The 56,077-nt window shown below is 48.8% G+C and carries 64 protein-coding genes and 2 other RNA genes (1 of these 66 cut by a window edge); 33 read left to right on the top strand and 33 right to left on the bottom strand.

From position 1 onward, the window contains the following. From H595_RS0104420 to H595_RS0104410, 3 genes are all read left to right on the top strand, one after another. Positions 1-765, top strand: the 3' portion of a protein-coding gene (locus tag H595_RS0104420; protein WP_027670110.1) for a mannose-1-phosphate guanylyltransferase/mannose-6-phosphate isomerase. 642 nt of this gene lie to the left of the window's left edge; the window shows 765 of its 1,407 coding nt (coding positions 643-1,407); the start codon falls outside the window, past its left edge; the stop codon is at positions 763-765. A gap of 112 nt (positions 766-877) precedes the next feature. Then, positions 878-1,564, top strand: coding sequence for a glutathione S-transferase family protein (locus H595_RS0104415; RefSeq protein ID WP_027670109.1), 687 nt, complete (start codon positions 878-880; stop codon positions 1,562-1,564). Positions 1,565-1,646: 82 nt separating this feature from the next. Next, positions 1,647-3,152 carry an alanine/glycine:cation symporter family protein gene (locus tag H595_RS0104410; RefSeq protein ID WP_027670108.1) on the top strand — a complete coding sequence of 502 codons (1,506 nt, stop codon included), beginning with the start codon at positions 1,647-1,649 and terminating at the stop codon, positions 3,150-3,152. A 73-nt stretch (positions 3,153-3,225) separates the two neighbouring features. Here H595_RS0104410 and pyk read toward each other — a convergent pair whose 3' ends face one another. Together pyk and H595_RS0104400 are read right to left on the bottom strand one after the other, a co-directional pair. Next, on the bottom strand, positions 3,226-4,662 hold the full coding sequence (gene pyk, locus H595_RS0104405; RefSeq protein ID WP_027670107.1) for a pyruvate kinase: 1,437 nt from the start codon (positions 4,660-4,662) through the stop codon (positions 3,226-3,228). Positions 4,663-4,794: 132 nt separating this feature from the next. Next, on the bottom strand, positions 4,795-5,652 hold the full coding sequence (locus H595_RS0104400; RefSeq protein WP_027670106.1) for a MurR/RpiR family transcriptional regulator: 858 nt from the start codon (positions 5,650-5,652) through the stop codon (positions 4,795-4,797). Positions 5,653-5,906: 254 nt separating this feature from the next. On the opposite strand from H595_RS0104400, the gene zwf reads away from it, so the two are divergent. The 10 genes from zwf to H595_RS0104345 all read left to right on the top strand — a co-directional run bounded on the left by zwf (position 5,907) and on the right by H595_RS0104345 (position 18,663). Beyond that, positions 5,907-7,376 (top strand): glucose-6-phosphate dehydrogenase, encoded by a 1,470-nt coding sequence (gene zwf, locus H595_RS0104395; protein WP_027670105.1) that lies wholly within the window; start codon positions 5,907-5,909, stop codon positions 7,374-7,376. A gap of 3 nt (positions 7,377-7,379) precedes the next feature. Continuing rightward, on the top strand, positions 7,380-8,072 hold the full coding sequence (pgl, locus tag H595_RS0104390) for a 6-phosphogluconolactonase (protein ID WP_205623169.1): 693 nt from the start codon (positions 7,380-7,382) through the stop codon (positions 8,070-8,072). Positions 8,073-8,081: 9 nt separating this feature from the next. After that, positions 8,082-9,914, top strand: coding sequence for a phosphogluconate dehydratase (gene edd / locus H595_RS0104385; RefSeq protein WP_027670103.1), 1,833 nt, complete (start codon positions 8,082-8,084; stop codon positions 9,912-9,914). After that, positions 9,907-10,881, top strand: a complete 975-nt coding sequence (locus tag H595_RS0104380; RefSeq protein WP_027670102.1) for a glucokinase — start codon at positions 9,907-9,909, stop codon at positions 10,879-10,881. The genes edd and H595_RS0104380 overlap by 8 nt, the downstream gene beginning before the upstream one ends. A 1-nt stretch (position 10,882) precedes the next feature. After that, entirely contained in the window at positions 10,883-11,530 is a 648-nt protein-coding gene (locus H595_RS0104375; protein WP_027670101.1) for a bifunctional 4-hydroxy-2-oxoglutarate aldolase/2-dehydro-3-deoxy-phosphogluconate aldolase, read from the top strand. 155 nt (positions 11,531-11,685) lie between these two features. Then, a complete protein-coding gene (locus tag H595_RS0104370) occupies positions 11,686-13,275 on the top strand; it encodes an ABC-F family ATPase (RefSeq protein WP_084153465.1) in 1,590 nt (529 codons plus the stop codon). 180 nt (positions 13,276-13,455) lie between these two features. Continuing rightward, a complete protein-coding gene (locus tag H595_RS0104360) occupies positions 13,456-13,923 on the top strand; it encodes a Dps family protein (RefSeq protein ID WP_027670099.1) in 468 nt (155 codons plus the stop codon). 194 nt (positions 13,924-14,117) lie between these two features. Continuing rightward, positions 14,118-14,963 (top strand): HDOD domain-containing protein, encoded by an 846-nt coding sequence (locus H595_RS0104355; RefSeq protein ID WP_027670098.1) that lies wholly within the window; start codon positions 14,118-14,120, stop codon positions 14,961-14,963. A 56-nt stretch (positions 14,964-15,019) separates the two neighbouring features. After that, positions 15,020-16,702 (top strand): NAD-dependent malic enzyme, encoded by a 1,683-nt coding sequence (locus H595_RS0104350; protein ID WP_027670097.1) that lies wholly within the window; start codon positions 15,020-15,022, stop codon positions 16,700-16,702. A 95-nt stretch (positions 16,703-16,797) separates the two neighbouring features. Next, entirely contained in the window at positions 16,798-18,663 is a 1,866-nt protein-coding gene (locus H595_RS0104345) for a DUF885 domain-containing protein (RefSeq protein WP_027670096.1), read from the top strand. A gap of 194 nt (positions 18,664-18,857) precedes the next feature. On the opposite strand, the gene H595_RS0104340 is transcribed toward H595_RS0104345, so the two are convergent. From H595_RS0104340 to H595_RS0104200, 29 genes are all read right to left on the bottom strand, one after another. Next, on the bottom strand, positions 18,858-19,244 hold the full coding sequence (locus H595_RS0104340) for a hypothetical protein (RefSeq protein WP_027670095.1): 387 nt from the start codon (positions 19,242-19,244) through the stop codon (positions 18,858-18,860). Next, positions 19,241-19,708: a hypothetical protein gene (locus tag H595_RS0104335; protein WP_027670094.1), complete on the bottom strand. Its 468-nt coding sequence runs from the start codon at positions 19,706-19,708 to the stop codon at positions 19,241-19,243. The genes H595_RS0104340 and H595_RS0104335 overlap by 4 nt, the downstream gene beginning before the upstream one ends. Beyond that, positions 19,705-21,207, bottom strand: a complete 1,503-nt coding sequence (locus tag H595_RS0104330; RefSeq protein WP_037053668.1) for a phage head spike fiber domain-containing protein — start codon at positions 21,205-21,207, stop codon at positions 19,705-19,707. The genes H595_RS0104335 and H595_RS0104330 overlap by 4 nt, the downstream gene beginning before the upstream one ends. 2 nt (positions 21,208-21,209) lie before the next feature. Further along, positions 21,210-22,049, bottom strand: coding sequence for a hypothetical protein (locus H595_RS0104325; RefSeq protein WP_027670092.1), 840 nt, complete (start codon positions 22,047-22,049; stop codon positions 21,210-21,212). After that, positions 22,046-23,470, bottom strand: coding sequence for a hypothetical protein (locus H595_RS0104320; RefSeq protein ID WP_027670091.1), 1,425 nt, complete (start codon positions 23,468-23,470; stop codon positions 22,046-22,048). Before H595_RS0104320 ends, H595_RS0104325 begins: the two co-directional genes overlap by 4 nt. Then, entirely contained in the window at positions 23,467-29,640 is a 6,174-nt protein-coding gene (locus tag H595_RS23405; RefSeq protein WP_027670090.1) for a tape measure protein, read from the bottom strand. The genes H595_RS0104320 and H595_RS23405 overlap by 4 nt, the downstream gene beginning before the upstream one ends. Then, positions 29,633-29,869: a DUF1799 domain-containing protein gene (locus H595_RS23790; protein WP_276202255.1), complete on the bottom strand. Its 237-nt coding sequence runs from the start codon at positions 29,867-29,869 to the stop codon at positions 29,633-29,635. Before H595_RS23790 ends, H595_RS23405 begins: the two co-directional genes overlap by 8 nt. Before the next feature lie 122 nt (positions 29,870-29,991). Continuing rightward, complete coding sequence (locus H595_RS0104305) at positions 29,992-30,420, bottom strand: hypothetical protein (protein ID WP_037053665.1); 429 nt, start codon at positions 30,418-30,420, stop codon at positions 29,992-29,994. A 61-nt stretch (positions 30,421-30,481) separates the two neighbouring features. After that, entirely contained in the window at positions 30,482-31,423 is a 942-nt protein-coding gene (locus H595_RS0104300; RefSeq protein ID WP_027670088.1) for a phage tail tube protein, read from the bottom strand. Beyond that, positions 31,423-31,593 (bottom strand): hypothetical protein, encoded by a 171-nt coding sequence (locus H595_RS24090; protein ID WP_156885920.1) that lies wholly within the window; start codon positions 31,591-31,593, stop codon positions 31,423-31,425. Before H595_RS24090 ends, H595_RS0104300 begins: the two co-directional genes overlap by 1 nt. A gap of 2 nt (positions 31,594-31,595) precedes the next feature. Continuing rightward, a complete protein-coding gene (locus tag H595_RS0104290) occupies positions 31,596-32,021 on the bottom strand; it encodes a phage tail terminator protein (protein WP_037053661.1) in 426 nt (141 codons plus the stop codon). Beyond that, entirely contained in the window at positions 32,021-32,524 is a 504-nt protein-coding gene (locus H595_RS0104285; protein WP_027670086.1) for a gp436 family protein, read from the bottom strand. The genes H595_RS0104290 and H595_RS0104285 overlap by 1 nt, the downstream gene beginning before the upstream one ends. A gap of 2 nt (positions 32,525-32,526) precedes the next feature. Then, positions 32,527-32,850, bottom strand: coding sequence for an Acb2/Tad1 domain-containing protein (locus H595_RS0104280; RefSeq protein ID WP_027670085.1), 324 nt, complete (start codon positions 32,848-32,850; stop codon positions 32,527-32,529). Positions 32,851-32,860: 10 nt separating this feature from the next. After that, positions 32,861-33,271, bottom strand: coding sequence for a hypothetical protein (locus H595_RS0104275; RefSeq protein WP_027670084.1), 411 nt, complete (start codon positions 33,269-33,271; stop codon positions 32,861-32,863). A gap of 69 nt (positions 33,272-33,340) precedes the next feature. Further along, entirely contained in the window at positions 33,341-34,273 is a 933-nt protein-coding gene (locus tag H595_RS0104270) for a major capsid protein (protein WP_027670083.1), read from the bottom strand. Positions 34,274-34,283: 10 nt separating this feature from the next. Then, a complete protein-coding gene (locus tag H595_RS0104265; RefSeq protein ID WP_027670082.1) occupies positions 34,284-34,616 on the bottom strand; it encodes a capsid cement protein in 333 nt (110 codons plus the stop codon). Between the two features lie 10 nt (positions 34,617-34,626). After that, positions 34,627-35,769 carry a hypothetical protein gene (locus tag H595_RS0104260; protein ID WP_027670081.1) on the bottom strand — a complete coding sequence of 381 codons (1,143 nt, stop codon included), beginning with the start codon at positions 35,767-35,769 and terminating at the stop codon, positions 34,627-34,629. A 183-nt stretch (positions 35,770-35,952) separates the two neighbouring features. Then, entirely contained in the window at positions 35,953-36,525 is a 573-nt protein-coding gene (locus H595_RS0104255) for a phage virion morphogenesis protein (protein WP_027670080.1), read from the bottom strand. Between the two features lie 92 nt (positions 36,526-36,617). After that, on the bottom strand, positions 36,618-37,862 hold the full coding sequence (locus tag H595_RS0104250) for a PBECR2 nuclease fold domain-containing protein (RefSeq protein WP_027670079.1): 1,245 nt from the start codon (positions 37,860-37,862) through the stop codon (positions 36,618-36,620). Further along, positions 37,862-39,319, bottom strand: coding sequence for a DUF935 domain-containing protein (locus tag H595_RS0104245; protein WP_027670078.1), 1,458 nt, complete (start codon positions 39,317-39,319; stop codon positions 37,862-37,864). Before H595_RS0104245 ends, H595_RS0104250 begins: the two co-directional genes overlap by 1 nt. A 1-nt stretch (position 39,320) precedes the next feature. Next, positions 39,321-40,781, bottom strand: coding sequence for a phage terminase large subunit family protein (locus tag H595_RS21620; RefSeq protein WP_037053656.1), 1,461 nt, complete (start codon positions 40,779-40,781; stop codon positions 39,321-39,323). Then, on the bottom strand, positions 40,778-41,353 hold the full coding sequence (locus H595_RS0104235; protein WP_027670077.1) for a phage protein Gp27 family protein: 576 nt from the start codon (positions 41,351-41,353) through the stop codon (positions 40,778-40,780). The genes H595_RS21620 and H595_RS0104235 overlap by 4 nt, the downstream gene beginning before the upstream one ends. Positions 41,354-41,358: 5 nt before the next feature. Next, a complete protein-coding gene (locus H595_RS0104230; protein WP_027670076.1) occupies positions 41,359-41,670 on the bottom strand; it encodes a hypothetical protein in 312 nt (103 codons plus the stop codon). Between the two features lies 1 nt (position 41,671). Then, the gene (locus H595_RS0104225; protein ID WP_027670075.1) at positions 41,672-42,025 is read right to left on the bottom strand and encodes a hypothetical protein; all 354 of its coding nucleotides are present in this window, start codon (positions 42,023-42,025) and stop codon (positions 41,672-41,674) included. Then, positions 42,022-42,657 carry a hypothetical protein gene (locus H595_RS23400; protein ID WP_051219730.1) on the bottom strand — a complete coding sequence of 212 codons (636 nt, stop codon included), beginning with the start codon at positions 42,655-42,657 and terminating at the stop codon, positions 42,022-42,024. The genes H595_RS0104225 and H595_RS23400 overlap by 4 nt, the downstream gene beginning before the upstream one ends. Continuing rightward, positions 42,647-43,273 carry a transglycosylase SLT domain-containing protein gene (locus H595_RS0104215; protein ID WP_027670074.1) on the bottom strand — a complete coding sequence of 209 codons (627 nt, stop codon included), beginning with the start codon at positions 43,271-43,273 and terminating at the stop codon, positions 42,647-42,649. Before H595_RS0104215 ends, H595_RS23400 begins: the two co-directional genes overlap by 11 nt. A 2-nt stretch (positions 43,274-43,275) precedes the next feature. Next, positions 43,276-43,575 (bottom strand): putative holin, encoded by a 300-nt coding sequence (locus H595_RS0104210; protein ID WP_027670073.1) that lies wholly within the window; start codon positions 43,573-43,575, stop codon positions 43,276-43,278. Positions 43,576-43,645: 70 nt separating this feature from the next. Beyond that, a complete protein-coding gene (locus tag H595_RS0104205) occupies positions 43,646-43,831 on the bottom strand; it encodes a hypothetical protein (RefSeq protein ID WP_027670072.1) in 186 nt (61 codons plus the stop codon). Beyond that, positions 43,831-44,097, bottom strand: a complete 267-nt coding sequence (locus tag H595_RS0104200) for a hypothetical protein (protein ID WP_027670071.1) — start codon at positions 44,095-44,097, stop codon at positions 43,831-43,833. Before H595_RS0104200 ends, H595_RS0104205 begins: the two co-directional genes overlap by 1 nt. A 213-nt stretch (positions 44,098-44,310) precedes the next feature. Between H595_RS0104200 and H595_RS0104195 the strand changes: the two genes are divergently transcribed. Both H595_RS0104195 and H595_RS0104190 read left to right on the top strand, forming a co-directional pair. Beyond that, positions 44,311-44,580, top strand: coding sequence for a flagellar biosynthesis anti-sigma factor FlgM (locus H595_RS0104195; RefSeq protein WP_027670070.1), 270 nt, complete (start codon positions 44,311-44,313; stop codon positions 44,578-44,580). A gap of 19 nt (positions 44,581-44,599) precedes the next feature. After that, the gene (locus H595_RS0104190; protein ID WP_027670069.1) at positions 44,600-45,100 is read left to right on the top strand and encodes a hypothetical protein; all 501 of its coding nucleotides are present in this window, start codon (positions 44,600-44,602) and stop codon (positions 45,098-45,100) included. A gap of 292 nt (positions 45,101-45,392) precedes the next feature. On the opposite strand, the gene H595_RS21610 is transcribed toward H595_RS0104190, so the two are convergent. After that, a complete protein-coding gene (locus H595_RS21610; protein WP_051219729.1) occupies positions 45,393-45,797 on the bottom strand; it encodes a helix-turn-helix domain-containing protein in 405 nt (134 codons plus the stop codon). Between the two features lie 119 nt (positions 45,798-45,916). Here H595_RS21610 and H595_RS0104175 point away from each other — a divergent pair, with 119 nt between their 5' ends. From H595_RS0104175 to H595_RS21600, 18 genes are all read left to right on the top strand, one after another. Then, the gene (locus tag H595_RS0104175; protein ID WP_027670067.1) at positions 45,917-46,189 is read left to right on the top strand and encodes a helix-turn-helix domain-containing protein; all 273 of its coding nucleotides are present in this window, start codon (positions 45,917-45,919) and stop codon (positions 46,187-46,189) included. Positions 46,190-46,248: 59 nt separating this feature from the next. Further along, positions 46,249-46,608, top strand: a complete 360-nt coding sequence (locus H595_RS0104170) for a hypothetical protein (RefSeq protein WP_027670066.1) — start codon at positions 46,249-46,251, stop codon at positions 46,606-46,608. Beyond that, entirely contained in the window at positions 46,605-47,075 is a 471-nt protein-coding gene (locus H595_RS0104165) for a hypothetical protein (protein ID WP_027670065.1), read from the top strand. Before H595_RS0104170 ends, H595_RS0104165 begins: the two co-directional genes overlap by 4 nt. Beyond that, positions 47,072-47,380, top strand: coding sequence for a helix-turn-helix domain-containing protein (locus tag H595_RS0104160; RefSeq protein ID WP_027670064.1), 309 nt, complete (start codon positions 47,072-47,074; stop codon positions 47,378-47,380). The genes H595_RS0104165 and H595_RS0104160 overlap by 4 nt, the downstream gene beginning before the upstream one ends. An 11-nt stretch (positions 47,381-47,391) precedes the next feature. Then, on the top strand, positions 47,392-48,471 hold the full coding sequence (locus H595_RS21605; RefSeq protein WP_205623167.1) for a hypothetical protein: 1,080 nt from the start codon (positions 47,392-47,394) through the stop codon (positions 48,469-48,471). A gap of 2 nt (positions 48,472-48,473) precedes the next feature. Continuing rightward, positions 48,474-50,234 carry an integrase catalytic domain-containing protein gene (locus H595_RS0104150; protein ID WP_027670063.1) on the top strand — a complete coding sequence of 587 codons (1,761 nt, stop codon included), beginning with the start codon at positions 48,474-48,476 and terminating at the stop codon, positions 50,232-50,234. Beyond that, a complete protein-coding gene (locus H595_RS0104145) occupies positions 50,234-51,388 on the top strand; it encodes an ExeA family protein (RefSeq protein ID WP_027670062.1) in 1,155 nt (384 codons plus the stop codon). The genes H595_RS0104150 and H595_RS0104145 overlap by 1 nt, the downstream gene beginning before the upstream one ends. Position 51,389: 1 nt before the next feature. Further along, positions 51,390-51,656 carry a hypothetical protein gene (locus tag H595_RS0104140; protein ID WP_027670061.1) on the top strand — a complete coding sequence of 89 codons (267 nt, stop codon included), beginning with the start codon at positions 51,390-51,392 and terminating at the stop codon, positions 51,654-51,656. Then, complete coding sequence (locus H595_RS0104135) at positions 51,653-52,321, top strand: hypothetical protein (protein WP_027670060.1); 669 nt, start codon at positions 51,653-51,655, stop codon at positions 52,319-52,321. The genes H595_RS0104140 and H595_RS0104135 overlap by 4 nt, the downstream gene beginning before the upstream one ends. Further along, on the top strand, positions 52,318-52,944 hold the full coding sequence (locus H595_RS0104130) for a DUF3164 family protein (RefSeq protein ID WP_027670059.1): 627 nt from the start codon (positions 52,318-52,320) through the stop codon (positions 52,942-52,944). Before H595_RS0104135 ends, H595_RS0104130 begins: the two co-directional genes overlap by 4 nt. Further along, entirely contained in the window at positions 52,941-53,189 is a 249-nt protein-coding gene (locus tag H595_RS0104125) for a hypothetical protein (protein ID WP_027670058.1), read from the top strand. The genes H595_RS0104130 and H595_RS0104125 overlap by 4 nt, the downstream gene beginning before the upstream one ends. Positions 53,190-53,192: 3 nt before the next feature. Further along, complete coding sequence (locus H595_RS0104120) at positions 53,193-53,876, top strand: DUF2786 domain-containing protein (RefSeq protein WP_027670057.1); 684 nt, start codon at positions 53,193-53,195, stop codon at positions 53,874-53,876. After that, on the top strand, positions 53,873-54,253 hold the full coding sequence (locus tag H595_RS0104115) for a DUF2528 family protein (protein ID WP_027670056.1): 381 nt from the start codon (positions 53,873-53,875) through the stop codon (positions 54,251-54,253). Before H595_RS0104120 ends, H595_RS0104115 begins: the two co-directional genes overlap by 4 nt. Further along, positions 54,252-54,316, top strand: an RNA gene (locus H595_RS23785) — hammerhead ribozyme type II. The genes H595_RS0104115 and H595_RS23785 overlap by 2 nt, the downstream gene beginning before the upstream one ends. 16 nt (positions 54,317-54,332) lie before the next feature. Continuing rightward, complete coding sequence (locus H595_RS0104110) at positions 54,333-54,623, top strand: HU family DNA-binding protein (RefSeq protein WP_084153461.1); 291 nt, start codon at positions 54,333-54,335, stop codon at positions 54,621-54,623. After that, an RNA gene (locus H595_RS23780) (hammerhead ribozyme type II) lies at positions 54,622-54,692 on the top strand. Before H595_RS0104110 ends, H595_RS23780 begins: the two co-directional genes overlap by 2 nt. A 5-nt stretch (positions 54,693-54,697) precedes the next feature. Continuing rightward, the gene (locus H595_RS0104105; RefSeq protein WP_027670054.1) at positions 54,698-55,093 is read left to right on the top strand and encodes a hypothetical protein; all 396 of its coding nucleotides are present in this window, start codon (positions 54,698-54,700) and stop codon (positions 55,091-55,093) included. Next, positions 55,090-55,683 (top strand): gp16 family protein, encoded by a 594-nt coding sequence (locus H595_RS21600; protein ID WP_051219728.1) that lies wholly within the window; start codon positions 55,090-55,092, stop codon positions 55,681-55,683. The genes H595_RS0104105 and H595_RS21600 overlap by 4 nt, the downstream gene beginning before the upstream one ends. Before the next feature lie 90 nt (positions 55,684-55,773). Here H595_RS21600 and H595_RS21595 read toward each other — a convergent pair. Then, positions 55,774-56,077 (bottom strand): transposase (locus H595_RS21595; RefSeq protein ID WP_037053650.1); only part of this gene is annotated, 304 nt, incomplete at its 5' end.

The following is a 56,077-nucleotide window of genomic DNA, read 5'->3' as shown; positions in this document are numbered from 1 at the left end:
TATGCGTGTTGCCAAGCGGCTATAGCTGAGCAGGTTACCGATTTAGACTTTATTCGAATCAACACTGAGGCATTTTTAGCCTGCCCGGCTGAGTCTGTCGACTATGCCATTATGGAGCACACAGCAAAGGCAGTTGTGCTGCCGCTTGATGCTGGCTGGAGTGATGTTGGCGGTTACAATACGCTGTGGCAATACCAAAGCAAAGATGATCATAACAATGTGATAAAAGGCGATGTCATGACGCTTGATACGCATAATTGCTATTTGCACAGTGACGACAAATTGGTATCGACGCTTGGCGTGCAAGACTTAATCGTGGTCAGTACAAAGGATGCGGTATTAGTTGCCCACAAAGATAAAGCACAACAGATTAAAGAGCTGGTTAATCAACTTGAACAGGCCGGACGTGTGGAAGCAGCATCTCATCGTGTGGTCTATCGGCCATGGGGCATCTACGACTGTGTTGATATGGGAGAGCGATTTAAAGTAAAACGCATTACGGTAAACCCTGGTGCTAAGCTATCGTTGCAAATGCATCATCATCGCGCTGAGCATTGGATAGTCGTTGCCGGTACGGCTTTAGTGACTATTGATGGTGAAAGCCAGTTTATTAGCGAGAATCAGTCGGTGTATATTCCGATAGCGGCAGTTCATGCGCTGGAGAATCCGGGTAAGGTGTCACTTAAATTAATAGAAGTGCAGTCTGGCGCCTATTTAAGTGAAGATGATATTGTGCGGTTTGAAGACAACTACGGTAGAGTATAAGCCGTGTGCAATGCTAGCTTGCTACACGCATCATAAAACCGCCATTCATGTCACGTGCTAATGCTTTTGTTTAAATCGCTGGCATGGTTAAATTTTTGAAAAGGAAAGCACAATGCGTGAGCTGTATATTGCTAATAAAAACTATTCTTCCTGGTCTTTGCGGCCCTGGGTTTTAATGCAGCAACTCCAAATCCCATTTACTGAACAATTGGTCCCGTTTAGTCAGCAAGGTAATTTTGACAAATTTCGCACTTTTTCACCCAGTGGCAAAGTCCCTTGTCTGGTACAAAAAGATCAGGTGGTATGGGACTCGTTGGCCATAGCGGAATTTTTGTATGAAAGCCACAGTAGTGTTTGGCCAAACGACGCTAAAGCACGCGCTTTTGCTCGTTGTGCAGCCGCCGAAATGCACTCTGGCTTTGCGGCACTTCGAAATACCTGTGGCATGAGCTGTGGACATCGTGTGCAACTACACATAGTGTCTACAGCCTTGCAGTTGGATATTGACCGTTTATCTGAATTGTTTGAGCAAGGTATCGCACAGTTTGGAGGGCCTTTTCTGGCCGGAGATACATTTAGTGCGGCAGATGCTTTTTTCGCACCTGTGGCATTTCGCATGCAAAGTTATGATTTAGCCTTCTCTACAGAAGCAAAAAATTACCTAGAAAGACTATTGGCACTGCCATCTATGCAAATTTGGTATCAACAAGCGTTAGCAGAAGTTTGGACCGACGATGCACATGATCAGGAAATTGCCAGTCATGGCAAAATAACAGCTGATTATCGTCAGATAGGCTAACGGCGTAGCTATTGTGGCGCTGATGTGGCAAATTATTCCGCGATAACAAACAACACATTAAATATAATTATAAGGAAGGGAAATGGAAGGCTTTATTAGTGCGCTAAACGGCATTATCTGGAGCCCGGTGCTGATTTATCTGTGCCTTGGTGCTGGTTTATTTTATTCAATTCTTACTCGTTTTGCTCAAGTTCGTCATTTTAAAGAAATGTGCAAACTGTTGCTGAATAACAGCGAGTCGGAAAAAGGGATCTCATCTTTTCAGGCTTTGGCGGTATCACTCTCTGGCCGGGTTGGGGTAGGTAATATTGCTGGTGTGGCAGCCGCTATTGGATTTGGTGGCCCTGGCGCTATTTTTTGGATGTGGGTAGTCGCATTTTTAGGTGCCAGTACGGCTTATGCTGAGTCTACGTTAGGTCAAATATATAAAGTAGAAGAAGATGGCCAGTATCGTGGTGGTCCGGCTTATTATTTTGAGCGCTGCTTAGGTTGGCGCTGGTTGGGTATAATTTTTGCCATTTCGGCCATTATTGGTTGTGGTATTTTCTTACCCGGTGTACAGGCAAATGCGGTCGGTAATGCGGTTACGCAGATTTTTGGTGATGGTAATATGGTCGTCACCAGTTTTGGTGAAGTGGGTACATACAAGCTTATTGCCCTTGCAGTTATTTTGATTGTGTTGGCCTTTATTATCTTTGGTGGTATTAAGCGTATTGCTCATTTTACCCAGATAGTGGTGCCCTTTATGGCGCTTGGCTACATCGTTATGGCACTGATAGTGGTGTTTTTAAACCTGGATAAAGTGCCGGCAATATTTGGGCTTATCTTTAACGATGCTTTTACGGCACAAGCGGGTTTTGGTGCGGCAATTGGTTGGGGCGTAAAACGCGGGATATATTCCAATGAAGCTGGGCAGGGTACAGGCCCTCATGCGGCGGCTGCAGCAGAAGTAGATCACCCGGCACAACAAGGTTTAGTACAAGCGTTTTCAGTTTATGTGGATACTTTATTTGTCTGTACCGCGACAGCACTAATGATTTTAATTACACAGCAATACAACGTGGTGGGTGAATTGCCTGCCGGACAATTTATTGTGCAAAATGTTGATGCTGCCACTGAAATTGGCTCTGCTGCATTTACACAAATGGCACTATTTAGTGTGTTTGGTAATTTTGGCCAAGTGTTTGTAGGTATCGCGCTGTTTTTCTTCGCGTTTACTACAATATTGGCTTACTACTACATTACTGAAACGAATGTGGCGTATTTAAATCGGGTGTTTAATAACAAATTACCTACTATCGTGTTTAAATTATTGCTGATGTTTATGGTGGCTTACGGCACGGTAAATAGTGCTGGCTATATCTGGAATATTGGTGATATTGGTGTAGGTTTAATGGCCTGGGTAAATGTTGTAGGCATATTAACGATATTCTTTATGTATAAACCCACTATGCGCTGTTTACGTGACTACGAAGAACAGAAAAAGGCCGGTGGCCCCATTACCTTTGATCCGGTGAAGCTGGGCATAAAAAATGCGACCTTCTGGGAAAATAAGCTTGCTAAGCAGAATGAGCAGCAAGGTAAATAACGCTGATATCGCATTAATTTACAGACACAAAAAAGGGCTCAATAGAGCCCTTTTTTACTAACAAAATATTACGTTATTTAACTTCTACTATCCTGCAGGTATTCGACGCGCCCACGGTCTCCATTACATCACCGTGCGTCATAATCACCAGATCACCACTTTTTAATCCTGCTTTGTCTTTTATGGCATCAATAGCCGCATCTGCCAATGATTGCCCAGATAATACCGTGCTATCGAAAAACGCCGGATACACACCACGATACAGAGCCATTTTGTTTAGCGTCTTGGTATGGCGTGATAGTGCATATATAGGTTGAGGTGAGGTAATACGAGACATTAATTTTGCGGTATAACCTGACTCAGTTAAGGTGATAATGGCCTTAATACCGTCAAGATGGTTAGCGGCATACATGGCTGATAACGCAATGGTTTCACTGATTTCAGTAAAGGTAACATCCATGCGGTGTTTTGAAATTTGTACGCTAGGGTGCTTTTCAGCGCCATCACATACCCGCGCCATAGCACGCACTGTTTCAGTAGGGTATTTACCTGCCGCCGTTTCTGCAGACAGCATGACAGCATCGGTGCCATCCAATACCGCATTTGCGACGTCCATAACCTCAGCCCGGGTGGGCATAGGGCTTTCAATCATGCTTTCCATCATTTGCGTGGCCGTGATCACAACACGGTTTAACTGACGAGAACGGGCAATAATACGTTTTTGCTGGCCAACTAATTCGGCATCACCAATTTCTACACCTAAATCGCCACGGGCTACCATCACGGCATCAGAAGCTCGAATTATGTCATCCAGCGTCTCATCGTCTGCAACTGCTTCAGCGCGTTCAACTTTAGCCATAATACGCGCCTCCGACCCAGCTGCTATAGCAAGATCGCGAGCCAGACGTAAATCATCGCCACTGCGAGGAAAAGAAACGGCTAAATAATCAACGTCAATTTCTGCTGCAGTTATAATGTCGCGCTTATCTTTATCTGTCAGGGCAGGGGCGGTTAAACCTCCTCCCTGGCGATTAATGCCTTTATTGTTGCTGAGTTTACCGCCTACCGTAACCGTCGTGTAAACGCGCGAGCCTTCAACTCTATCAACTGATAATTGAATTCGGCCGTCATCAAGTAACAACAAATCACCAGGCTCAACATCCTGAGGCAGCTCTTTATAGTCAATACCAACCTGGTGTTCATCACCTTCACCTTTGCCTAGCTCGGCATCCAGTACATAAGGTTGGCCTTCTTCAAGAACCACTGCACCATCTTTAAAAGTGGAAACGCGAATTTTTGGACCCTGCAAATCACCTAATATGGCAACATGTGCACCAAGTTTTGTCGCAGCAGCGCGTACCATGGTGGCACGTTCACGGTGGTCATCCGCACTACCATGCGAGAAGTTTAAACGAAAGACAGATGCTCCAGCCTGGATCAGTTTTTCTATGGATAACTGAGTATTGGTAGCCGGGCCTAGTGTAGCGACGATTTTAGTTCTTCTGTGCATGGTTTATTCCTGCTTGTTGCAAAAGAGGGCGTTTCACGTGGGTTTAGTGTAATGTAATTTTATTACAGAATACAGCCAATGGCTGAATAAAAACGACAGGTTGGTGCAGTGCAACAAGCACTGCATTGTCCATTAATTATTGAAATCTTTTTTATCGAAGCGAGAGCCGCGCAGACTGTCTTTAACTTTCTTTAGGTTTTCACGAAATTTAGTGCCCCGCCGTAATGTAAAACCAGTGGCAAGAATATCAATAAGTACTAGCTGCGCAACCCTTGAAGCCATTGGCATATACATATCAGTATCTTCAGGCACATCCAGCGATAATACTAATGTACATTCTTTGGCAAGTGGGCTGTCGTATGCGGTGATACCAATAACCGTTGCGTCATTCTCACGGGCTATGGCCGCGATGTCACATAAGTTTTTGGTGCGTCCTGTGTGACTAATGCAAACGACAACATCACCTTCAGCACTGTTTATCGCACTCATGCGCTGCATTACAATATCGTCAAAACACACTACAGGAACGTTAAAACGGAAAAATTTGTTTTGAGCATCGTGCGCTACCGACGCAGAAGCACCTAAGCCAAAAAAGGAAATTTTCTTAGCCTGCGTTAAAACATCAACGGCTCTATTTACCGTGTTAATATCAACACGTTGCCTCGCAGTATCTAACGCCGCCATAGTTGATTCAAAAATTTTTGCCGTGTAGGCCTCGGGGCCATCTTCTTCTTCGACATGACGATTAACGTAAGGTGTGCCATTGGCGAGGCTTTGTGCTAAATGCAGTTTAAAGTCAGGAAAGCCTTTAGTATCCAGCCGGCGACAAAAACGATTAACTGTCGGTTCACTTACATCAGCCATTTTTGCTAAGGCCGCTATACTACTGTGTATTGTCGTTTGTGGGTTAGCTAATATAACATCAGCTACTTTTCGCTCTGACTTACTAAAGTTGTTAACGCTAGTAACGATTTTTTCCAGCACGTTCATCCGGTAATTCCTGACTTATTATTCGGTCTATACAGGTTGTAACAAGGTATGTAGCTCTTCAGCACGGTAGTCAAAGTGGTATTAAATTTACCACAAAATGACAGAACCGTTGCTAAGGCTGCCTTATTATATAAGAATAGTCAAAACATTACGCATTCTGTAATTAAATTACATTATATGCGGTTTACAACCCGTTTATGCTGCGATAGTATGGCGTAAGTGTTGTAAAATTACATCTAAATCAAGGGTCAGTTATGACGACAACAGCACAAAATTCAGCATGTGACTTAATTTTATTTGGTACTAAAGGTGATTTAGCGCGGCGCAAACTATTGCCGGCGATGTACCAATTAGAAAAAGCAGATTTACTTTGCACCGAATCACGCATAATCGGTGTTGCGCGCGATGATATGTCGACAGAAGCTTACGCTGAGCTGGTGTTAACCAACCTGAACAAGTTTTTAAAAGAGCCATTGGACAATGACGTTTGGCAGCGTCTGCAACAAAAGCTGGTGTATGTGCAGCTAGACTTGACCAATGAGCAAGATTATAAAAAGCTTTCATCCGTCACTGATATAGCTAAACGCGTGCCGGTAAGCTACTTCGCTACACCTCCATCATTGTTTGGCCCTATTTGTAAAGGTTTGGCCGCTGCAGGTTTGGCTGAAGAGCCAGCTCGCGTGGTGCTGGAAAAGCCTATCGGCCATGATCTTGCCTCTTCAAAAGTAATTAATGATCAAGTGGCGGCATTTTTTAAAGAAAGCCAAATTTATCGTATTGACCACTATTTAGGTAAAGAAACGGTGCTCAATCTGTTGGCACTTCGTTTTGCGAACGCCATTTTTGCTGGTAACTGGGATCATAATTCGATAGATCATGTGCAAATAACTGTTGCAGAGGAAGTTGGTGTAGAAGGGCGTTGGAGTTATTACGACGATGCCGGCCAAATGCGGGACATGGTCCAAAACCACTTATTGCAAGTGTTAACACTTATTGCCATGGAGCCTCCAGCACGGTTAGACGCTGACAGTATTCGTGATGAAAAACTTAAAGTACTAAAAGCACTTCGTAGAATCGACATTAGCAATATTCAGGAGAAAACCGTTCGCGGTCAATATGCCAACGGATTTGTCGCAGGTAAAGCCGCACCTGGCTATCTGGATGAAGAGGGTGCGCGCCCTAACAGTAAAACAGAAACCTTTGTCGCAATTAAGGTTGATATTGATAACTGGCGTTGGGCTGGTGTGCCATTTTATTTGCGAACAGGTAAGCGGATGGCCTCTAAACTTAGCGAAGTTGTGATCTGCTTTAAACCACAGCCGCATAATATTTTTCATGCCACTTACAATCAATTACCTGCTAATAAACTGATCATCCGGCTACAACCTGATGAGGGTGTGGAAATTCAGGTAATGAATAAAATACCTGGTTTGGGTGAACATATGCGGCTACAGGAAAGTAAGCTGGATTTAAGTTTCGATGAAACCTTCAAAGCACAGCGAATTGCTGATGCTTATGAACGCTTGCTGCTTGAAGCCATGTTAGGTAATCAATATTTATTTGTCCGTCGTGACGAAGTAGAACACGCGTGGAAATGGGTGGACGGTATTTTAGATGCTTGGAAAACCAGCAATGAACCGCCAAAGTCTTATCAGGCTGGCAGTTGGGGCCCGGTTGCCGCTATCTCTTTATTAGCACGTGACGAACGGAACTGGGAAGAATAAAGCATGATGGAATTACAACAATTTGCTGACACCAGCGCCTTAAATATCGATTTTGCTAACCGTTTGGTCTCTATTTTACAGCAGGGTATAGAACAACGCGGCGCTGCGTATTTGGTTGTTTCTGGTGGTAAAACTCCGCAAGCCTTATTTAATACGCTAAGTCAGGTCGATTTAGCCTGGGACAAGGTGACGGTGTTGCTGGCTGACGATCGTTGGTTAGACGATAACCAACAAGACTCAAACGAACGTTTGGTCAAAGCCACGTTATTACAACATAAAGCCCAGGCCGCAACATTTGTCAGTTTGTATGCTCAAGGTGCTTCTGCCTTTGAAGGTGTTGCAGAGATATTGCCGCGGGTGAGTGGTTTGCCTCAGTTTGATGCTGTGATATTGGGTATGGGAGAAGATGGCCACACAGCATCATTGTTTCCTTGCAGTGCACAAATTAGTGCTGGGTTGGCTTTAGATGCTCCTGCGGTATTGGCAGTTGAACCTAAAACCGCCCCCTATCAGCGTATGTCGCTAAGTTTACCGCGCTTGTTAAATAGCCGACATCTGTTTTTACATCTGGTGGGAAGTAACAAATTAGCGGTGTTAAACAAAGCGATGGCAGAGCAAGACGCGCTTGCTATGCCGATACGAGCATTTTTACATCATCCCGTAGCGCACGTTACGGTGATGTATAGCGAAAACTAGGGGATAGCCATGGATCCTGTGATTCAGAAAGTAACGGACAGAATTATTGCACGTAGTCAAAAAAGCCGTGATATTTACCTGCAGCGGCTTGAAAAAGCACGGTTAAAAGGCCCGCACCGGGGGGTACTAAGCTGTGGTAATCTGGCGCATGGTTTTGCCGCCTGTAATCAGCAGGATAAAGCCGATTTACGTAGTTTAACCAAAGCAAACATCGGTATTGTTTCGTCTTACAATGACATGCTATCAGCCCACCAACCTTACGAGCACTATCCGGCCATTATTAAACAAGCTGTTGCTGATGTTGGCAGTGTGGCGCAGTTTGCAGGTGGTGTACCGGCAATGTGCGATGGTGTAACGCAAGGCCAACCTGGCATGGAGTTAAGCTTGCTTAGCCGCGATATTATAGCTATGTCTGCTGCGGTTGGCTTGTCGCACAATATGTTTGATGGTGGGTTAATGCTGGGCATCTGCGACAAAATTGTGCCGGGCCTGTTTATGGCAGCACTAAGCTTTGGACACTTACCCTTTATTTTTGTGCCAGCAGGGCCAATGCCTTCAGGCATACCCAATAAAGAAAAAGCTCGTGTGCGTCAGCTTTATGCTGAAGGTAAAGTTGGTAAAGAAGAATTACTTGAGGCAGAGTCAGCGTCGTATCATTCGGCTGGAACCTGTACCTTTTACGGTACGGCGAATTCGAACCAGCTTGTTGTTGAAATGATGGGGTTGCATTTACCTGGCGCGTCTTTTGTCAATCCGGGTACCGCACTTCGTGACGAACTAACTAAAGCGGCAGCGCGCCAAATTACGCGGTTAACGGATTTAGGCACCGACTATTTACCTGTCGGTAAAATGATTGATGCTAAGTCAATTGTTAATGGCATCGTCGGGCTTTTGGCTACCGGTGGTTCAACTAACCATACTATGCATTTAATTGCTATGGCGCGTTCTGCTGGCTATATCGTTAACTGGGATGATTTTGCTGAGTTATCAGCGGCAACGCCGTTGTTAACGCGTATTTATCCAAATGGCCAGGCTGATATTAACCATTTCCAATATGCAGGTGGTATGGCGTTGTTGATACGCGAGCTTTTAGACGCTGGGCTGTTGCATGAAGACGTCCAAACTGTTGCCGGTGCTGGACTGCGCCGTTATACACAGCAACCTGTTATGCAAGACGGAAAATTAGTTTGGGTAGATGCACCAGAGCAGTCATTGGATACCGATGTATTGGCCACTGTGAAGAAGCCTTTTAAGACGCACGGTGGCTTGGAAGTACTGTCTGGTAATGTCGGACGTGGCGTGATCAAAACCTCTGCTCTGCGTGAAGGCACTGAAGTTGTTAAAGCGCCAGCTGTAGTATTCTCTAGCCAGCACGAGCTAGATGCGGCGTTTAAAGCAGGTGACCTTGATAAAGACTGTATAGTAGTTGTGCGTTTTCAGGGGCCCAAAGCTTGTGGTATGCCCGAGCTACACAAGTTAACGCCACCACTTGGCGTGTTGCAAGACAGAGGCTTTAAAGTGGCTTTGGTCACAGATGGCCGTATGTCAGGCGCGTCAGGCAAAGTGCCTGCGGCTATCCATGTCACACCGGAAGCCATTGATGGCGGCAACATAGCACGTATCAAAACCGGCGATATGATGTTAGTTGATGGTTTAACCGGGCGTTTGGAAGTTTTAGTTTCTGATGAAGAGTTAGCCGCACGCCATGTCGAGACCTTAGATATGGCTGACAGCTATTATGGCATGGGCCGTGAGATGTTTGGTGCACTGCGCACTCAGTTAACCGGGGCAGAACAAGGGGCCTGTAGTTTATTTATAACAGAGGAGCACTTGCATGGCTAAGTCGCCAGCCTATGCGATAGTGGCTGATATCGGTGGGACTAATGCTCGGTTTAGCCGTGTTTCGCTTGCCAGTTTGGCACTAGATGAGGTTGCAGTGTTCCCGTGTGCGGATTTTGCTACCTTGGCTGATGCGCTGCTGCATTATCAACAGCAAAAAAACCTACAAGATATTAAACACGTCGCTATCGCTATCGCGTGTCCGGTAACCGGCGACAATGTCAGTATGACCAATTTTCATTGGCAATTTTCTATTCAGTCAATGCAGCAACAACTAGCATTGGAAGCATTGCTGGTTATTAATGATTTTACCGCAGTGGCCATGTGCCTGCCGGCGTTAACTTGTGAGCAAAAAGTCAAGTTTGGCCAGGGTGAAGTGCAACAAGGCAAGCCGATGGCAGTGCTGGGTGCAGGAACCGGCCTTGGCGTGGCGCACTTATTACCGGTAAATGATATCTATATACCGCTGCCTGGAGAAGGTGGTCATGCTGATTGGGCAGCCCAGAACGAACAAGAATGGTTTATCCAGCAAACGTTGGCAAAAGAATATGGCCATGTTTCCCCTGAACGATTGTTGTCTGGCCCAGGGTTAGAGGCAATTTATCGTGCACTGGCATTATATCGTAAGCAGCAGGTAGAACCGATATCTGCGTCACAAATAGCGACTCAGGCACTTAGTGGCGAGTCTGAACTGGCAAAAGCAACGATAGCGCAGTTTTTTGCCAGTTTAGGCAGCATTGCTGGCGATCTGGCACTAACACTGAGTACCTTTGGTGGTGTGTATATTGCCGGCGGTATTGTGCCGAAATTACTGCCACTGCTGGAAAGTAGTGAATTTAGAACACGTTTTGAAGCAAAAGGCCGGTTTAGTGCGTTTAATCGCCAGATCGCCACCTATGTCGTTACGGCAGAACAGCCTGGTTTAGTCGGTGCTGCCGTTTACCTGAAACAATTTTTGGCGAGTAACTAATATGGCATTTGAAAATTGGCAATTACAACCTGGAACACTATTTGATCAAGGGCCTGTGGTTCCGGTAATTGTGATCAAAGACTTAGCAGACGCCGTTCCAATGGCAAAAGCACTTCTGGCAGGTGGCATTAAAGTGCTTGAAGTGACACTGCGAACGCCTGCTGCGTTAGATGCCATTCGTTTATTAGCAAAAGAAGTGCCTGAAGCGATTGTTGGGGCCGGTACCGTTACCACTGCGGCTCAACTGCAGCAGGTTATTGATGCAGGCGCAAAATTTGCTATCAGCCCAGGCTTAACACGCGAATTATTGCAAGCAGGGAAAGATGCGATAATCCCGTTAATTCCGGGTATTGCCAGCATATCAGAATTGATGGAAGGTACCGGTTTAGGTTACAGCCACTTTAAATTTTTTCCGGCCGAAGCAGCTGGAGGTGTTAAAACATTAAAGTCTATTTATGGACCTTTTGCCGATATTCGTTTTTGTCCAACCGGTGGCATTAATGAAAAGAACTTTAAAGACTATTTAGCCTTGCCAAATGTGAAATGTGTTGGTGGGTCATGGATAGTTCCAGACGATGCTGTTGCCAATAAAGACTGGAGCCGAATCACTGAATTGTGTAAAGCGGCAATAGTACAAAGTCAGCAATAATCAGCTTTAACAAACATTAAAACAAACGCCCGGAATTTACCGGGCGTTTGTTTTGAGTTTGTAGGTAAAAACGCGTATAGTACTGCACTTTTTACCCTCAGGCGACTTAGGTTGCTTGTGGGCTCTGTCGGTCATAACCTGTTCTGGAACACACTGTGATATCAACTGCTAACATTACAATGCAATTTGGCGCCAAGCCGCTGTTTGAAAATATTTCAATTAAATTTGGTGAAGGTAATCGCTATGGCTTAATTGGTGCCAATGGCTGCGGTAAGTCTACTTTTATGAAGATTTTAAGCCGTGAGTTAGAGCCCTCTGCAGGTAATGTGTTTGTCGAACCAAACCATCGTGTGGCCAAGCTTCATCAAGATCAGTTTGCATTTGAAAAGTATTCAGTTATCGATACCGTTATTATGGGTCATGCTGAGCTTTGGGCAGTAAAAGAAGAACGCGATCGCATTTACGCCAGTGCAGACATGAGCGAAGAAGATGGCATGAAAGTCGCTGATCTGGAAGTCGCTTTCGGCGAGATGGACGGTTACACCGCAGAATCTCGCGCTGGCGAACTGCTTATTGGCGTTGGTATACCGGTAGAACAGCATTTTGGTCCTATGTCCGCTATTGCGCCGGGTTTCAAGTTACGCGTGTTATTGGCACAAGTATTATTTGCCGATCCGGAAATCATGCTGTTAGATGAACCAACAAACAACCTGGATATTAATACTATCCGCTGGTTAGAAACTGTGTTGGCCGAGCGCAATAGTACTATGGTGATTATTTCGCACGACCGTCACTTCTTAAACAGCGTTTGTACCCACATGGCTGACTTGGATTACGGCGAACTACGTTTGTATCCCGGTAACTATGACGAATACATGTTTGCAGCGACTCAGGCTCGTGAGCGTTTATTGTCAGACAACGCGAAGAAAAAAGCGCAAATTGCCGAATTACAAACTTTCGTTAGTCGTTTCTCTGCAAACGCGTCGAAAGCTAAGCAAGCCACATCACGTGCCAAGCAAATAGATAAAATTCAGCTGGATGAAGTAAAAGCCTCTAGCCGTGTTAACCCATTTATCCGTTTTGAACAGCAAAAACAATTATACCGTTTAGCACTTGAAGTCGAAGGTTTAAGTAAGAGCTTTGGTGAACTTAAGTTATTAAAAAACCTTGGTCTCACTATTGAAGTTGGTGAAAAAGTGGCCATTTTAGGCGCCAATGGTATTGGTAAAACCACGTTGCTCAAGTGTCTGGTCGGTGATTTAAAGCCAGAGACCGGTACGGTTAAATGGTCTGAAAACCATAAAATTGGTTATTACGCACAAGATCATGCTCATGAATTTACTGCAGATATCAGCTTGTTTGAGTGGATGACTCAGTGGAAGCAGCCATCTGACGATGAACAGGCTATTCGAGGCATTCTGGGACGTTTACTGTTTTCTCAGGACGAGATAAATAAGTCAGTTAAAGTATTATCGGGCGGTGAAAAAGGCCGTATGTTGTTTGGTAAGTTGATGCTACAACGGCCAAATATTTTGGTGATGGATGAACCGACTAACCACCTGGATATGGAGTCAATTGAATCGCTAAATTTGGCATTGGAGCATTACAAAGGCACCTTGCTGTTTGTTAGCCATGACCGTGAGTTTGTTTCTAGTCTGGCCAGCAGAATTATCGAGATCACTGATAACGATATACGTAACTTCGTAGGCACCTACGAAGAGTATTTGAACGCACAAGTTAGCTAACCAATATAAAAAGGCCAGTTTAAAACTGGCCTTTTTACTTGAAATATCTCTCTACGCCCCCATGTCTTTTGTAAGCATTGTTTATTAGAGCTTACTCGTGCACGCTTTACTTTAAGCTGATTAATGCGCAGTTTGTGCACCAGGTTTGTATCGTTCAACATGTTGATAAAAGGATCCGCTATGAAAATCAATATTGGTATTAATGATGAACAGCGTAAAGCAATCTGTGACGGCTTAGCTGTACTATTGGCAGATACCTATACTCTGTATTTAAAAACGCATAACTACCATTGGAACGTAACTGGCCCAATGTTTCAAACGTTGCACACCCTCTTCGAAACGCAATACAACGAGCTGGCATTGGCCGTGGACGATATAGCCGAGCGTATCCGTGCGTTAGGTGAGTTTGCACCAGGTTCTTACAAAGAATTCGCTAAACTTACTAGTATCAAAGAAGTAGATGGCATTCCCACTGCTGAAGAGATGATAAAAGATTTAGTGAAAGGGCAAGAAGCTATTGCTAAAACAGCTCGGTCAATTGTTCCTGTCGCTGACAAAGCGTCTGATGAGGTTAGCCTGGATTTGTTGACGCAACGCATGACGGTACACGAGAAAACCGCCTGGATGTTACGTAGCCTGGTAGCTTAATCGTCCTATACTGTAAAGCCTTACAGCGCCAGAGGTCTGGCCTGTAGGGCGGCAGTGGTGTCTGAGCGCATAAAACTGTCATTTGGACAAAAAACACTAAGATTTTCTGCGTAAACCTTGTAAAATCCCGCCAAGAAGTAACACTTATAGCTGATGCCGTTTTTGGATGTATCCGCTACAGGAGAAGATATCCAATGAAAGCCTTGCAATATGCGCAGAATGTTGCAGATCTGTTTGCTTTACCGGAAGGATATTTAAAAGTAAAACAACTTATGGATTCGGATACCGCGAGTCTGGATGAAGTTGCAGAAGTTATTTTACTTGACCCTATACTTACGGCTAAATTGCTAAAACTAGCCAACAGTGCCATCTACAACCTGCCTTATCAGGTCGAAAGTGTAAGCAAAGCCTTGTTAATATTAGGGAAAACTCAGGTTTACAACTTAATTTTGAGCATAGGTATTGCATCTGCTTGCAGTAATATTGATAGTTCATCAATTGATTTAGAACGCTTTTGGGAGCAGAGTGTTAATGCTGCACTCATCGCGAAATTTCTTGCTCAATGCTGTCAGCTAAAACCTTGTGATAGATATTATGTTGCTGGCCTTTTGCATAACATTGGTGAGATGGTGGTATTGCATAACGATGCGACACTGGCTAACCAATGTCAGAACTATTCAGCTGAAGAAAAACCCTGGCAGCGTCAGCAACAACTGCTTGAATTTACTTATGCTAATTGTGGCGCAGAGTTATTACACCTTTGGCAGTTACCTGATAGCATCGTTGCGCCGGTTGCGTTGCAACACAGCTACAAGTTTGACCCGAAAAATAAACCACAACTTGTATTATATCTTGCAGTTCGCCTGGCGTTGGCAAATCAACATCCTGAAATGTACACCACTAAGCAATTAGTCGATCCTTTTGTACTTGAATTACTGCAGTTGACCCAACAAGATGTTATTCGCGCCATCGATTTTTGTAATACCGAAGGGTTGTTTATTTTATCGGTATTAAATCCCAGAATCAGCACTATTTATTAATCTTCAGTGGATAGAAGAACTAACAGTACTTCTATCGGCTATTCAGGTAGTTATCAATGAAAAAATCACCCCTGTATACCGCTTATTCCGGTTCAGCGTTACTCGAGACGCCTTTGTTAAATAAAGGCAGCGCTTTCACAGTTGATGAGCGCATAGCGTTCAACTTGGCAGGCTTACTGCCTCCTCGCTACGAAACTATTGAAGAACAAGTCAGCCGTGCTTACATGCAATACAAGAGTTTTGATACGGCAATTAATAAGCATATTTATTTAAGAGCCATCCAGGATAACAACGAAACCTTGTTTTACCGTTTGTTACAACAACACTTGGACGAAATGATACCCATTATTTATACGCCGACGGTAGGCGATGCGTGTGAGCAATTTTCTGATATTTATCGTAGTGCCCGCGGATTGTTTATTAGCTATAACGACAGGCATCAGTTGGATGACATTTTGCGTAATGCAACTAAACGTAAAGTGAAGGTGATAGTGGTTACCGATGGTGAGCGCGTGCTGGGCTTAGGTGATCAAGGGATCGGCGGTATGGGCATCTCTATCGGTAAATTGTCGCTTTATACCGCTTGTGGTGGCATTAGCCCAGCTTATGCGTTACCTATGATGCTGGATGTTGGCACCAACAATGAAAAGTTATTAAACGATCCGATGTACATGGGGCTTAGGCAAAAGCGCGTAGGCCAGGCAGAGTACGATGAATTTGTAGAGCTATTTATTCAGGCAGTAAAACGCCGCTGGCCTGAAGCTATTATTCAGTTTGAAGATTTTGCTCAGCCAAATGCTATGCCATTGTTACAACGTTATCGCGAGCAAGTGTGTTGTTTTAATGATGATATCCAAGGCACTGCAGCGGTGACAGTAGGGACACTACTTGCCGCGTGCCGTAGCAAAAATGTGAAATTATCTGCCCAGCAAGTTGTTTTTGTCGGCGCGGGCTCAGCCGGTTGTGGCATCGCAGAACAAGTTATTAGCCAGATGGTAGCGGAAGGGATCAGCGAGTCTCAAGCCCGCAGTCAGATTTTTATGATTGACAGATTTGGCCTGTTAACGGACGCGACACCCGGTTTACGAGACTTTCAACAAGCACTGACGCAACCGCAAAAAACTATTGAAAGCTGGAGCTACAGTGGTGAGTTCCCAAGCTTACTGGATGTCATGAATTGCGCTAAACCAGGTATTCTTATTGGGGTATCGGGGCAAGCAGGTTTGTTTACTGAGCCGGTGATCCGCGCAATGAAAGCAGGTGTTAGTACACCTATTATTTTCCCATTGAGTAATCCGTCAAGACAGGTTGAAGCCACACCAGAGCAAGTAATTACCTGGACAGAGGGCGATGTCATTATTGCCACAGGCAGTCCATTTGCACCGGTTAGTTATAATGGACAGCAATATGTTATAGCGCAGTGTAACAACAGCTATATTTTTCCGGGCGTTGGTTTGGGCGTTATTGCCATTAAAGCCAGGCTTATTAGCGACGAAATGCTGCGTGAAGCCAGTAAGACACTAGCAGCTGCGTCACCTAAAGCTAATAATGGTAGCGGTGGCCTGTTGCCTGCGTTTACAGAACTGGCAGCACTTAGTAAAAAAATAGCGTTTAACGTGGCCAAGGTCGCGATAAAACAAGGTTTGGCGCTTGAAGTTGATGACGTTATCCTCCAACAAAAAATAGACGAGAATTTTTGGTTACCCCAGTACCGACAATATAAGCGGATAAGTGCCTAGTTCAGAAAAAGCTGGTTACAATTTGTTTAGACTAATGCAATGCTTATAGGTAGTCTGTCATTTGGTGATAATCAAAACAACAAGGACCTCTAAGCATGTATAAATCGTTAATTGCCTTGGCCGTAGCCGGCGTTCTTGCCGGCTGTAACCCAGCGCCGGACACGTCTTCTTCTACCTCAGTAAACGTTGCAGCGGAACAACCTCAAGAAAATCTTCAATCTGAAACGCAACGACTAAACCAATGGTTTGAGGTTAAGTACGAAGAGCAGCTACAGGAAAGTCCACTGCAAATGACTTTTTTGGGACGCAAAGACAAATACGATCAAGTTGATGATACCTCTGTTGCGGCTGAAGAAAAGCAACTAGCCTGGTTAGCTGCAAGCGTAGATGAACTCAAAACCAATTTTGATTACGCGAAACTGGATCTTGAGGCACAAACGTCTTACGACATTTGGGTACATCAATACGAAGAAGCCAAAGAGGGCGTTGCATTTCGCAAAAATGCCTACACGTTTACCCAAATGCAGGGTATTCATGCCTTACTGCCGCAAATTTTAATAAATTTTCATAAAGTCGATAACGCTGAGGATATGCAGGCATACGTTAAACGTATTGAAGGCATTAGCCGCGCGTTGACGCAACTAATGGAAAGGGCGCAAGCCAATGCTAAGCAAGACGTAAGACCCCCACGCTTTGCCTACGAAGGTGTATTACAGCAAATCAATAACCTAATTACCGGTGCTCCTTTCACCGATACGGAACAGGATGTCCCGTTGTGGAGTGATGCCAAGGGTAAAATTGACGCGCTGGTTAACGCAGATAAATTAACTGATGATCAAGCAAAAGAATTGTCTGAAGAAACTAAAGCGGCGTTGCAAACCCACTTTTTACCGGCATACAGTGCGTTAAAACAATGGTTGGAACAGGACATTGTTAACACGGATGACATTGCGACCGGTGTCGGTAAACAAATGGATGGCACAGCGTATTACAACTATCGGTTAAAAGTGTCTACAACGACAGATTTAACCGCAGATCAAATTCATAATATTGGTTTGGCAGAAGTCGAGCGTTTAACCAAAGAAATGATCACCATTAAAGATAAAGTGGGTTTTAAAGGTGATTTGGCCGCCTTCTTTAAATTTATTAAAGATGATGATCAGTTTTATTATCCGGAAACAGACGAAGGCCGTGAAGCCTATCTGGAAGATTCGCGTAAATATCTGGCGTTTATTAACGAACAACTGCCAAACTACTTTGGTATTTTGCCAAAGGCAGATTTAGTGGTAAAACGGGTAGAGCCGTTTCGTGAACAGCCCGGCGCTGCCCAGCACTACTTCCCTGGTACTCCGGATGGTGCAAGACCCGGTATTTACTACGCGCACTTGTCTGACATGCGTTCTATGCCAAAAAATGAGATGGAAGCCATTGCATATCATGAAGGCAATCCTGGCCATCATATGCAAATCTCTATCGCTCAGGAATTGACTACAGTACCTACTTTCCGTACGCAAGCTGGCTTTACTGCTTATTCTGAAGGCTGGGGCTTGTATTCAGAGTTACTGGCTAAAGAAATGGGGGCTTATCAAAACCCGTATTCAGATTTTGGCCGGTTAATTACTGAAATGTGGCGGGCAGTGCGTTTGGTGGTTGATACAGGACTTCATAGCAAAGGCTGGAACGAACAGCAGGCTATTGATTACTTTATGGAAAAAACACCGATTGCCCAGGGCGCCATTATCTCTGAAGTGCGTCGTTATATTGTGTGGCCGGGTCAGGCAACAGCATACAAAATTGGTATGATTAAAATCCTGGAATTACGTAGCAAAGCTAAAGCTGAGTTGGGTGATAAGTTTGATATTCGAGCTTTTCATGACACGGTATTGGGAGGCGGGGCACTGCCTCTTAGCGTACTTGAAAAACGGGTGAACAATTGGATTGCTGCAACTAAAGCAACGTAATGTCATGTTGCCGAATGATTAGGTAGGCGTTATGTCCACCTAACGTTTTATAAAGGCTGTTCATCGTGTATGAGCAGCCTTTTTTGATCAGAATACGCATAATGAAGCGGCGCGCGAAAATTGACGCGGTTGTTGTGCGATAATTGCGAAAATTGATTCTTGCGCATAGTGAAACAACTTTTCAAAATACACAATCACTGTAACAGCTTTTTAGCTTCCTCTATTGTCAACTTGAGTCTGTAATGTTCAGCAAGTGCAGCGGCGGCTTTGTCTATTGATACGCCATATTGCATTTGCTTCTTAAATGCTTTCACTTCCGCCCAGCATCTGTATTTGCTTATTACGGTATACGCCACGTCATGAGCCATCATTGCTGCGACTAAAGCTATAGCAGCATTAGTCAGCAGCGATCCTAACGCACCAACGATAACAAACAACACGCAGTACTGCTTAATGTGTTCAATCTCATGCGCGCGCAGCCCTTTGTCACCTTTGTATTGTTTCTCTATTACAGCAATGGGCAACATAGGAACTTTTCGACCAATCATAACGCCGTTAATTTTATTGACGTAAAAAATCATAGCGCCTCCGCTGCTATAAAGGCATCGTCGAGTTGCTCCGGTGTTAGCCCAAGCGCTGCTGCAATACTTAGCAAGTAAGGGTTATCGCGCTCAAAGTCTGTTGCATCCTGCCAGTAAATTTCAGCCATGCGTCGTGCAGTTTGATCTGGTATTACTGCAATTGTTGGATCAACATTATCTAGCAAACCCATCAATAGCAGTTGTTGCCGAGCCTGGCGGCGTGTGATTGATTGAGGCACTGATTTAGGCTCCTTAAACTGCGGTTGGTAACCAGTTTCCAGCGTCCAATTCAACAGCTGTTTTGCCTGTTCTTCATCAGCGAACACATAAAAATATGTTTTTGCACCCGAAAATTGCTCAATAGGTGTTAGTGGTAGCGAGACAAAACTATCCATACCAAGCAATGGACGTGACGAGTTAATAAACACACCGTTGTCATCAACATTTACTATTCGGATTGTCATATAGATGTCCATTTGTTTCTAGATTCTGCACTAAGCAGATAGGGCCAAAAGATGCAGCGCTTGCAGCGAACGGTTTCTGGGTTCGTGTTGTTTGAAGTGATATTCACTTTACTAATTGGAAACATATGCGTTGCATAGGTTTGTAAAAATCCAGCGCTCTCTGCGTTTCCGGTTGTTGTGACACCGTTCAGAGATATTGATAATTGCTGTGTTCTTGAATCAAATGACAGTGCCATTTTATTTGATCCAACAACAATAGAGTTTTGATTTGATGCAGGTATAGAGGTTAGTATGCCGTCAGCTCCCCTGGCCGCAGCAACGGCCGTTAAATTGCCGGCCAACGTTCGACCAATTCTTATTGCAGCTCCACGGGTCGCGGTATTAGCAGAGTCAGAAAGCCTACATAAAGCAACAAACGTATCAACCGGATAGTCACTTAGATCGAACTCGCCGTAAATCGTAAAGCTCCCATTATGAGTTACTGCGCAACTATGACTATCTGCTGCAGTGGCAAGAGCAACTGTGTCCGTAATTATCGGAGGCCCTGCTATAGACCCCTCAACTAAATCAACCGTAAAAATCTCAACGGAACTAACCCCATCACCCTGATATGACGTCTGCCCATCCTTTGATACATAAATATTCGCACCTCCGTAACCTGCAGCAGCACCATAATTGGCAGTTATATAGCTTTCAACAAAATCATCATACAAGCGCGCTGTTTTGCCATCACCGTCAATAACAGTAGCGTCCAATAAATCTATTGTTGAAATTTTGGGCGTTAACCATTTACCTGTCGATGCTGTTTGAATCGCTATTTCATTACGTTCAGCGGGCTTTGCTACTACTACGATGCTATAGGTTTTATTGGCCTCTAATAAAACGTCTTGCTTGATGTAATGACCACCAGCAGTAGCATTCTCAGTTAACTGCCACACTTTTGCACCGACAAGTGGTGGTGGAGTCGACGCTTCAGTTGGTGTTGCACCACTTTTAATCCATTGAGATGCGGCAAAATCATTAGACTTTAATAATTTATTGACCCTAACTGCTGCTGATTTCAATCCGATAACGGCATGTTTAACCGGGTCAAGTTCAATGATCGGAGTGTTTGCGGGAATACTTTCAAATCCCGCCAAACCTCGGCCAATAACTGGCGTGTCCCTTGTTGTTTGCATCAGATCGCTCAGCTGCTTAGTAACTATGCCGCTACCCTGTACATAACCGTAATAGTCAGCATGTTCAAAATCTAAACTAATTGAGGGCATCTCATCTGTGAACATATTCATTCGCCGCAACACCGGCGTCACATCCGCATCCAGCAGAGCTTGCTGCGCCGCGTCACTGTATTGCTGAGCTGTTTCAGCTGCATCAACCTGATTGTTATACGCCTCAACAGCCGTTTTACAGGCACTGGCCAGGCTGTTCATTTTGGTCTGAAATGCGCTGCCCTGGTCCTGGGTATCAAGCGTGATATTTGGTACGGGTAATTTTTGCATTGTTAGCATTCCTCCACGCTAAGTGGCGCTTTGTTATTGTTGAAAGCTGAATTGGTAATAACCGGCTGCTGTTTGAACTTGGCCGCGAATGAGTTTTCCACTTCTTTTTGGCCGCCTTGCTCAGGGAACAGGCTGATAAAAAAGTCACGGCTGGTACCGGCGTAACGCAGGGCTTTTATCAAGTTTGCGCGGTCGCCTTCATCTATATAATCCAGCGAAAACTGGCTAGTGCGCCACGTGGGCGATTGCGTTGTAAACAGTGAACCATCGTCCGTCCGCAGCTGCTGTGTATTACTACCTAGCTGCCACTGGCGGCCATAGCTGAAATTCACAGCAGGCTCAAAATGGCGGCCCATGTAAATGCGGGTTGCATCAAGTTGGCCAGAGGCGTTTAACGGGTCTTTAATGGTAATTTTGTAGCTTGCTGCAAATACTGCAGCAAACCACAGCTGGCTATAACGTACCGCCCAATCATCCAGCGCGCTGGCCACTACTGGCTGAATGCGCCAATCCCAATCGCCAAACGTAATTTGCTGCACTGCCGGAATGTCGCCGCTGTCATACACCACTGTGCCGGTTTGGTTTGCGCTGGCGTACAGTTGCAGGCGAATGGTTGCGGCGTTAGTCAGGTTATGTCGCCACAGTACAAACGCGCTAATTAAGCTAATGTCGGCAAAATTACCCTGCAGCACTGAATTAGCCACCGTTAAGCTGCGCCAGATACGGCTGTTGTTATACGCTTGCATGTTGTTTGCAGGCAGGCTTGCAACCGCTGTACCCACGCTTTGCGCAACGGTACCGCTATCAAACTCATTGATGATCACCATTCGAACGTTACTCATTGCCAAAACTCCACGCGTACCACTCCTTTTAGCGGGTTTTCCGCCAGTTTCGTTATAACTGCGGCGGTGCCGTTAACACCGGGGGTTTGTAATGTCGCGCCATCGCCTAGTTGCCATTGCAGCGGCGCGGCCAGTTGTTGTGTCTCGTACACGTAACGCGGCAAAGCACTTAGCGCCATGCGGCGGCTGGCTTCGGTATTTGCATCAGCTTCCGCCACTATTAGTGTGCTAACGGTCAGCGTTTGCGCGTCTGCATACGCTGTAAGCACGGCTGGGGCCGATTGCGTTACGGTTAGTTCCTCACCCGCCAGGCGTTTTGCAATGTCTGGCGTGTTTTCATAGATGCTGGCAGCAATGGTATTTAATGGCGTCCAGTTGCGGGCATAGCCCAGTGTTAGCTCGTGCAGCGGCGTTATGCGTCGGCGCGGCTGGCGGCTGGCGTACAGGTTTTGGTCGTCGGTAATGGCGGCAGTTTGTGTTACTGGCACACCGTTAAACGCGCGGCATGTAAACTGGCCCAGGCGGTCAAACAGCCAATAGCCGCCCACGCTGGCACAAATGTCGTCCAGGGCGGCGCTTAACTGGGTGTCGTCGGTTAAATACAGCCCAAGCAAATAGCCTTGCAAACCGCTAATGTCAGCAGTAATGCCAACACGGTCACACAAGTAGTCGATAATCTGGCTGGCAGATTGCAACCAGGTACCGGCTATCTTTGCACCGTCGACGTCCATCGTTACGTCGCCGATGGGGAACACACTAAACGTAATGGTACCGGCGGCTAAATTCACGGTGTAATCTGCGGGCGCAACAACATCACCATTAAAACGCACGGCCGTTACCGCCTGGCTGGCAACGCTGTTAAACATATAAATGTGGTTGCCGGAATCTATAAGCTGGGGGCTAATGTTGTAGCATCTACCTAAACACAGCGGTTTGAGCTCGCCACTTGCCGCACCGCTTGAATGGCGGCTGGTTAATACCGGCTGCTGCAGTGCTTTGGCCATGTCTTTAAACTTAATCCGCACACTGTTGGCATCTGGCCAAATGCCATCACAAATACCGGTTATCACCTGGCCAAAATCGGCCTTTGGCCAAGCTTTATCGCCCAGGTAAACACGTATTTGTTGGCCAGCGACTTTAGCACCAGCTAACCAGGCGGTGGCGGGTATCGCAACCAGCTCCACATCAGCCGTGCGGGTGCTTGTCGCGCCGGTAAAAACTTCCGCCAGGCTGCGTTCAAAGTCCATGCCACCGATAACAAACGGATCATACGCTGTATGCGCCGGGCTATCTGTGCCTGCACTTACAAACGCGGCACTGCTGAAATAGGCAGTTTTCGGTGTACCCGCATCAATATAATCCAGCTCTACTAATACACAGCGGTACAACCCCGCCGTTGCTAACCATTGCTCATACGTCATGCAATGGCCCTCTTCGCGGTTAGCTGCTCAGCACTTAAATCAACAACTTCACGGCCGAAACGCTCTGTTACTTCTGTTAGCTGCACCATTTGCTGGTTTTGCTGCTCTTGCAGAAATTGCTGGCGTTGCGCTATATCTGCTGTTTGCTCACGTTGTTGCTGCAGCTCTTTACGTATATCGCTTAAAATTGGCGTTGGGTCTAGCCACGTGGTGTCTGGTGGCCGCTTAGTAATAGGGTCAAACAGCTCTGGCGGTAGCGTGATTGGCGGAACCTTAATTTCAGGTATGGTAACAATTACTTCAGCTGCTGGCGTTTCGCGTATTGCACCAGTAATGTCAGTGCTCATTTTATAAATCGCGTCTATCTGCTCTTGCAGCTTAGCAACAACGCGATCAGTTTCAGCCGGCATTAACTGTTTTAGCGCAGCCAGTTCAGACTCAAATACTGCAGTAATTGCGGCGGAATCGCTGGCAAATTGCGCCTTTAATGCTTCAACACCTGCTGCATACTCCGCATTTGCCAGCGTTTGCAGGCCCGCCACAGTCGACTGCAGTCTAGCAAGTTCACTAATAGCGCCCTGGGCTAATACAATTTGCTGTTGCTCAAGTGCCACCAGCTCGTTTTGCAGCTGCTGCATTTGGGCATTTACTGCGGCAGTATTAGCGTTATAAGTGCTTTCCAGCGCGGTTAAATCATTATGCAACGTGTTCGCCGCTGTAGCTTCAAGCGCTTGCGTAAACTGCTGCAGCTGTGCCAGCTCCGCCAGTGCGGCCTCTGCCAGGCTAATTTGCTGTTGCTCAAACTGTGTTGTATCCGGGTGCGGCCGGGGTGCTGTAGGCTCGCTAAACGTGGTACCGCCCAGTTGGTCAAACAAACCGGTAATGTAGTCAAATGCGCCCTGGTAGCTTGCCGGATTAAAGTCGCGGGCAAGTTCTAAATAGCGCTGCCCCAGCTGCTGCACATCGGCATACGCGTTGGCATCACCGCTAAGCGCCGCCTGCATCGCTTGTTGCAGTTGGCTTTGGGTTTCGCGCAGGCGTTCGCCAGTGGTTAATGGCGATAAATCACCAATTTGCAGGGCCGCTGCCGCATCGCGTAGCGCCTCAGCCGCTTTGGCCAGCTCTCGATACGTACTTAATGCCGTGTTGTACTGGTCTAGCTGCAGTTGATACTGCTCATCAGCCACTTGTTGCACTTGCTCAAGCTGCTGCAGCTCCGCGTTATAGCGTGCCTGTATTGCGTTTTGTAGTTCACTAACCAGCGTTAACTGGCTATCAATATCACCGCCGCCAAGTTGGCCACGTAAGCTGCTTACAAGGCTGGCATAATAACCCGCTGCATTGGCGCCGGGCATAGATAAACGAATTTGTGTTGCTGTCTGTGCTACAGACTTAGCCGCGCCGGCTATACGGTCGACAACCTGGTCAAACGCATCACGCAGTGCGTTTCCAGCGCCTTCAAAATCGCTTTGCAGTGTGCTTAGCTCCGCCGCCAGCGCATCATAACGGCCTTGCGCTGCGCTTTGCAGTTCGCGGTTTGCTGCCAATTCAGCGTTATAACGTGCCTGTATTGCGCTTTGCAGTTCGCCGGCTTTGCTTAACTGCTCATCAATGCTGCCACTGCCAACACCGCCCGCCAATTCTGATACCCGACCACGTAAAAACGCTACGTTATCAAAGCCCGGTAGCGTCTGTTGAATGCTGCTAATAGTGCCTGCAATGCTGCTAACCATGCCATTGATAGCATTGGTTTGTTGCTCCAGCGTGCTTTGCAGTGCATCGCTTGCCCGCGCATAATCTGCTACTAAGCGTGACATGGCGTTGTTTGCTGTGTCGATTGCTTGTTGCAGGGTCTTTTCTGCCAGGTTCTCTTTGCGCTTGTTGTAAATAGACCACAGCAACGACGTATCAGCGCCCAGCTCCTGCGCTTCTGCAGCGGCTTCGCGGTACCATTTGTTTAAATCGTCTATCGCCAACTGCAGTGGGCTCATGTCAAAACGAGCCAACTCGCTTTGGTTGCTTGCGTTATACGCCGCGCGCTGCTCAGCTAATTTACGCTCAGCTTCGGCGGCACGTTCGGCAGCTTCTTTTTGCTGCTCTAACGATTTGTAATACGCATCCAGCCCCGGTATCAGCGCCATTAGCGCGGCATAAAGCGCCGCACCGGCTTCAGTTGTAATATCAATACTACTGATTAAATCTTTAAAACCGTCGCGGGTGGCCGGCAACGCAACGCCCAGGTCACTAACAGCCAGGCTTAACGATTTACTAAGATACTCAAATTGCTCGGCTTCACTATAAAAGCTAGAAAAATACTGTGAAGTAGCATCGCGGAATTCTTCAATGCCTCCCATCAGTTCAATAATGCTTTGGGCAATAGCAATTTGGGTTTCTGCGGCAACATCGCCAAACCGGCTAAGGCCAAGCCCCAGCGCATCAAGCTGGGCGTTAAACACCGCTTGTTCCTGGGCAACGCGGATCAAGGTTTCATACAAGCCTTCGCCCATCTGCTGATACTCGCCAATGGCCGGTACCAGGTACTGCACCATCAAATCGGCCTGGGCGCTAAATATCGCCTCCAGCTCGGCTTGTATCTCATCCCCGCTCAGGTCTTTAAAGCTTAGCGCTGGCAGGTCAATAACAAAGTTTTCTAACAGCTTGGCGGTATCAACACCCAGCATGTCCACTGCTGCGGTAATAGAGTTACCAATAGAAGAGAAAATGCGGCCAAACTCCGCTTCCAGGGCGTTGTCCAACTCACTGTATTCAGTGCTTTGCTTGGTTTTTTTGCTCAAGCCCCACAGCTTACGCTTGGTGGTTTCCACAACATTGTAATAGCTACCCTCAACCAGGCCAGTGGCTAATATGTCGCCCAGTTCCTGGGCATCAAAGCTAATGCCGGAATCGAGCAGCTTTTTAGTGGTTTTGCTGATGCCGCCAATAATGCTGCCTGCAATGTCCGATAGCGCACCACCTAAGAATTTATCTACAGCACCCACAATGCCGCCGCTTAGCTGATCTAACTTATGGGTAAAATCAACAAACGCCTGGTTACCAAACCGCTTAACCGTGCCCAGCTCACCGCCGTAGTTGTCTTCATTAAACTTGCCGTAATTGCCCACAAGCGACACAGCAAGGTTAGCAATGCCGGCAGATAGCGATTTAATATTGGCGTTAATTTCGCGCAGCTCAACGTATTGGTCTAATTCAAGCGACTCGATGCGCTCGAGCGCATTAGCGATAGATTCCGACTTCGCATCAGTGTCGCCAAATACCGTGCCGGTACCTTGGCTTGCTTGTCTATCGGCAGCGCTAGGGACACTGGCAGAACTGCCGCCACTGAATACACCCAGCCCGGCCATAATTGCTATCATTGCGGCACCGGCAGCAAAGTTCAGCGGGAACGGCGCACTAAAAGCGCTGGTTATGGCCGTTAACGCATTGGCACCGGCTTTTTGCATCGACATTGCAATTTCTGCTACACCAAATGCCATTTCCAGTTTATGTAACGCTTCCCGCTCTTTACTCTGCTCGCCAAACATCTGGCTTGCTGCGCCTGACAATGCGGAGAATTGCCCCAGCTGCGCCTGGAAGTTTTCTTTAGTTAACGCTGCCTCTTTGTTCTTAATATCAATTAGCGCTTTAGCACGGGCTGGGTCATTAGCTTCTAGCGCTTCAACTTCTTTACGCTTTTTCTTCAGTTCATCCAGCTTCTGGTTGTAGTTCACCTGAGCAGCAGCCATGCCATCAATCTGCTGCGCAACACGGCCAAACGCTTGTGTTAGCGCATCACCAAAGCTATTTCCAGCCGATGAAAGCGCCGACATTTCATCCAGCGCCTTATTGAAAGCACCACTGGTAATTTCTTCACTAATGCTAATTTGGTTCGTTAAGTCCTGGCGTAAACGCAGTTCAGCTTCTATTGCTTCAAGCACTGCAGGATCAGCGCCTTTAAGTGCTGCCAGTGCTTTTTGAATTTCGTATTCTTTTTCGCCCTGGGCCAGGCGCACCATGAGCAAGTCATTTTCTTTTTCTAAGTTAGCTAATGTGTCACTGTCTGCGCTCAGTGCCTGCTTTTGTTGCAGTAGCTGCAGTTCGTCTTCTAACTGCTTTAAGCGGGCAGGATCAGCACCGGTAAACTGTGCCAGGGCTTTTTGCAGTTCGTACTCCGCTTGGCCTTTTGTTAACTTTATATCCAGCAGCGCAATTTGTGCCTGCAGCTCTTTGCTGTAGGTATTGCTGGCTGCATTGGCTTGTGCTGTTTGGGCTTGTTGTGCAAAGCGTTTAATGGCAGCTGCCGCATCTGCTGGCAGTTTTGCAGCGGCGATAAACTCGGCTTTAAACAGCTCCAGATCAATACCATCTAACGACGCGCCGTAGTCATCAACTGCAGTGGCATTAAGCAGCTGGGCGTTGTAAACACCCAGCAGCGCTTTTTCTAATTCTTTGTTCTCTTCAGTTGGTAAGTTGGCTTTAACTTCTGCTGCAGGGGCAGCGCTTGCCTCGTTAACTGCTTTAATAGCCTTGGCGGCCTGTTCTGCAGCGGCTTTATTATCAGCAAACTTGCCAGCAAGTTTAACCCAGTCTTCAATGGTATTAGGTGATACTCCTGCCTCTTCTCCAACCCGTTTTAAGATAGGCGTCAGTGATTCACCAGCTTGCTTAGCAGCAGCAAGTTCCCGCACAAGGCCGCTGCGTTCTTCAGTATTAAGCCCGGTAAATTTCCAACTGCCAAATGACTTAATAAGGTCTTGAAACGCCACATTTGTATCAACAATCGCTTGTTGCTCAGCATCGGCCCATTTAACCAAAGCAGCTGCACGCTGATCGTCGTTCAACTTCTGGTATTTATCAATCAGCTGATCTAAAGGTTGCTGCAGGTCGGTTAATGATGCCCGAACATCTTCTGATGACTCATAGAATGTTAAGAAAGCAGTAGCGGCTACGCCAGCCATTAACGCCAAACCTGCCGGGCCTCCAAGCAAACCCAACACACTACGGCCTACGGTGGCATGAGCAGACTGCGCTATTGTTAATCGTTTTACTGCTGCTTCATGTGCTGCAGTGGCCGCAATTACTTGGGCGCTACCAGCAGCATAAGTTGACTGTGCAGTTACCTGTACCAGCGTAGCCTTAGTTTGTATTGCTTGCGCCTGTGCCAACCTCAACGCTTGAGCACTTGCCGCCTGTTTAGCGCTTATATCAATTAACGTTTTACCAGTAGCAATAACGGTTAACGCTGTATATCTGGTTATTGCTGCAGCTAGCACGCCACCGGCAATAGTTACCAATGTGTCCAGGTTCTCAGACAGATATACAATGCCATCTGCCAGTGCGGCCGTAGTCCCTTTCGCTTCGTTCTGAATGCCAATGTAATTGCTAAATACATTGTTGAACTTCGTCATGGCATCCCGAACCGTGGTTGGCATGTCTTCAACGGCTTTAAGGTTTGCTTCATAGCCCAGCAATAACGCGTTGGTTAAATCGGTGATACTTAGCTTGCCGCTAACCCCCAACTGGCGTAACTCTGCGCCGGTTTTGCCGGTTGCGTTAGTAATGTTGTTTAAAATAGACGGCATTACGCCAAAGATAGTTTGCCAGGCGTCGGCTTCAATTCTGCCTGACTGTATACTTTTGGTCAGTGCAGCCTGGGCGCTTGCACCGCGTTCGGCGTTGGCCGCATTGGTTACAAGCAAGGCGCTAAAGCTATCAACAATGTCTATGCTCTGGCTCAGGTTGTAGTTCATATCGCGCAAAATGGGCGACATCATTACAAAGCCTTCGCGGGTTTCAGTAATACTGCGGTAGGTGTCGTTGGCAGAATCCACCATGCGCTGTTGCACATAGTTGTATTCTTCGCTCGATTCGGTAGCCTGGCGAATACGGGACGCCATCTGGCCCCAGTTGTCGGCGGTGTCTATCAGTTGCATGGCTGAAAAACTGCCGATAACCAACGCGGCAGTGGTTTTCAGGGTGTTCATGTAGCCGTTTAACGCATTAGCACCGCCCGCGGCATCGTCAAAGCCTTTTTTAGCGGCGGTACCGGCCGCGCCGGTGTTAATCAGTTCTTTATTGGTAGTGCCTGCAGCCTGGCCAATGTGCGTCAGCTCTTTTACAACAATCTGGCCACCCTCGGTGGTCAGTTTAATGGCTAACGCTAAATCACTCATTGCTTTGCTCACTCCAAACCGTTAAACAGGCGCGTTCCATTACCGCTAAGCCTTGCCATACATCACTCTGCAGGTGCAGTGGCAGCTCAACATAGTCAGGTATTTTTGATATCCGTACATCAACAGCCGGGTAGTTCAGGCCCACTCGAACGCCAGCCATGCCGGCATAATTCCATTGTGTAGCGCAGGTAAAAAACAGGCTGACAATTAACTGGTTAGCCGGCTGAATGTCAGGTAGCGCCGCTTGCTGCTTTGCTACCTTTTCAATTACTTCAGCCGGTGCACCGGCGGCCTGCAGTGCTTCTGCACAGCGTTGGCCGTTCTTGGCTTTACCGCCAGCCCACCAATGCGCTACTTCTGTAAGTTTTTTTCCAGTACATCGCTGCTGCGCGCAGTTTCAAATGCCTTACGCACCGCATCACGCACTTCACGGCTATTCAACAACAACTTGATGTTGTCAGGGGTATTTGTCAGCGGCTGATCGTTGTCGTCGGTAATCGGAAACTCTTGCCCTGGTACCGGTTCAAAACCAACAAAACACTGCTCAACACGCTTGGCTTCTACGCCAATCATGCCTACATGGTCACCGGCGTCACGCAACGCTTTTAACTTGTCCATATCAGCCTGGGCATCGCTTACCGGCACCGCACGGAAATGGCCGACAAACTTAGCAGTGGCGTAAACTGTTTCACCCTTGTCGTTTAACTGGTCAGTTGGAAACACCACAGACACCAAAGTTTTGAATAATTGTTGTGCTAAGGCAGATGCTTTAATTTTCATAATGTAAAACTCTCTTTCAAATTTGGGTGGTGGCATCCTTGCCGGAATGAAACGCGGTTAGTTAGCGGAACGTCATTTCAAAGTCGTTATCACGCGCAGTTGGCACTACATCCAACACACAACGTAAATGGCTAATGCCATCCACTATCGCGGGGGTAATGCTGTTTAGCTGCAGGTTAGGTATTGCCAGCTCAAAAATATTGCCGTCGTCTACCACGTCCTGGCCTATCTGGTACGCCAGGGCGCCGAATGTTGAAAGCCGCTCCCACCAGTTAAAATCTGCCAACAGCGGCTCTTCAAAGGTGATCTCAATTTGCGGCATACGCGCCACAATTTGCACGCTTTCGTCATTGGTAACGCTGCGGTACACCACGTTGTTGCCCAGGCGGAACACCAAATCAGACATATTCACGGCCTGGCCAAACAGTTCCATAGTGGTAATAGATACCGGATCAGTTTTCATCGGCGTGGTAAAACCAGAATAATCACAGTTCTGGAATGCGCCGGCTTGAGTTGGGTCAACAAACAAACCAATCAGGTTATTAAAAGTAAATTTTGGCAGCGCACTGGTGCCCAGGTTTACTTCCATATTGCAGCGTGCACCCACCATAGGGTGTTTAATTTTGCCGCGGTACACGTGCAAAGTGGCGCTGTCATGGTCGGTCGACACCGGGGTATACACCACTTTTTCAGCAGCGGTAATGGTGGCTTTTAAGCCTGCAGCTTGCAGCAGTGGTGCAATGGCCGGCGGCGTATCTACTGCGCCACTGCCAGCCACATAGGCCGTTAAGGTGCCGGTAATACGCTTGTTGCGCTGAATGCTGCCTTTGCTACCACCGCGCCCGGCATCAAACTCCAGCGCTTCCTGGTCGCCATCTAACAACGTCATGTCAGCTTTAACACGCATAGCATTAGCCGCAGCCGTGGGGGCAGCGTCGGTACCATAAGTGGTTTCAACGGCTGCCAATACGCAGGTATCCTGCTCAAAAATACGCTCGCCCATTAGTTTTTCTCCTTGTGCGCTTTAGCACGGGCCGCGCGGCGTGCCGCCAGGTGCCCATTCTTGCTGTTGTCAGTTTTAACAACCGGTGCCGTTTTTTTCGGCTCAGTTGTTACGCGGGTTTCTGTTACAGCAGCGGCGCTGGCCTCTGCCTGGTCAGGTTTTTTGCTCATTTTCAGGCTCCGTTTACAAAGTAAGTGGTTTCAAACACATCAATCCAAAGCAGGGTGTTTTCGTCGTAGTCCATTACATCGCCTTGCACCCAAGCACAGGCGAAAAACTCGCGGCTTTGCGGGCCCCAGCCAACCAGCGCAGCACGCGCTGCTTTAACCAGGGTTCTTGCGTCATCCAGTTGCTGCTCGCCGTTGCCACTGCGGTAGTTACGCACGGCGGTAATTACGCCAAACACGGCGGTCGCTTGTTGCACATCACGCGCGGTTTTATCCTGGCTGCCACGTTCTTCTGCCAGCACCACATACGCGCTAGGCGTACGAAAATCGCTTAGCGACCGCACTGCTGCGTAATCTGCTGCCCCCTCTACCGTTTGATACATGGGCACCGCATCGCGCAAGCGTTGTTCTATCAGAGTGGTATCCAGCATCAGTAATCCTTTAACGCGTCACGAAACGTCGTGCTACCCTGGGTAAACTCCGGCTCACCGGCACCCGTGGTAACCACCGCATCATCGCCGCCCAGGCTAAACTTGCCTTCGGCCGTCAACTGCAATAACCGCTGCGCGTCTTTGTAGTCGCGCGTAATGGTGTCTTTGTCGTCGGCCTTTAATCTGTCCTGGTGCAAAAAGTACCGGGTAATAGCCCGGCACCAGGTGGTAACAATGCCCGGTACCGGGTTAAGCGGCAGGTAACCACGGCGGCCAAGAAAGCCGTCTATCATCGCTACGGCATCAGCAATGGCGTCGTTAATGCGCGCCAGGGCTGCATCAGCAACAGCGATTTCATCAGCAGGCCAGGCGCTGCGGTCTGCACCGTTTAGCGTGGCCAGCATTAAATCGGTATTCACTACCCGCGATTGCGCCGGTGTGGCCACTTGGGCAAGTTCCTGTGCACCAGGGCGGGCGGCTAACTGCGCTAGGCTGATATACATGGTTAAAATCCACCCGGCTGCGCAATGGCACGAATAACGGCCATTACACCGGTTTGCAAATCAGTGCGGCCAATGTTCAACCAGCGGCCTGGCTGCGCAGCTTCAATGCGTGCCAGTTCGGCTTTGCCAGTATCGCAATCAGTACCTTCAGGGCCAGCGCTTACGCGCTCAGCATCAAGGCGCTGCGCGGCCAGGTAGGTTTCAACTTTATTAAGCAAGGCGCCAAACTCCTGGCCTTTCGCTTTAACCAGATTCATTAACTGGGCTTCTTCGTCATTTAACTGGCGATACCCGGTTATTTTTGGCTGTATTAACTGCTCGGCCATGATCAGCTCCTTACTTTGGTTTGCTATCGGTTTTAGCCGGCGCTTTAGCGGTCGCGGCTTTAAGCTCGGCCTGCAGCCTGGCAACTTCTGCCTCTGCAGAAATTTGGGCCTCTGCAGCTGCTTTGGCTGCCTGCTCAGCTTGCAGTCTGGATTCTTCGCCAGCTGCGATCTTTTTTAATTTGCCAGCTACTTCTGCCTGTAACGCGGCAAGCTGTTCCTGCAGCGTGGCATTTGCAGCAGTCAGCTCTTCAGTAAGGGCTTTTTGCTGCTCAATGGCAGCCAGCTCGTCAGCCTCATTTCCAGAAAGAACGGGTACCAGGCTGCCAGACAGCAAAAATGGCTCAGCCACTTCTGTTGGCAATCCCAATAAGCCGCTTTTAAGCAACAGCTTTATTGGGCTATTTATATGAAACTGTCTCATTTTTGTTACCTCTGCACCCGGCTGAACAGGCAGCCGGGGCTTATCAACACACGTTAATGGGCTAGCTGTTTACACCACGTTTTGCATTAAATAGCCGGCGGTAATGCCGCTTAGTACCGGGCTGCGTTCATACGTCACCGGGTACATCCAGCTCTTGGCATTGTTTTCGTAGTAGGCTTGTTCAACCAGCGGGTTGCCATCCAGGGTATAGGTGTAGCCGAAAGACGGTTCTTCAATGTTCAAGTCGCCCGATTCAGCCGCAACGTAAGCCATTACGACGTCGTTACCCCATACATCAGAGAAATCACCTGACTGCTGATCAGCTACCACCGCACCACCAACAACCACTTCAGGAACATCCCAAAGGCTGGCTAGCATTTCTGCAGTGATTGATTCTTTAGAGGTGTACTTAAAGCGTTCAACGATATGCGGGTTGTTTTTAGCTGCTGCAAAAGCTTTGGCTGACAACAGCACCACGTTAGGGTAAACACCGATACTGGCGCGGATAGCTTCTCTGCCGGTTTCAATGTCATCTGACGGGCTATTGTCGGGATTACTCCATTTTGTCGCCGCTAAGTCGACTTTGTGGTTTGCATCGTAATTAGCAGGGTTACGGGCTAAAGCAGCCTGTTCGTGTTCCAGAGCTAACATCAGACTGCGCATCACGTTATTGGTCGCGCGTTGGCCAAGTTTAATGCCAGGAACAGCTGCTTCCCCGATGTGTTCGCGCGGAACCACGCCTTCCAGTGAATCAGACAACAGAGCATACGGCTTGCCCTGATAACCGAATTGCACCCGTTTGGTACCTGCGCCAGGTGCGCGCCGTGCGTTGTATAGTAAAAATGCTTCTTTACCGAACTCAATAACCTGGCCGCCGCGCTGGCCAACAGGTACACGAGGAAACAATTTAGAGCCTACTAACGTTGGTTGTTTGTAGCCCTGGGCGTGTGTTGTCAGGATTGGGTCAATTACCCGTACCTGACCATTATTCATTTGTGGCATGGTTTTCCCCTTAGTTAGGAATCAATAAAACTTCAATCCGGTCACCATCAACGGCGGCGGCTGTTAAAGCGCGGCCGACAGTAACGCCAGCGGTCTTAGCCACCGCTTTTCCATCAGCACCTACCTCCACGAGTCCATCGACAGCAACAGCGCCGCCGGCAACAACAACAGCAGTGCCGATCACATCAACTGGTGCCGCTTCGCCTACAGCAGCATCAGAGCGGGTTACGCCCAAGCTATTACCTGCCGCAGTTGAGGTAACACCGGCACCTGTTACAAACCGCTCTGCAGTTAATGCCGCGGTGGCGATAACAGTCAGCGTTAATAAGCTAATTTTTTGCATTGTCGCTTCCTCAGCTCACTGCGCTAATGGCAGTGTTGTAATCACATTTATGCTGTGCCTGATAGGCCAGCGCTTTGTTGTGCAGCGCTAAACGCTCTTCATCGACCGAGTAACCGGCCGGAGCGGCGAACGATGCCACGTTTGTTTCATCACCTGCGGCACCGCGCTCTGCAAAATCAACCCGTGGCGGCAGGCCGGTTAAGAAATCCCGGAACCAGTCAGCCTGTGGTTGTTGCTCTGTTTTGCCATCTGCTGCTGCAAAAGACACTGTGTCGCTTTCGGTCAGGCTGGCCATAAACGCCACTGCACCGGTTTCTTCGCGCGGCAGCAACTTACCGTCTGCTACCAGCTGAGCTGCAAAGCTGGCAATTTCACCTTGCCGGGCTTTACTCTCTTTATCTGCCAGGGCTTGTTCACGCTCTGCCAGGCTGGATTCGCGGGCAGCAAAATCTGCAGTTTGCTGCTCTGCTTTTTTATCTTTATTAGGGTCCACTGTGGGCTCCTCCGTTGGTTGGTTTTGTGGGGCAGCAAACCCCGGCGTATGTACATCTGAAATACGTTCCCGCTCGCGTTGCGTTTCCAGCTCCTGCACCACGTAATCTGGCAGTGCTTTGTCAGCTTCATCTGAACCAAACTTTTCCAGCATCCAATCACGTAGCCCGCGAGCCAGCCGGCTTAATGACCACAGCACGTCCATATCACTGGCGGCAAACTCCACTGTCACTACATCGTCGGCGCCGCTGGCACCAAAAGACGCAGCTTTCAGTCCGGGAATTGCAGGTGCATGCGCGCCTAAAAAGCCAACATGCTGCAGGTACCATTTACCTGGCTTAGGGTTGGCTGGGTGTTCTGGTGGAAAAAAGCTGGCTGAAATTTTTGGGAAACGTTTTTCATTTACCAGGGCGGCAAATTGAGGCTCAACGTCTACTGGTTCGGCTTTAAGAATGGTGTTATCCAGGCTCAGGCTGTTAACCCAGCCATAAGCCGGGGCGTCCATTGATGGATGGCCAACCACAAGTGGGGCAGAAAACACTGCCGGATCATAACCACTAACGACTTCGTCAATAACGCTGTCGGTAAAGTCCCATTGACGGCCCTTACTATCAGTACGCTTTCCGGTTTTAAAAATTTCTAGTAGGTTCGGGGTTGGCATGCTGGCCTCTGGTTCCCAATTAATAATTCAGGTTTCAGAGGTCAGCGTATGTTTTTCTGGTTTCAGTGTCTTTTGAACGGGGGCTAAACTTTTAAAGATGGCGTAAAGGCATTTATAAACGTTTACAAGCGGGGTTTAGGGGGTGCTGTCACACGGTGACAGCACTAAAGGGCTTTAAATCGCTTACAGTGCGTTTCTGGTGGCTATAGCATTTTGCAGGTAGCGTTGTGTTTTTTGCAATATTGTCGCCTCATCGGCTTTACTGGTGCCCAACCAGGGGCGTGCCGGTATGCGAATAGTGTATGGCCCCACATTCACCGTCTGCACAAAGTTGCTTTTTTTCTTTTTCACAAAGCGGTTGCCTACACTGCCATCTTTGCCCTGGCGAAAGTACAGGTCGCGCTGGCTGGCCTTGCGTTTTATATCGCCACCAAACTGATGTATGGCACCATACTGGCTGTTGGTACCAAACTCTAGCCCTTTATCGTCATACTGGCCGCGCAGTGTGCCCTGCAAGAACCCGCGAAAAGTAAGGATTTTATCCGCGTTACGTCGTTTGGTTTTTGCGTAGCGTGGCGACAAAGCCTGCCAGGCTTTACCATCTGGCGACACTTGTTGTTTAAACCGGGTACGGTGTGCTTGCAGCAAGTACTCGTTAATTACGCCAAACAACGGTGCCGGATGTTCAACGTTTTGAATAAGCCCGGCCAGCTTGGGGCCAATGTCTGATGTTATTACTGCCTTTACGCCTGCCATGTTCTCTCCTATAATTCAGGTTGCTGGTGTAGGTCTGTTCCCGACAATATAGGACCTCCAACTACACCGGTTCCGCCAGTGTCGGCTGGCGGTCACTCCCTTCGGTAAACCCTAACACCCACGCGCAAATCATTAATATCCGTATCCGGGTTAAACGTAGTAATACCTGACCAACCGTCTTTACCCCACTCAAATACTGCCAATGCCGGTACGTTCTGCCCAGGTATCGTAAAGCGAGCGATATAGCGCCGTCTTACTACCGTTTTACCACTGGCGTTGTGGTATTCCATGCGCACCCAAATTTCATCAGGCTGTTTAATGGCCTCTGCCATCAGGGGTAAGTATTGGCCGCGCTCGCGCTTATCGGCTTTTAGGGTGCCGGTTTTACGGGTGGTGAATAGCTCACTGCCCATTACCAGCGCGCTGCCTAACACGTCTTTAAATACTGCAGGCTGCTGCAGCGTAGCACCAAACTCTGCCAAAAACGCGCTGGCATAATCGGCATCGGGCAAACCTTTTGGCAATAGCCTTTCTGCAGGCACGTTGCGGGCTGCTGGCAAGGCGTCAGTGGCTCTGACATTAGGTAGCCCTGGCCCTCCGGTAGCGCCGTCAATTGCTGGCTCTGGCCGCTCTGGTGGTATGGCACTTTGCAGCCGGCTTTGCCCTGGCGCATGTTCAAAGCTCGGATCGATACCAGCAGGTACTTGCACTTCAAACGGGCCGTCTGGGCTGCGCTTACCAATCAGCTGGGTTTGCATATTTAACGCCGGGGCTTTATCCGGGCCGGTTTTGCCCTGGGCGCGCAAATCATCTTCAGTTAAACCCTCAACATAGCATTGGCAGCCCCAGCCATTGGGCGGGTAATGCGTGCGCCACCACGGATCATCGGCACGTAATACCAAGCCATCCCACGCCTGGTGCTCTGGCCGTGGGTCTTCTACCGCGTCACTGTGCCGGTACCGCCAGTAAGGCAGCGCGGCTGTTTGTGCCTGCAGCTGCTCGTAGCGCCCGGCGTTATAGCTGCTAAACAGGTTAGTTTCATAAATTACCCGGCTACGCCATTCGCGGCCGCCGTTATAGTCCCAGCCGTACTTGGCCACAATGCTGTCAAAGTCTTTGCGAAACTGCTCCAGCGTAGTGCCATCGGCTATGGCTTTATCAACTGCGGTTCTAAAATCTGCCAGCAAGTCATCCCGGTTCGCACCGGCGACAACAAACGCGTAGTCGTTTTCGCGGTTATAAATATCTGTCCAGCTTGTTGTGGGGATATTCAGCTTTTTACGAAAAAAAGCAATTTGCTCCGCGAACGGTACCGAACCGTAACTGACGCTGGCCATCAGTTTGCACCTGGTTTAACGTCATCGCGGCCAGCAAGGTTTGCGGCAACAGTAGCGTTAGCCAACGCATCAGCGTATTGCTCCAGTGACATATCCGGGTAAGCCGTTAGCAGCTTGTCGCGCAGGTCTTCCATATCACTGGCACTGTTGGCCAGTTCACGTACCTGGTTTATCCAGGCGTTAGTGGCCGGCGCCAATGTTGTGCGGGTTTGTTCCAACATTTGCTGTGGTGCTGGCATATCAGCTGCAGCAAACTGCGGTGTTGCTGAAGTCTTTGCCGGGGGCGGTGTCTGGGGTTTTTCTTCCCACCCATCACCATAGTTTTCCTGTACATATTGCAGCGAGGGTTTATACCCCATGCCAAATACTTTGCTGTCCCGTTCGGCGCGTTTAGCGGTGTCTTCGTCTGGTTCAACTTTGCGGTAAACCCTGGGTGGCATGGCGCCAGGAAAGTTCCAGTCGACTAACCAGCGCACTATGCTACGGTTAAAGCTCTCGCATACCAGATCGGCGTCAGCTTTGATAATGTCCAGCCGGACATCAGATTGCAGCTCGTCGTTACCCAGGCGGCCAGGCGTGCCCTGGGTACTGGCGGTTTGGCCAAGTACCACCTTTGAAATTGCTGCATCCATTTTGTCATAGAACGTAGCATAGTCACCGGTACCGCTGCGTTTGGCTTCCAGCAGCTCGATTATCATGCCTTCAGGTACCGTTATGCCACTGTCAGTGGCTATGGCTTGCAATGCCTGCAGTAATTTCTGTTTTTGCGCTGGGTCGGTGTTATTGGCGTTGTATTTACCTACTGCCGTAGGCTGGCCAAACTTTTCCAGGAACAGCAGCCAGTACTTTAAACCGTTGCGCTTAAAGAAAGCCGGCCAGTACAGCCAGTGGCCAAGGCCCAAGCCATAGGCATCGTCGTCATTATCCGCACCACAGCTAAAATTCCAGAACTTACGCGCCGGCAACAGTTCCCCCATCGGTTGGGCGGGCGTTCGCATACGCAAACGGTTTAACCCATCGTAGCCAAAGCGGCGGCGGTTACGTACTTTAACGTCTGCCAACGCAATATGCTGGCCGTCACGTACATACATGGCTTCAGCAACACCAAAGCCATAAAACACCCCGTACAGCATTTTGTCAGTAACATTGTCCCAGCCTATGTTCTGTAGCTGCTCACGCAGGTAATCTGCGGCAGCTTTATCTTTGCGACTGGTTCCACCGGCTTCCACTTGCCAGTTTTTACCGACCACCGCCAGGCGGCGCTGGTTAAAGCTGGTGGCCACCTGGTCATCCCGTAGGATCTCACTGTAAATCTTAAAATCACCACCACCACGTAGGGTCAGCACGCTATCGTTTACCGGCTGAATGCTAAGCGGGTCTAAGTAACCTCGGGTAACGTCTTTACCATCGGCCGTGGTGGCAACTTCTTCCATAATCGGTTTTTTATTCTCTGCCATGTTAGTAGCCTCTAAAGTCGTTATTGCCTGATACCGAACCAAAACCAACATCGGTAATTATTGCGCTGCGCTGGCCATCAAACCCCGCCTGGCTGGGTCGTGGTCCGGTGGATTGAAAGTCAATAGGGGCGTTGGGTTGGCTGGCAGCATGTATCGCCAGGCCCAATGCCCAAAAGTGATCGGCGTGGCCATCCACTGTGCGTTCTGCAGCAAAGCGGATATTGCCGGCCGCGGTGACTTGCTTGGTTACCTGGCGCAGGTCAGCGCGTATTTTGGGGTCGTGCGGTATGCGTAGCTTGCGATCTTCCATTGCGCCACGAATCGGGTATGCCAGGGCTTCTTTTACTTTTGGTGTAAAGGTAACGGCCTCCACCCGGTTAACCCCAAAGTAGTCCTGTGCATCATCTGCCCAGCCAATACCTAAGCCGGTGGCATCAATACAAATACGGTCACAGCGCTGCAGCCACGGCCACATAATGGCCTCTTGGTCACTCTTACGCATGTTTTGCATGCGCTCTATGTGCCGGGTGTACAGTACATCGCCCAGCTGCTCTACAATCCACAGCACGGTTAAGTCTTTCTTGCGGCCAATGTCTATGCCAGCGTAAAGCCTGCCGCCTTCCAGTGCTGTCCAGTTGGCGTTAGCGGGGTATTCGCTCGATGCAATAAGGTCATATTCTAAAAACGCCACATCGTCATCAGCGGGGTTACACATATACTCTTGCTGAAACGACTCTTCATCGGCACAGCCAGAGCGAACAAAGTCAAAATACGCCGCTTCATCCATCGCCTGGCGTTCATCGTCTGCAGGCAGCATCTGTTGCAGCTTGAACAAAAAGCCTTGGTCTAACGCGTCTTGCAGCGTTACGCGGTGCAGGCTGATCCCTTTGGGGTTGCCGTTCTCGCGTACTTCACGCACTAGCTGGTTAAAAAAGTTGTGGCTACCCCTGTGCGTTGAAATCACTTCCATATTACCGCCCCAGGTAATGCCGGGGTAAGCAATAGACCACAGCTTGCGCGGGTCCGGGTGCAAGGCAAATTCGTCTAGAATACGGCCACCACGTTTACCGGCCTGAGCATCCGGGTTTGAACTCATTGAGTGAATGCGCTTACCGCTGGCGAACTGCAACACGTAGGCGGATATTCTGTCTTTGGGGTCAATAACCTGCTCGCCTAAATCTTTGGCTGCCAGGTTCATAATGCCTGCCCACATTTTGCAGTCTTCAACAAACAAGCGGGCCTGCAGGTCATCGCGACTACTTACCCATTGGTCATGCTTCGCACCTGCAGCTGCTGTGCGTTCGTTGGCTGCATAAGCGGTAGACCAGGACAAACCAATCTGCCGTGACTTTTCCATCAGCTTTAAGCGGCTGTTGTCAGTTATCCACTTAGATTGAAACGGCAAAAATATCCCGGCTTTATTAGCCGGAATACACTTGGCGTTGCCCCTGGTTTTGGTCATGAGTTTATCCCTAGCGCTTCACGAATGGCGGCGCGGGTTTCGTCAGTAACGCCGCCTTTAGTTTCCATTGCCGCTAACCTGGCTTTTTGTTCATCAAGCAGCAGCTTGCGCCCACGTTCTTCAGCTTCAACCTGGTACTTTTTCAGCGTTACGCTGCTGCGGGTTAGCGTGGCAATGTTCTTGGCGGCGTCTGCCAGCAGGCCCACACGCTCGGCTGGCGACATATCTTCGTTGCTGACGTCCTGTAGGTTCATAATGGATTCAAACAGCTCAGACTGGATCATTGCCGTTAACGCTTCTGAGCGCGCGTCTTCTCTATCGCCTGCCTGGTCGCGGATAATCTTGGCCGCTTCAGTACTGGCCCGTATTGCTGCTAAGCGCCGTTCCAGCTTCTGGCCGTAGCGGCCAACCGCACTGCGGCTGGGCAAATCGCCAGACTCCGCTTCCTCCGGAAACTGCTGCTGCAAATCAGCTATAAGCTCATCCAGCGTTAACTTATTGTCTGCCAGCTTGCCGTGAATATAGGCTTTTACTACATCGGGTAGCCGGTCTATTGAGGATTTACGCGCCATAGCTGTCACCAGTACTTAGCTGGGCGGGCAATGCCAGGCGCACAGTCAATGGTGTACTCGGCAATGTCGGTACCGTAGCGGGTAAGATCAGCAAACCAGCGGCCTGATGGCTCTTTTTTCAGGTCTATCAGCTTGCGGTCGAACAAATAATCCATTTCACGGCGTAGCTCCAGTGCAGTTGCATCCGGGTATTCTGATTGCGCCACCGACAATATTGGGCCTTCGTATGCACCAATAGGCCGGGCATTATTAAGCGTTAACAACACCAGCCAACGCAGGCTTTCACGGCGAATTTTAGCGGTATCTATTTGCGACATATTATTTTCCTCCACCTGGTAACAGGCTTCGCAGTTGGTTGTTTTCAATTTTTACAGCAAGGCCATCCAATTTGGCCTCAATAATTGATTGCCCGCGGATATAGTCTTCGCGTCGCACATAGTTAAGCGGCAGTTCGGCTTTTAATTCCATTAACTCCCGCTCTACGCGGGCCCACTGGGCGGCCTCTTCTTTATTGGCCACTTCAATGCTGTCTAGGCGTAGGCTGACATTACTAAACCGGTCATCTAAATGGCGCTGCGTTTGCCCGAGTAACAATTTAAATGCCCAGGCACAGGCGCCAAAAAACGAAATAAGCAGCAGTACCAGCTGCCAAAAATCTACCTGAACTGTCACACAGCCCCCTTGTTGTTAATGCTTTCTAAGTAGTCCAGCAGTTGGTTTAACTGGGCTTCAATGGCTTGGCACCGGCTGCCGTAACCGGCAATGTGGTGCAAGATGTCGCGTTGCTGGATGTTGCTGGGTTGCAGCTTGTCGGCTTCAATAGCGGTGGCGGCGCTGGCCGTTGTGTCAGTTCCGGCGGCAGTATCAGCGGCGGGCATGGCTGCACTAGCGGCACCACCTGGGCTGATGGCGCCGTTGTACACGCTGACAAAACCATGAGTAAAAATACAAGCAGGCAAAGGCTCAGGCGTTGCAGCAGGGCTTTGCCGGTAATGGGTAGTAACATAATCAATCTCCTGGCGTAGCAGCAGCTCGCGCTGCGCTATGTCGCGGTTTACGGCACGTAGCGCAGTTACGGCGTTATTGGCGTTAGTTAGCTGGCGTGTAAACTCGGCCCGCAGCGTGCGTTGTTGCTCTGCCAGGGCGGTGTTCACGGCTGTTGCCTGCTTTGCCTCGGCGGCGCTGTAGCCAGCGTCATAGCTGGTTTGCTTAATGGCACTAAGGCCAAGCTGGGCGATGGCCACCACCGCTAACACAGCAGCGATAATGGCCAAAGCAGCTAGCAGATGTTTCTTAAAATTCATAACACACCCCGTGGCCCCAGCCAGCCTGCACATACAGCGGCTGCCACTGGTTAATAATGGTGGTTACGTAGTGTCTGTTTTCTGAAATGCTGGCCGCGCTGCGCCCTGCGTTAAAAGGCGCAACTGCGTTATACACCAGCGAGTCAGCACCCGAAGCTGACGCCAGTGCCTGGTCACGTTGTACCCAGCCTAAGCCACCGTTATAGGCGCTTAAGGTGAACGACCAGCGGTTGCAGTTATCACGCGCAACAATGCGCTTGTGGTTCCAGGCGTTATAAAGCACCAGGGCACGCATTGACCAGGCGGGGTTAAAGGGCTGGGCTGTGGTTAAGTCCCGCGGGTTAATGCTGGCAAACCATTCGCTGGTGGCAGGCATAAATTGCGCCAAGCCCTCGGCCCCAACGGGCGACCTGGCTCCGACATGCCAGCGGCTTTCCTGGTGAATTTGTGCGGCAAAGGTAGCCAACGGGGCATTAAGGCCCCAGTGCGCATGGGCGGAACGGGTTAACGTGCGCTGATGAATTGTCGCTTCACGCGGTATCTCATCTGCGATAACCGGCATTGTCCACGAAGGCCCGGCTAAACTCGATGCTAGAATTATGAGCAGTCTTTTCATACCTAAAGCCCCAACGTCAGGCCAAGCACACAGGCCAGCACAATAAGCGCACGGCGTAGCATGGCTAAACCGCGGGGGATCAGGTCTTCGCCATATTCCTGATAAGTGTGCGGGCGGTCATACGGAAACAGCGTGCGGTCGAGCCAGTAACCCAGCACACAGGCCAGCGTTACCAGGGCCAGCTTGTACAGCACAACTGGCAGTTGCTGCGGGCTTACCACTGCAATGGCAAACAGCAGTATTACGGCCACAATGGCCCACAGGGTTAAACGGGGTAAAGCAAAGGTGCGTAGAAATGGCATGGCGGTTCCTTAGCAGTGAGATCAACTGCTAAGGTGCCATGTGGGTTACGGAATGTAATTTGAACGGGGGCTAAACTTTTTTGAATTCTTTCAGAGCAGCTTCATATACTCGCTTCAAATACCGCATAGTGGAATCGGCATTGTTCATGTCGTGTAATCCAGTGCCTTTTAAGATACCAGCACTTATCAAAGCAGTAGTAATATCCAGTGCCATCTGTTCTGGTGATGGTGGTAGTTGTGTTTTTTGTTCTGTCATTATTTAGACTCGTTCTTTATTGAGTTCTTTGCTATTAGCAGAACATTTTCACAAATCGCCGCAAGTACATAGAATACAGCCAACACCGTAAAGCCAGCTAATGCACAGGCTGCCGCTACAATGAACTGCTCTTCACTAAAAGCGCTCAATGCCGCAGCACCTAAGCAAGCAATAAATAAAAATAATGCTACCACACGCAAAAACTGTGCAGCGCCATCGCCCGGTAAAACTTCTTTGCTACTGTTTTGTTGGATCTGTTCAGTCATATAAATTTCCTTATTAATAAACACGGTTACTTTTTACCCATGCAACAAGCTTACTTCAATAAAAAAAAAGCTGCTTGGACAATATTTAAGCGAAAACACTGAAATATCATGTTTTTGTCAGGAAAAATCAAATTCCTAAAAGAGGCAACTATCAGACTTTGGTGTATGTTGTGATAAAGTTTTGCTGTGCAATAACGCACTGGAGATACGTTTATGAGCATTGAAAATATTAGTGGCAGTGCTTACCAGCCGCAAGTTCAACAAACCAACACGGTAACACCGCTGGGTAGCGGAAGTGGCAATGACCCACCAAAGCCTCCAACAAGTTCTGCAGACACCGTATCAATATCTGCAGAAGCAACCGCGTTACTTGAATCCGAGGAAGGTACGCCGGCAGAACCGCTTGGTAATGGAAATGGAAATGACCCACCAGTGCAAACAATGGGTAGTGGCAGCGGTAACGATTACCCAGTAAAAACCTAGTTAAATTTGAGATGATGTAATGGAATACTCGAAGTTCCTGTATGAGTTTAACAACCACATTTGGGTGGCGTATCTAATCGCAGTAATTGCGGTATATGGCATTAAGCTTGGTACTAGATCTTATTTTATCGCGGCTATTATAACCATCATAGCCAATCTGGTAATGATGGTTATAGAGCCGAAATTGGTTGCGTTAGTTGATGACTATGCTGGCTTTGTTAAGCATGCTTGGTACCCAACATGGGCTATATGTAACATTTTGAGTGCCATCATCATTTACAAAATACATTCTCATGAGCGAATAAAAATAGACTTTGTAGCAATGAGCTGTCTGTTGAGCATGGTTGCTATGTGCATTGTGCAAAGCCTGCGATACTTAGACATGATTGTTTTCGAAATTAACCTTATGGGGGCTGCGTTTAGAGTTATTGTAAACACTGTAAACGTTGGTTACTTTGCATTTTTAATGACCCCGCTGTTTACCGCAGTAAAAGAAAAAATACGTAAGGCAGTAATATGATAACAACTCTTATCGTAGTAGCCTTAATAGCTGCTTGTTTGAGTGGCTTATGGGTTTTGAGTAAAGCCTGTAGCCACAATCAACTTCCACTTCCCCCTGCATTAAACACTGAAGCCACCTTTAGTGAAAAAGTTAAAGCACTCTCAGCCTGGCGAGATCAGATTGACTGCATGCCTCCCAGTTACGATAAAATGAAAGCCAAAGAGCTATGGTTTTAGGAAATGGATTCGCTCTTAAAGCATGCTTCGCCGCGACAGCATAAAGAGCTTGATAACATTATCCAATTCAGGCGTTAACCCGTTTTATTGTCACGTATATCTGCCGTTATGGTACTACTTTTCGCACCTGTAACTTTGGCAACATTTCTCATGAACAAGCTCAAAAGAAATTCGTAAGTTTGTCTGCTATCAATCTCAATTGCACCAAGCGACTTAGCATCAGATAACCATTCGTGCATTGCGTCTTCAACTTCTCGGTTTGAATAGTAGCTTTCTGGCCGAGGCTCACGCTCGCCAGTAACGATATAGTTTACGTTAACACCAATCTTACTCAGCTCCCCTAACTGAACAGCAGTAGGCGAGGAAACTGACCTTTCCCAATCGACCAGTGTGCGTCTCTTTGCACCAGCTGCGGCCGCGAAATTTTCTTGCGTATAGCCAAGTCTTTCACGCTCCTGTTTAAGGCGCTCTCCTATCATGGGCGGATTTCCACACAATTAATTGTTGACATGAGCGGATATCCGCTCAATAATCAACTTGTACTAACACTAAAGCAGCGTTGCAGCGCTGCCAAACCAAAACCAGCAAGAGGTATCTTATGGAAGCCACAGCCATTAAACAAGCGCTTTACGACAAAGGCTACAGCTTTGCCATGATTGGCGAAGCCCTGGACGTTAACGCCAACGTAGTTAGCGGAGTGTGCTACCGCCGCACCACGTCTAAAGGCGTTGCCACAGCCATTGCCAAAGTACTGGAGAAACCAGTTACCGAGGTATTCCCCGATGTAGACAGCTATCGCAAAGGCCGCCTGCCAAAAGGCAATGCCCGCACCGCTAAACAAGCCGAGTTACAGCAGTTGCTGGCGTCGTAAGGCGCTAACAGCCAGTTCGTTACTAACTCGTTCATTGTTTTTTGGCCAGGAGCGGCTTTATGCGTACAACACCAGTTAAACCACTGCAGCAATTGCAACAACACGCTGTCGTTGCTAACCAGCAACACAGTAACCAACAAAGCCCGTTGCGCCATGGGCTGGGCCAGCAGGCTTTCCAGCAGGAAGCGTACCTGCGCAATATCAATTTTATGGCTTACCCCGTAGTTGGCTATGTTGTGGGGCAAGCCAAGCCAGATTCGCAGCTCTTCAGTTACCAGCAGTTCATTCGCGTTTGTATTGGTATGCATGTTGTGGTCGCCGTTATTGAACAAATTTCAGATGCGGCAAGCCTGACGCCGTTTGGCGTTCCAAACAATGTGTATTTTTGGAGCGACGTTAAGGTGGGGTGTTTCCAATGAGCCGTAAGAATTGGAACCAGGTTATACCGCGCAGCCTTACAGAGAGCCTGCAGCTAACCAAAGACTTTGCCTGTGCTACCAAACAGCTAAGCGTGCCACGCATTGCCGACCGCATGGGCTGCAGCACAGACAGCCTGTACAAGTACTTAGGCGGCGCCACCATGCCAACCAATTTGCTAATACCGTTTATGGAAACCTGCCACCGGGTTTACCCCATTCAGTACATGGCGCACTCGTTAAACATGATGCTGGTACCCATGCCGCGCGGCCGCAAGGCTGAGCACAAAGAGCTGGTGAAACTGAATATGTTTTGCGGCGAAGTAATGGGCAAGCTGCTGGCCCTGCACAGCGGCGAATGCAGCCAGCAAGACGCTATAGACCACTTAACCCTGCTGATAGAGAACCTGGCGTACCACCGCGCCGAAGCGGGCAAGCTGCAGCAGCCAGAACTGGAGCTATTTGTATGACAGACCAAACCCGCATTAGTGGCAGCGGCCAGAAGGTACTGCGCGTGTTTAAAGCCCTAAAGGGCCACAGCCTTACCGGACTAAGCAACGGCGACTTAGCCAAGGCGCTAAACGAAAGCCCGGCTACGGTAAACCGCTGCTTAAACACTTTAGTGGCCGAGGGTATGGCCATGCAGCTAGACAGCGGCCGCTATGCGCTTAGCGTGGCTGCGCTGCAAATAGCCCAGGCGCATGCCACTGAAATAAGCCGCGCCACCAACCGCATTAACGAACTAAACCAGCGCGTAGCCGCCGGTAGCATTTAAGGGGAACACACATGCCAGCTAAGAAAAACACCGCAACAACAGTAGAAATGGACGATTTAGAAGCCGCAGCCCTGGACATGGAAACGTTGCACACTGCACCCGCATTGGAGGTTGACGATACCTTTCACGCTGCGGCTGAAGAACATACCCACAATAAAGCCCTGGCGGAGCTATCCAGCAAGGTGCAGAACACTGCTGCCACATTAAATAGTGTGGTTACTGAAGATCACGCTTTGGTAAACCAGCTGTTGGGCCAAGCTCAAATGGCCGATGCGTTTGGTAAATTTTCCCAAACGGTTTGGGCTTCTAAATTAGCCTTCGTCAAGGAAAACAAGCTTTACAAGGCGATTGCAGGCCAGAAAACTCCAAACGGTTTGGATCTGAAAGGCACCTGGATGGAGTTCTGCACCTTGCTGGGTGTATCCGATGAAAAAGCTAACCAGGACATAGCAAACTTAAGATCCTTTGGCGAGGAAGCGCTGGAAAGTATGAGCCGTATGGGCATTGGCTACCGCGAAATGCGCCAGTACCGCAAGCTGCCTGCTGACCAGAAAGAAGCGCTGATTGAAGTAGCTAAAACCGGCGACAGAGAAACGTTTATAGACCTGGCCGAAGAGATCATTAGCAAAAACGCCTTTGAAAAGGCCGAGTTGTTAAACAGCCTGGAAGAAGCCAAAGCCGACCATGAAGCCCAGGGCGAACTGCTGGCGAAAAAAAGCAAAGAGCTGGACGACACCCGCCTGGAACTTGAAAAAACCCGCCGCCGCATACAAACGCAAACCCCTGATGCCGTAATGCAGCAGTTGCACGTTGAAGCCGGTAGCTTTTTCAGCGAAGCACAAAGCCTGTTTAAAGTGAAGCTGCAGCCAGCATTTGAAGCCCTGGCCGAAGCGGGCAAAGAGCACGGCACCGACCAGCGCCAGTATATGGCTGGCCTGCTGCAGGTACTGGAAAACCACATAAACGCACTGCGGGATGAATTTGACCTGCCAGACAACTTAACCGGCGGCGAACCGGATTGGATGTCTGCAGACGCACTGGCGAATGCTGAAGCGCTGGTGGCTGCACAGCAAGCCCAGCTGGAGCAGTAGTTATGAACCCGGTTATTAATGAACGCATAACGGCACTGGCCAAAGCGGTGCGCAGTGCAGGCCACGGCGCTAAGGGTGAGCTAATAGACGCTGCAGCTGCAGAACTGCAGCTAAGCAAGGCCACCGTGCACCGCAAGTTAGCCACGTTAACGGTTAAAGCCCCACGTAAGCGCCGCAGCGACAATGGCCAGCACGGTTTAACCCGTGACGAAGCACTGTTAATTGCCGGGGTAATGATGGAAAGCCGCCGCGGCAATAACAAACGCCTGTATAGCCTTAATGATGCCGTTGATCACCTGCGCGCTAACGGCCTGCTGCAGGCAGAGCGTGTTAACACCGACACCGGCGAAGTGCAGCCACTTAGTTACGACGCCATACGCCGCGCTATGCGCAGCTATGGTGTGCACCCTGAACAGTTAAGCCAGCCAGATCCACACGTGGAAATGGCCAGCCTGCACCCTAACCACGTGTGGCAAATAGATGCCAGCTTGTGCGTGTTGTACTACTTAAAGCCGAACAAGGGCCCAAACGGCCTGCACGTAATGGATGGCGCCGAGTTTTACAAAAACAAACCAGCGAATGTGGCGCGTGTAATGGCTGACCGAGTGTGGAGCTACGAAATAACAGACCACGCCAGCGGCTGGATTTACGTGGAATACGTAATGGGCGCTGAAAGCGGCGAGAACCTATGCAACGTACTGATAAACGCCATGCAGGAGCGCGGCGGTGCCGATATGCTGCACGGTGTGCCACGCATACTGTATATGGACCCTGGCAGCGCTAACACCAGTGCTATGGCGAAAAACCTGTGTAAGGCATTAGGCATTCAGGCACTGGCCCACGCCGCAGGCAATGCAAGGGCCACAGGCCAGGTTGAAAACGCCCGTAACATTATTGAGCGCAAGTTTGAAAGCGGCCTGCGCTTTAGGCCAGTAGCCGATTTAGCCGAATTAAACATGCTGGCAGCACAGTGGCGCGCGGTGTTTAACGCTACCGCTAAGCACAGCCGCACTGGCGATACCCGCAGCAATGTGTGGATGCGCATTACTGCAGTACAACTTATTAAAGCACCCAGCATTGCGGTATGCCGTGAACTGGCTGTGGCCACACCGGAAGAACGTAAAGTAACACCTAAGCTGCGCGTTAACTTTGGTGGTGAACAGTACGACGTTAGCGATGTGCCAATGATTATGGTTGGCCAAACTGTGCTTATTACCCGTAACCCGTGGCGCACTGATGCCGCACAGCTGGTTACACAGGACATTGACGGCAACGAAGTGTTCTATGTACTACCTAGGGTGGAAAAAAACGAGTTTGGCTTTGCAACCAGTTCGGCGGTATATGGCGAAGGCTACGCCAGCCAGGCGAATACCCCAACGCAAACGGCCAAGGCCGACATTGACAAGCTAATGACAGGTAGCAGTACGGCTGCTGAGGTAGATGCAGCCCGTAAAGCCAAAGCCATACCACTAGCAGGCCGGTTTAACCCTTACAAGCCGCTGGATGACGCCGAGCTGCCTACGTATATGCCGCGCCGTGGTACTGAACACACGCTTAAAGCCCCGACTGTTGAAACACCAGTATTACAAACCGTTGAACTGGCAATGCGCCTGCGCGAACGCCTGGGCAGCAAGTGGACGCCAGAGCATTTTGCCTGGCTGGTGCAACGCTTCCCACAGGGCGCAAAAGAAGATGCGCTGGAAGGTATTGCCCAGCAACTGCTTAAACCGGCCGCGGCGCTGCGCGTTGTAGGGGGTGAGTAATGCTGAAGCTGAAAAAACTACTGCAGGACATAAACGAAAGCCAGGCCGAACTGGCGCGCCACCTGGGGTTAAGCCCCGCTGCTGTGGCGCAGCTGGTGAACCATGGCCAGTTTCCGCGTAAAGCGGCAGGTATGAAGTACTTGATTGAAAACACATCTGATTTTCTGGTTGCGCGGGGCGTTGCCCAGCATGACGCAGACCAGGCACTTGAAGAAGAAACGGGGCTGGTACCAGCAGCCCCTGATCGTAAAAACGACCAGTCCGTGGAGGACCAACTAATGCTACTACGTAAACAACAACTAACACCAGCCGCGAAACGTCATTTTGTATTAGGCCGTAACCCGTTTGACGAAGTGCGCAGCAGCGAAGAAGTGTTTTTAACCAGCGAAAGCCGCTATGTACGTGAAGCACTGCGCCAAACGGCCCGCCACGGTGGCTTTATGGCGGTAGTAGGCGAAAGTGGTGCAGGTAAAAGCACGTTGCGGCGCGACCTTATTGAATGGATCAACCGCGACAACCAGCAAATTATTGTAATTGAGCCTTATGTACTGGGCATGGAAGACAACGACATTAAAGGCAAAACGCTTAAAGCCGCCCACATTGCCGAGGCCATTATGGCCACTGTTGCCCCCGGTACTGCGGCTAAACGCAGCCCTGAAGCACGTTTTAGGCAGGTGCATAACACGCTGCGTGAGTCGCACCGTGCTGGCAACCGCCATTTGTTGATTATTGAAGAAGCACACGGCCTGCCAATACCAACACTTAAGCACTTAAAACGCTTTTTCGAGCTGGAAGACGGCTTTAACAAGCTGCTGGGCATAGTGCTTATTGGCCAGAGCGAACTGGCGCAAAAGCTGGACGAGCGCAACCCCGCCGTGCGTGAAGTGGTGCAACGCTGCGAAGTAATACAGTTGCAACCGTTGGATTTAGAGCTGGAAGGCTATTTAACACACCGCTTTAAGCTGGCTGGCAAAGCACTTACAGAGGTAATGGACGACAGCGCCATTAACGCGCTGCGCACCAAGCTTACCGGCAGCGGCAACTTTAGTGTGTTGTACCCGCTGGCCATTCATAACGTGCTTACCGCCGCCCTTAACCTGGCCGCCGATTTAGGCGCGCCAACGGTAACCGGCCCACTGGTGTTGGAGGTGTAACGTGAATAGCACTGACAAGATTAAGCACGCGCTGTATACCGCACAAATTGCGGTGCACAAGCTGGCCAAAAGCGGCTACCAGGTAACAGATGTTGCCCTGGGCAACACCCGCCCGGTAATTAGCATTGAACGGCCGCACAAGTTCCCCCAAGGCGCCACGGTGATATGCGTTCGCGGTAGCCGGGGCATTACAGAAAACATTTACGCCGCCTTGTTTCATGAGTGCCTTGTAACCTGGGCGGCTGACGTATTGGAGATACCGGCATGAACCAGCCAGAGCTAACAAAACTGCAGCGGCAGGTGCTGCAGGTGTTTAAAAAGATAGACGCACAAGAAACCGTGACCTCTGTGGCACGCCACCTGAAGCTGGAAATTGTGCTTGCTAAAAGTATGTTGGACAAGTTGGCAGAGCTGAAATACCTGCGTATTAAGCATATAGGTACGTCGCATCTTTATGTCATGTTGCCTGCTGGGGTGAATTACTTGCGCCAGATGGTAAACGCGCCTGTAGTGCAATCGCCATTATCAGGATCTGATTATTCTCAGCAACACTGCTATGCGTTTAGCCTGATAGAAGAAGCGGGTAGCTTTGGTTTAAGTGGAAAAGCTGTTTCAGACAAGATGCATATTGGCCGCCAAGAAGCGGTTCAATTGCTGGAAAAACTGAAAAGTAATGGCCACATAAAGAAATGGGCAAATGGTATTTATCACATACCTGCAGCAGGAAGCGTGCTAAACAAAACAGAAGCACAAAGCGAACCCACCGCTGAAATTACGCCCCCCACGCGCATAGTATTGGCCAACTACGAGCTAAAGCAGCAAGTACTTGAGCGCCTTTCACCACTTTTTGAAGACAGCATAAGCAGCGTTTTAACGGATATCCGTACCGACCTGCAGCACATTCACACGTTAAATTCAGGAGTACAGCAATGACTGAACAAACCGCTATTCCAGAGGGTTATTGGATGGATGCCAAAGGCAACCTGACGCATGACCGCCTGATGAAGCCCATTGATAAAACCCGCGATGCATTGGTTAAAGAACTCATTACCAAAGGCGTGGCACTTAACCAGCAACTGGCAGCATTTAAACAGGCTTCTTTTGCTGATATCGCCGCATTTATTCAGCTGTCTGCAGAGCAGTACGAAGCGGTTGTGGGCGGTAAAAAGGGCAACATTACGCTGTATTCCTACGATGGCCGCTACAAGGTTCAGCGCTCTATATCAGAGACGATCACCTTTGACGAACGCCTGCAGGCCGCCAAAGCGTTAATTGACGAGTGCCTGAAAGACTGGACAGCCAGCGCCAGTGCTGAACTTAAAGCCATTGTGAACGGCGCTTTTGACACTGACAAGCAAGGCAACATAAGCACAGGCCGCGTGTTGGGCCTGCGCCGCCTGGATATAAAGGACGAACGCTGGCTGCGCGCTATGACAGCCATTGGTGAAGCCATCCAAGTTATTGGCAGCAAGGCGTATGTTCGTCTGTATGAGCGTATTGGCGACAGCGACCAGTACAAGCCTATTCCCCTGGACTTAGCGGCGGTGTCGTTATGAGCGCAGTTGCTGCAATAGACCAAATTTCGCTGCTGGATGGCGAGTATGACAACGAGCTGCTGCTGAAAATAGCCAGTGAGTCGCCCACGTTCGCGCATATGGTGCGTTCGTCGCTGGAATACCTGGACAGCTCTGGCGACAACCACCTGCCAACGTGGTTAGGAAGCTGGATTGAAGACCGCCCAAAAACACAGGTGCAGCTGGTTGTTACGCAGCACCCTGATTACACAGTCGACGAGGATTAAGCCATGGATGAACGCATTTTAAGCAAAATTAAAAAGCTGCTGGCCCTGGCCAAAAGCGGTAACGAACACGAAGCAGCGAACGCGCTGCGCCTGGCGCAAAAACTGATGCAAGAGCACCAGTTAAGTGAGCAGGAAGTTAAGTTGTCAGAGGTAACCCAGCGGGAAATTAAGCGGGCTAACGCGGCTGATAAGCAACCACTATGGGCTAATTTGCTAACCGGCTGCATTACAAGCGCCTTTGGCTTAAAGGCTATTTTGTCTTGGAAGCGCGACATAGGTGCAACGGTGATATTTATTGGACCTGCTGACCGGGTTGAAATTGGTACCTACTGCTATGAAGTACTGGCCCCGCAACTGGTTAAAGCCCGCAAGGCATACCTGCTAAGCCTGAATAAACGGCTGAAGCTAACCACTAAAACCAACCGGGCAGATTTGTTTGCCGAAGGCTGGATAAGTGCCGTGCGCCGCCAGGTACACAATCTGGTACCCACGGAAGAAGAACAAAACTTGATCCAGCTTTACAAGCAAAAGCACTTCACCAGGCTGGAAAAGGCTGAAGTGCGCCTTACTCAGGATAAAAAGCGTGATGTCAGCGCCTTTTTTGAAGGGCACGGTGCGGGCCAGAACGTAAGACTAAATGCCGGTGTTAATGGTGCAGAGCAAGGCAAAATTGGGAGCAGAGTATGAGTAATATCAAAACGTACAAAGTAAAAGACGACTGGAAAGACTACGAGGTAACACTTGAAGTTGACCACGAGATTTTAACGCCAGAACTGGCTAGGGAAATTAACCAATTTTGGTGTTTTTCGGATGACAGAATTGATCAAGAAAACGGATCGCATGTGCGTGTAGTTATCCGTTTAGCAGGTTTGTATTTTATCAATGCAATGCTTTCCCACGATGGAGTCCACTTTGGTAAATCAAATACAGAAGCAGGGGCAGCTTGGAGCAGAGATCTTACTCAAGAAGAAGGTTGGCCGGAAAAGCCTGGCATTCGTGTAATTGCCGCCAGTGTGGAAGCACCAGATTACGACTCGCTTGAGCTGACAGAATTAACTATCTAAGCGAAACGTCCGGCAACGGGCGTCTATCGGAAGTAGCGACCCGGTACTGAAGAGCAAGCCAACAATATAAAGGTGAAACATGAACAAATCTCAATTAGTAGACGCAATTATCGTAAAAATGAATGGCACGCATGACCGTATAGTAAGCAAAACAGACGTAAATAAGTGGCTTGATAGCCTGGAGTCTGTAGTAACAGCCGAGCTAAAAAACGGCGGCGAAGTGGCACTGGTTGGCCTTGGCAAGCTTAAAGTGGCACAAAAAGCAGCCCGTACTGGCCGTAACCCACAAACCGGTGCTGCTATTGAGATTGCAGCTAAAACAGTAGTTAAGTTCACCCCCGCCAAAGCCCTGACAGACGCCATTAACTAAGCGAAACATAGCCGCGTAAGCGGTTATGTCTGCCTGGCGCGGTGGCCAGGTACTGATGAGCAGCCGAGGAATATATGTTAGATACAGCAGAACGTTTAATTATCAGTGAAATTGGCGACTTTGCAGCTTCATTACCTGGTGGGCCAGTTACTGCCTCAGATGCAGAACAGCTGCAGAAAGAGCTGATAGAGCGAGTGCAACGAGTTTTTGCTGATATCAAGTTACAAGGTAGCTGTTCCATACCAGCAATATTGAAAAGACCTCGATCAGATTGGACAGCGGGACAATGGGCAGAGCACGTAGGAGGCAGGAACAAGGACGATGATCCACTTAAATATTATGAGTTTGGATCTCTTATAGCGGTGGTTGAAATGCTGCAACAATTTGCCAAAGACCAGCAAAAAGCAGGGTGGAACGCCTGCTGCCTGGAAATGCAGAAGCATTTTATTCAGAGGGGCAACCTTCAATGAAACAAACAGCTAATAAAGGCCGTGTTTTTGATGCCGCGCAAGCCCGCCGCTTGTTGGTCGCTAAGATACATATTGGACGCACTCAGCTAAGCATGGACGATGACAGCTACCGCGCAAACCTAGAACACTACGGCAATGGCAAAAACAGCTGCACCAATATGACGGTACCAGAGCTGCACGCAGTGTTAGCCGCGTTTGAAAAGCTGGGCTTTAAACCAAAAAAAGCCACTAAAAAGCAACCAGGTAAGAAGTACAGCCCCAGCACTGCTGATGGCCCTAAAGATGAACGCAGCGTAATCAGAGCTATTTGGATCTTTATGCACCGTGCAGACTTCATCCGCGACGGTAGCGAAACAGCGCTTAATGCTTGGGTAGCTAGGCAAACAGTACACATTAATAGTGGTGCCGGCATTCAATCTGTGCAGTGGTTAGAGGGCTCAGACGCAACACATGTGTTGGAAGCATTGAAAAAGTGGTGCCGTCGCCTAATGTACAGCGACCTGCAGAAACGCGGCTATGACGTATGGCCAACTATTGATTACCAGACATTACTTGAAAAGTGGGAACGCGCCAACGGTGCAATGGTTTGAGTTTTACTAAAGCTAATGAGGGCAAACCAATGACAACTAAAAAAACGGGTATGGAGAGTATGTAAAATTTTCTGTGTAAGTGGCTGTTTCTCATAGCGATACACGGTCACCATACATGATAATGAACTGATTCATCGCCGGTTTCCAGTCCCTAAGTGGCATTGTCCACTTCTTCGCAATTTGATGTAAAGCCAGATATAGCAGTTTTAACACGGCTTCGTCGTTCGGGAATGAACGTCTGGTTTTAGTCACTTTCCGCAAGCTGGCATTCAGAGATTCAATCGCGTTGGTCGTGTAAATAACCTTCCGGATTTCAGGTGGATAGTCGAAGAATACACTCAGCCGGCTCCAGTTGTTTCGCCAAGACTGGCTGATCCCAGGGTGTTTTTCATCC

Origin of the sequence: Rheinheimera baltica DSM 14885 (assembly GCF_000425345.1) — a bacterium.
Lineage (GTDB): Bacteria > Pseudomonadota > Gammaproteobacteria > Enterobacterales > Alteromonadaceae > Alishewanella > Alishewanella baltica.
The sequence above is the reverse complement of the archived record's forward strand: the minus strand, read 5'-3'. Positions and strand labels throughout refer to the sequence as shown.

Excerpts from the sequence above, each read along its gene's own strand:
- H595_RS0104245 (WP_027670078.1), bottom strand. The coding sequence starts at position 39,319 with ATGGCAGAGAATAAAAAACCGATTATGGAAGAAGTTGCCACCACGGCC.
- H595_RS0104375 (WP_027670101.1), top strand. The coding sequence starts at position 10,883 with ATGGCATTTGAAAATTGGCAATTACAACCTGGAACACTATTTGATCAA.
- H595_RS0104275 (WP_027670084.1), bottom strand. The coding sequence starts at position 33,271 with ATGAGACAGTTTCATATAAATAGCCCAATAAAGCTGTTGCTTAAAAGC.
- H595_RS0104290 (WP_037053661.1), bottom strand. The coding sequence starts at position 32,021 with ATGCTGGATACCACTCTGATAGAACAACGCTTGCGCGATGCGGTGCCC.
- H595_RS21620 (WP_037053656.1), bottom strand. The coding sequence starts at position 40,781 with ATGACCAAAACCAGGGGCAACGCCAAGTGTATTCCGGCTAATAAAGCC.
- H595_RS0104150 (WP_027670063.1), top strand. The coding sequence starts at position 48,474 with ATGAACCCGGTTATTAATGAACGCATAACGGCACTGGCCAAAGCGGTG.
- H595_RS0104235 (WP_027670077.1), bottom strand. The coding sequence starts at position 41,353 with ATGGCGCGTAAATCCTCAATAGACCGGCTACCCGATGTAGTAAAAGCC.
- H595_RS0104355 (WP_027670098.1), top strand. The coding sequence starts at position 14,118 with ATGAAAGCCTTGCAATATGCGCAGAATGTTGCAGATCTGTTTGCTTTA.
- H595_RS21610 (WP_051219729.1), bottom strand. The coding sequence starts at position 45,797 with ATGATAGGAGAGCGCCTTAAACAGGAGCGTGAAAGACTTGGCTATACG.
- H595_RS0104110 (WP_084153461.1), top strand. The coding sequence starts at position 54,333 with ATGAACAAATCTCAATTAGTAGACGCAATTATCGTAAAAATGAATGGC.
- H595_RS0104400 (WP_027670106.1), bottom strand. The coding sequence starts at position 5,652 with ATGAACGTGCTGGAAAAAATCGTTACTAGCGTTAACAACTTTAGTAAG.
- H595_RS0104270 (WP_027670083.1), bottom strand. The coding sequence starts at position 34,273 with ATGCCACAAATGAATAATGGTCAGGTACGGGTAATTGACCCAATCCTG.
- H595_RS0104195 (WP_027670070.1), top strand. The coding sequence starts at position 44,311 with ATGAGCATTGAAAATATTAGTGGCAGTGCTTACCAGCCGCAAGTTCAA.
- H595_RS0104165 (WP_027670065.1), top strand. The coding sequence starts at position 46,605 with ATGAGCCGTAAGAATTGGAACCAGGTTATACCGCGCAGCCTTACAGAG.
- H595_RS24090 (WP_156885920.1), bottom strand. The coding sequence starts at position 31,593 with ATGAGCAAAAAACCTGACCAGGCAGAGGCCAGCGCCGCTGCTGTAACA.
- H595_RS21600 (WP_051219728.1), top strand. The coding sequence starts at position 55,090 with ATGAAACAAACAGCTAATAAAGGCCGTGTTTTTGATGCCGCGCAAGCC.
- H595_RS0104350 (WP_027670097.1), top strand. The coding sequence starts at position 15,020 with ATGAAAAAATCACCCCTGTATACCGCTTATTCCGGTTCAGCGTTACTC.
- H595_RS0104125 (WP_027670058.1), top strand. The coding sequence starts at position 52,941 with ATGAGCGCAGTTGCTGCAATAGACCAAATTTCGCTGCTGGATGGCGAG.
- H595_RS0104250 (WP_027670079.1), bottom strand. The coding sequence starts at position 37,862 with ATGGCCAGCGTCAGTTACGGTTCGGTACCGTTCGCGGAGCAAATTGCT.
- H595_RS0104415 (WP_027670109.1), top strand. The coding sequence starts at position 878 with ATGCGTGAGCTGTATATTGCTAATAAAAACTATTCTTCCTGGTCTTTG.
- H595_RS0104380 (WP_027670102.1), top strand. The coding sequence starts at position 9,907 with ATGGCTAAGTCGCCAGCCTATGCGATAGTGGCTGATATCGGTGGGACT.
- H595_RS0104215 (WP_027670074.1), bottom strand. The coding sequence starts at position 43,273 with ATGAAAAGACTGCTCATAATTCTAGCATCGAGTTTAGCCGGGCCTTCG.
- zwf (WP_027670105.1), top strand. The coding sequence starts at position 5,907 with ATGACGACAACAGCACAAAATTCAGCATGTGACTTAATTTTATTTGGT.
- H595_RS0104130 (WP_027670059.1), top strand. The coding sequence starts at position 52,318 with ATGACTGAACAAACCGCTATTCCAGAGGGTTATTGGATGGATGCCAAA.
- H595_RS0104360 (WP_027670099.1), top strand. The coding sequence starts at position 13,456 with ATGAAAATCAATATTGGTATTAATGATGAACAGCGTAAAGCAATCTGT.
- H595_RS23400 (WP_051219730.1), bottom strand. The coding sequence starts at position 42,657 with ATGAATTTTAAGAAACATCTGCTAGCTGCTTTGGCCATTATCGCTGCT.
- H595_RS21605 (WP_205623167.1), top strand. The coding sequence starts at position 47,392 with ATGCCAGCTAAGAAAAACACCGCAACAACAGTAGAAATGGACGATTTA.
- H595_RS0104210 (WP_027670073.1), bottom strand. The coding sequence starts at position 43,575 with ATGCCATTTCTACGCACCTTTGCTTTACCCCGTTTAACCCTGTGGGCC.
- H595_RS0104340 (WP_027670095.1), bottom strand. The coding sequence starts at position 19,244 with ATGATTTTTTACGTCAATAAAATTAACGGCGTTATGATTGGTCGAAAA.
- H595_RS0104410 (WP_027670108.1), top strand. The coding sequence starts at position 1,647 with ATGGAAGGCTTTATTAGTGCGCTAAACGGCATTATCTGGAGCCCGGTG.
- H595_RS0104285 (WP_027670086.1), bottom strand. The coding sequence starts at position 32,524 with ATGTATATCAGCCTAGCGCAGTTAGCCGCCCGCCCTGGTGCACAGGAA.
- H595_RS0104280 (WP_027670085.1), bottom strand. The coding sequence starts at position 32,850 with ATGGCCGAGCAGTTAATACAGCCAAAAATAACCGGGTATCGCCAGTTA.
- H595_RS0104330 (WP_037053668.1), bottom strand. The coding sequence starts at position 21,207 with ATGCAAAAATTACCCGTACCAAATATCACGCTTGATACCCAGGACCAG.
- H595_RS0104160 (WP_027670064.1), top strand. The coding sequence starts at position 47,072 with ATGACAGACCAAACCCGCATTAGTGGCAGCGGCCAGAAGGTACTGCGC.
- edd (WP_027670103.1), top strand. The coding sequence starts at position 8,082 with ATGGATCCTGTGATTCAGAAAGTAACGGACAGAATTATTGCACGTAGT.
- H595_RS0104105 (WP_027670054.1), top strand. The coding sequence starts at position 54,698 with ATGTTAGATACAGCAGAACGTTTAATTATCAGTGAAATTGGCGACTTT.
- H595_RS0104230 (WP_027670076.1), bottom strand. The coding sequence starts at position 41,670 with ATGTCGCAAATAGATACCGCTAAAATTCGCCGTGAAAGCCTGCGTTGG.
- H595_RS0104145 (WP_027670062.1), top strand. The coding sequence starts at position 50,234 with ATGCTGAAGCTGAAAAAACTACTGCAGGACATAAACGAAAGCCAGGCC.
- H595_RS0104200 (WP_027670071.1), bottom strand. The coding sequence starts at position 44,097 with ATGACTGAACAGATCCAACAAAACAGTAGCAAAGAAGTTTTACCGGGC.
- H595_RS0104345 (WP_027670096.1), top strand. The coding sequence starts at position 16,798 with ATGTATAAATCGTTAATTGCCTTGGCCGTAGCCGGCGTTCTTGCCGGC.
- H595_RS0104120 (WP_027670057.1), top strand. The coding sequence starts at position 53,193 with ATGGATGAACGCATTTTAAGCAAAATTAAAAAGCTGCTGGCCCTGGCC.
- H595_RS0104255 (WP_027670080.1), bottom strand. The coding sequence starts at position 36,525 with ATGGCAGGCGTAAAGGCAGTAATAACATCAGACATTGGCCCCAAGCTG.
- H595_RS0104305 (WP_037053665.1), bottom strand. The coding sequence starts at position 30,420 with ATGAAAATTAAAGCATCTGCCTTAGCACAACAATTATTCAAAACTTTG.
- H595_RS0104115 (WP_027670056.1), top strand. The coding sequence starts at position 53,873 with ATGAGTAATATCAAAACGTACAAAGTAAAAGACGACTGGAAAGACTAC.
- H595_RS0104135 (WP_027670060.1), top strand. The coding sequence starts at position 51,653 with ATGAACCAGCCAGAGCTAACAAAACTGCAGCGGCAGGTGCTGCAGGTG.
- H595_RS23405 (WP_027670090.1), bottom strand. The coding sequence starts at position 29,640 with ATGAGTGATTTAGCGTTAGCCATTAAACTGACCACCGAGGGTGGCCAG.
- H595_RS0104335 (WP_027670094.1), bottom strand. The coding sequence starts at position 19,708 with ATGACAATCCGAATAGTAAATGTTGATGACAACGGTGTGTTTATTAAC.
- H595_RS0104325 (WP_027670092.1), bottom strand. The coding sequence starts at position 22,049 with ATGAGTAACGTTCGAATGGTGATCATCAATGAGTTTGATAGCGGTACC.
- H595_RS0104320 (WP_027670091.1), bottom strand. The coding sequence starts at position 23,470 with ATGACGTATGAGCAATGGTTAGCAACGGCGGGGTTGTACCGCTGTGTA.
- H595_RS0104300 (WP_027670088.1), bottom strand. The coding sequence starts at position 31,423 with ATGGGCGAGCGTATTTTTGAGCAGGATACCTGCGTATTGGCAGCCGTT.
- H595_RS0104175 (WP_027670067.1), top strand. The coding sequence starts at position 45,917 with ATGGAAGCCACAGCCATTAAACAAGCGCTTTACGACAAAGGCTACAGC.
- pyk (WP_027670107.1), bottom strand. The coding sequence starts at position 4,662 with ATGCACAGAAGAACTAAAATCGTCGCTACACTAGGCCCGGCTACCAAT.
- H595_RS0104205 (WP_027670072.1), bottom strand. The coding sequence starts at position 43,831 with ATGACAGAACAAAAAACACAACTACCACCATCACCAGAACAGATGGCA.
- H595_RS0104170 (WP_027670066.1), top strand. The coding sequence starts at position 46,249 with ATGCGTACAACACCAGTTAAACCACTGCAGCAATTGCAACAACACGCT.
- pgl (WP_205623169.1), top strand. The coding sequence starts at position 7,380 with ATGATGGAATTACAACAATTTGCTGACACCAGCGCCTTAAATATCGAT.
- H595_RS0104260 (WP_027670081.1), bottom strand. The coding sequence starts at position 35,769 with ATGCCAACCCCGAACCTACTAGAAATTTTTAAAACCGGAAAGCGTACT.
- H595_RS0104265 (WP_027670082.1), bottom strand. The coding sequence starts at position 34,616 with ATGCAAAAAATTAGCTTATTAACGCTGACTGTTATCGCCACCGCGGCA.
- H595_RS0104190 (WP_027670069.1), top strand. The coding sequence starts at position 44,600 with ATGGAATACTCGAAGTTCCTGTATGAGTTTAACAACCACATTTGGGTG.